54 protein-coding genes, 1 tRNA gene and 1 other RNA gene (2 of these 56 cut by a window edge) are annotated in these 56,266 nt (G+C 67.1%); 32 read left to right on the plus strand and 24 right to left on the minus strand.

Annotated features, from left to right (window positions below; genetic code table 11):
• Positions 1 to 433, plus strand: partial view of a cupin domain-containing protein gene (locus H7F51_RS13675; protein ID WP_185664867.1) — the 3' portion only. 407 nt of this gene lie to the left of the window's left edge; 433 of the gene's 840 nt are visible here — the last part of the coding sequence; its start codon lies beyond the left edge, outside the window; its stop codon occupies positions 431 to 433.
• Positions 434 to 595: 162 nt separating this feature from the next.
• On the opposite strand, the gene H7F51_RS13680 is transcribed toward H7F51_RS13675, so the two are convergent.
• Positions 596 to 1,840, minus strand: a complete 1,245-nt coding sequence (locus H7F51_RS13680) for a polyhydroxyalkanoate depolymerase (RefSeq protein WP_185664868.1) — start codon at positions 1,838 to 1,840, stop codon at positions 596 to 598.
• Between the two features lie 128 nt (positions 1,841 to 1,968).
• Between H7F51_RS13680 and H7F51_RS13685 the strand changes: the two genes are divergently transcribed.
• A complete protein-coding gene (locus tag H7F51_RS13685; protein WP_185664869.1) occupies positions 1,969 to 2,622 on the plus strand; it encodes a glutathione S-transferase C-terminal domain-containing protein in 654 nt (217 codons plus the stop codon).
• Positions 2,623 to 2,631: 9 nt separating this feature from the next.
• Here the strand turns inward: H7F51_RS13685 and uvrC are convergent, their stop codons facing one another.
• Together uvrC and H7F51_RS13695 are read right to left on the minus strand one after the other, a co-directional pair.
• On the minus strand, positions 2,632 to 4,599 hold the full coding sequence (gene uvrC, locus H7F51_RS13690) for an excinuclease ABC subunit UvrC (protein WP_185664870.1): 1,968 nt from the start codon (positions 4,597 to 4,599) through the stop codon (positions 2,632 to 2,634).
• Positions 4,600 to 4,643: 44 nt separating this feature from the next.
• Positions 4,644 to 7,100 (minus strand): TonB-dependent receptor, encoded by a 2,457-nt coding sequence (locus tag H7F51_RS13695; protein WP_185664938.1) that lies wholly within the window; start codon positions 7,098 to 7,100, stop codon positions 4,644 to 4,646.
• Between the two features lie 230 nt (positions 7,101 to 7,330).
• On the opposite strand from H7F51_RS13695, the gene infA reads away from it, so the two are divergent.
• The 13 genes from infA to H7F51_RS13760 all read left to right on the plus strand — a co-directional run bounded on the left by infA (position 7,331) and on the right by H7F51_RS13760 (position 17,426).
• Positions 7,331 to 7,576 (plus strand): translation initiation factor IF-1, encoded by a 246-nt coding sequence (infA, locus tag H7F51_RS13700; RefSeq protein WP_068080272.1) that lies wholly within the window; start codon positions 7,331 to 7,333, stop codon positions 7,574 to 7,576.
• Between the two features lie 30 nt (positions 7,577 to 7,606).
• A complete protein-coding gene (locus tag H7F51_RS13705; protein WP_185664871.1) occupies positions 7,607 to 8,197 on the plus strand; it encodes a Maf family protein in 591 nt (196 codons plus the stop codon).
• The gene (locus H7F51_RS13710; protein ID WP_185664872.1) at positions 8,190 to 9,167 is read left to right on the plus strand and encodes an Rne/Rng family ribonuclease; all 978 of its coding nucleotides are present in this window, start codon (positions 8,190 to 8,192) and stop codon (positions 9,165 to 9,167) included. Before H7F51_RS13705 ends, H7F51_RS13710 begins: the two co-directional genes overlap by 8 nt.
• A complete protein-coding gene (gene yacG, locus H7F51_RS13715; RefSeq protein WP_185664873.1) occupies positions 9,164 to 9,331 on the plus strand; it encodes a DNA gyrase inhibitor YacG in 168 nt (55 codons plus the stop codon). Before H7F51_RS13710 ends, yacG begins: the two co-directional genes overlap by 4 nt.
• Positions 9,332 to 9,431: 100 nt before the next feature.
• A tRNA-Phe gene (locus H7F51_RS13720) sits at positions 9,432 to 9,507 on the plus strand.
• 165 nt (positions 9,508 to 9,672) lie between these two features.
• The gene (locus H7F51_RS13725; RefSeq protein WP_185664874.1) at positions 9,673 to 10,926 is read left to right on the plus strand and encodes a tyrosine-type recombinase/integrase; all 1,254 of its coding nucleotides are present in this window, start codon (positions 9,673 to 9,675) and stop codon (positions 10,924 to 10,926) included.
• A gap of 38 nt (positions 10,927 to 10,964) precedes the next feature.
• Positions 10,965 to 11,687 carry a hypothetical protein gene (locus tag H7F51_RS13730; RefSeq protein WP_185664875.1) on the plus strand — a complete coding sequence of 241 codons (723 nt, stop codon included), beginning with the start codon at positions 10,965 to 10,967 and terminating at the stop codon, positions 11,685 to 11,687.
• Between the two features lie 103 nt (positions 11,688 to 11,790).
• The gene (locus H7F51_RS13735; RefSeq protein WP_185664876.1) at positions 11,791 to 11,958 is read left to right on the plus strand and encodes a helix-turn-helix domain-containing protein; all 168 of its coding nucleotides are present in this window, start codon (positions 11,791 to 11,793) and stop codon (positions 11,956 to 11,958) included.
• Between the two features lie 5 nt (positions 11,959 to 11,963).
• Positions 11,964 to 12,440 (plus strand): MerR family transcriptional regulator, encoded by a 477-nt coding sequence (locus tag H7F51_RS13740; RefSeq protein WP_185664877.1) that lies wholly within the window; start codon positions 11,964 to 11,966, stop codon positions 12,438 to 12,440.
• Positions 12,441 to 12,446: 6 nt separating this feature from the next.
• Entirely contained in the window at positions 12,447 to 13,550 is a 1,104-nt protein-coding gene (locus H7F51_RS13745; RefSeq protein ID WP_185664878.1) for a tyrosine-type recombinase/integrase, read from the plus strand.
• Positions 13,551 to 13,581: 31 nt separating this feature from the next.
• Positions 13,582 to 14,160, plus strand: a complete 579-nt coding sequence (locus H7F51_RS13750; RefSeq protein WP_185664879.1) for a hypothetical protein — start codon at positions 13,582 to 13,584, stop codon at positions 14,158 to 14,160.
• 84 nt (positions 14,161 to 14,244) lie between these two features.
• Positions 14,245 to 15,876, plus strand: a complete 1,632-nt coding sequence (locus H7F51_RS13755; RefSeq protein WP_185664880.1) for a DNA methyltransferase — start codon at positions 14,245 to 14,247, stop codon at positions 15,874 to 15,876.
• Positions 15,804 to 17,426: an Eco57I restriction-modification methylase domain-containing protein gene (locus H7F51_RS13760; protein ID WP_185664881.1), complete on the plus strand. Its 1,623-nt coding sequence runs from the start codon at positions 15,804 to 15,806 to the stop codon at positions 17,424 to 17,426. Before H7F51_RS13755 ends, H7F51_RS13760 begins: the two co-directional genes overlap by 73 nt.
• 283 nt (positions 17,427 to 17,709) lie before the next feature.
• On the opposite strand, the gene H7F51_RS13765 is transcribed toward H7F51_RS13760, so the two are convergent.
• The 3 genes from H7F51_RS13765 to H7F51_RS13775 all read right to left on the minus strand — a co-directional run bounded on the left by H7F51_RS13765 (position 17,710) and on the right by H7F51_RS13775 (position 20,307).
• Positions 17,710 to 18,681, minus strand: a complete 972-nt coding sequence (locus H7F51_RS13765) for a DODA-type extradiol aromatic ring-opening family dioxygenase (RefSeq protein WP_185664882.1) — start codon at positions 18,679 to 18,681, stop codon at positions 17,710 to 17,712.
• A 139-nt stretch (positions 18,682 to 18,820) separates the two neighbouring features.
• Positions 18,821 to 19,720 (minus strand): nitrilase-related carbon-nitrogen hydrolase, encoded by a 900-nt coding sequence (locus H7F51_RS13770; RefSeq protein WP_185664883.1) that lies wholly within the window; start codon positions 19,718 to 19,720, stop codon positions 18,821 to 18,823.
• Positions 19,717 to 20,307, minus strand: coding sequence for a GNAT family N-acetyltransferase (locus H7F51_RS13775; protein ID WP_185664884.1), 591 nt, complete (start codon positions 20,305 to 20,307; stop codon positions 19,717 to 19,719). Before H7F51_RS13775 ends, H7F51_RS13770 begins: the two co-directional genes overlap by 4 nt.
• Before the next feature lie 299 nt (positions 20,308 to 20,606).
• Between H7F51_RS13775 and purC the strand changes: the two genes are divergently transcribed.
• Both purC and H7F51_RS13785 read left to right on the plus strand, forming a co-directional pair.
• On the plus strand, positions 20,607 to 21,389 hold the full coding sequence (gene purC, locus H7F51_RS13780) for a phosphoribosylaminoimidazolesuccinocarboxamide synthase (protein ID WP_185664885.1): 783 nt from the start codon (positions 20,607 to 20,609) through the stop codon (positions 21,387 to 21,389).
• Positions 21,390 to 21,432: 43 nt separating this feature from the next.
• Positions 21,433 to 24,273 (plus strand): M16 family metallopeptidase, encoded by a 2,841-nt coding sequence (locus H7F51_RS13785; RefSeq protein WP_185664931.1) that lies wholly within the window; start codon positions 21,433 to 21,435, stop codon positions 24,271 to 24,273.
• 93 nt (positions 24,274 to 24,366) lie between these two features.
• Here the strand turns inward: H7F51_RS13785 and H7F51_RS13790 are convergent, their stop codons facing one another.
• Positions 24,367 to 26,715, minus strand: a complete 2,349-nt coding sequence (locus tag H7F51_RS13790; RefSeq protein ID WP_185664886.1) for a TonB-dependent receptor — start codon at positions 26,713 to 26,715, stop codon at positions 24,367 to 24,369.
• Positions 26,716 to 26,983: 268 nt separating this feature from the next.
• Between H7F51_RS13790 and H7F51_RS13795 the strand changes: the two genes are divergently transcribed.
• From H7F51_RS13795 to purQ, 4 genes are all read left to right on the plus strand, one after another.
• On the plus strand, positions 26,984 to 27,688 hold the full coding sequence (locus H7F51_RS13795; protein WP_185664887.1) for a response regulator transcription factor: 705 nt from the start codon (positions 26,984 to 26,986) through the stop codon (positions 27,686 to 27,688).
• A 112-nt stretch (positions 27,689 to 27,800) separates the two neighbouring features.
• The gene (locus tag H7F51_RS18835; RefSeq protein ID WP_281384456.1) at positions 27,801 to 27,932 is read left to right on the plus strand and encodes an MYXO-CTERM sorting domain-containing protein; all 132 of its coding nucleotides are present in this window, start codon (positions 27,801 to 27,803) and stop codon (positions 27,930 to 27,932) included.
• A 121-nt stretch (positions 27,933 to 28,053) separates the two neighbouring features.
• The gene (gene purS / locus H7F51_RS13800; RefSeq protein WP_185664888.1) at positions 28,054 to 28,287 is read left to right on the plus strand and encodes a phosphoribosylformylglycinamidine synthase subunit PurS; all 234 of its coding nucleotides are present in this window, start codon (positions 28,054 to 28,056) and stop codon (positions 28,285 to 28,287) included.
• The gene (purQ, locus tag H7F51_RS13805; protein WP_185664889.1) at positions 28,287 to 28,964 is read left to right on the plus strand and encodes a phosphoribosylformylglycinamidine synthase subunit PurQ; all 678 of its coding nucleotides are present in this window, start codon (positions 28,287 to 28,289) and stop codon (positions 28,962 to 28,964) included. The genes purS and purQ overlap by 1 nt, the downstream gene beginning before the upstream one ends.
• A 138-nt stretch (positions 28,965 to 29,102) precedes the next feature.
• Here purQ and H7F51_RS13810 read toward each other — a convergent pair whose 3' ends face one another.
• From H7F51_RS13810 to glmU, 5 genes are all read right to left on the minus strand, one after another.
• Positions 29,103 to 31,466, minus strand: coding sequence for a putative bifunctional diguanylate cyclase/phosphodiesterase (locus tag H7F51_RS13810; RefSeq protein WP_343061292.1), 2,364 nt, complete (start codon positions 31,464 to 31,466; stop codon positions 29,103 to 29,105).
• A gap of 88 nt (positions 31,467 to 31,554) precedes the next feature.
• Positions 31,555 to 33,378 carry a glutamine--fructose-6-phosphate transaminase (isomerizing) gene (gene glmS / locus H7F51_RS13815; protein WP_185664890.1) on the minus strand — a complete coding sequence of 608 codons (1,824 nt, stop codon included), beginning with the start codon at positions 33,376 to 33,378 and terminating at the stop codon, positions 31,555 to 31,557.
• A 21-nt stretch (positions 33,379 to 33,399) separates the two neighbouring features.
• On the minus strand, positions 33,400 to 33,768 hold the full coding sequence (locus H7F51_RS13820) for a PIN domain-containing protein (RefSeq protein WP_185664891.1): 369 nt from the start codon (positions 33,766 to 33,768) through the stop codon (positions 33,400 to 33,402).
• Positions 33,765 to 34,019, minus strand: coding sequence for a ribbon-helix-helix protein, CopG family (locus tag H7F51_RS13825; protein ID WP_185664892.1), 255 nt, complete (start codon positions 34,017 to 34,019; stop codon positions 33,765 to 33,767). Before H7F51_RS13825 ends, H7F51_RS13820 begins: the two co-directional genes overlap by 4 nt.
• Before the next feature lie 96 nt (positions 34,020 to 34,115).
• On the minus strand, positions 34,116 to 35,504 hold the full coding sequence (gene glmU, locus H7F51_RS13830) for a bifunctional UDP-N-acetylglucosamine diphosphorylase/glucosamine-1-phosphate N-acetyltransferase GlmU (RefSeq protein ID WP_185664893.1): 1,389 nt from the start codon (positions 35,502 to 35,504) through the stop codon (positions 34,116 to 34,118).
• Between the two features lie 61 nt (positions 35,505 to 35,565).
• On the opposite strand from glmU, the gene H7F51_RS13835 reads away from it, so the two are divergent.
• Positions 35,566 to 36,258, plus strand: a complete 693-nt coding sequence (locus tag H7F51_RS13835) for an HAD-IA family hydrolase (RefSeq protein ID WP_185664894.1) — start codon at positions 35,566 to 35,568, stop codon at positions 36,256 to 36,258.
• A gap of 151 nt (positions 36,259 to 36,409) precedes the next feature.
• Positions 36,410 to 36,952 carry a hypothetical protein gene (locus H7F51_RS13840; protein ID WP_185664895.1) on the plus strand — a complete coding sequence of 181 codons (543 nt, stop codon included), beginning with the start codon at positions 36,410 to 36,412 and terminating at the stop codon, positions 36,950 to 36,952.
• A gap of 3 nt (positions 36,953 to 36,955) precedes the next feature.
• Here H7F51_RS13840 and H7F51_RS13845 read toward each other — a convergent pair whose 3' ends face one another.
• The 7 genes from H7F51_RS13845 to H7F51_RS13875 form a co-directional block, all read right to left on the minus strand.
• On the minus strand, positions 36,956 to 38,335 hold the full coding sequence (locus H7F51_RS13845; protein WP_185664896.1) for an alginate export family protein: 1,380 nt from the start codon (positions 38,333 to 38,335) through the stop codon (positions 36,956 to 36,958).
• Between the two features lie 80 nt (positions 38,336 to 38,415).
• Positions 38,416 to 39,111, minus strand: coding sequence for an MIP/aquaporin family protein (locus H7F51_RS13850; RefSeq protein WP_425491027.1), 696 nt, complete (start codon positions 39,109 to 39,111; stop codon positions 38,416 to 38,418).
• 5 nt (positions 39,112 to 39,116) lie between these two features.
• On the minus strand, positions 39,117 to 39,536 hold the full coding sequence (gene arsC, locus H7F51_RS13855) for an arsenate reductase (glutaredoxin) (protein WP_185664898.1): 420 nt from the start codon (positions 39,534 to 39,536) through the stop codon (positions 39,117 to 39,119).
• Between the two features lie 169 nt (positions 39,537 to 39,705).
• Positions 39,706 to 40,038 (minus strand): DUF2794 domain-containing protein, encoded by a 333-nt coding sequence (locus H7F51_RS13860; protein WP_185664933.1) that lies wholly within the window; start codon positions 40,036 to 40,038, stop codon positions 39,706 to 39,708.
• Between the two features lie 45 nt (positions 40,039 to 40,083).
• The gene (epsC, locus tag H7F51_RS13865; RefSeq protein ID WP_185664899.1) at positions 40,084 to 40,824 is read right to left on the minus strand and encodes a serine O-acetyltransferase EpsC; all 741 of its coding nucleotides are present in this window, start codon (positions 40,822 to 40,824) and stop codon (positions 40,084 to 40,086) included.
• Between the two features lie 29 nt (positions 40,825 to 40,853).
• Positions 40,854 to 41,465: a P-loop NTPase family protein gene (locus H7F51_RS13870; RefSeq protein ID WP_185664900.1), complete on the minus strand. Its 612-nt coding sequence runs from the start codon at positions 41,463 to 41,465 to the stop codon at positions 40,854 to 40,856.
• Between the two features lie 16 nt (positions 41,466 to 41,481).
• Complete coding sequence (locus tag H7F51_RS13875; protein WP_343061293.1) at positions 41,482 to 42,666, minus strand: heavy-metal-associated domain-containing protein; 1,185 nt, start codon at positions 42,664 to 42,666, stop codon at positions 41,482 to 41,484.
• 150 nt (positions 42,667 to 42,816) lie between these two features.
• On the opposite strand from H7F51_RS13875, the gene purM reads away from it, so the two are divergent.
• From purM to H7F51_RS13895, 4 genes are all read left to right on the plus strand, one after another.
• Positions 42,817 to 43,920, plus strand: coding sequence for a phosphoribosylformylglycinamidine cyclo-ligase (gene purM, locus H7F51_RS13880; protein ID WP_185664902.1), 1,104 nt, complete (start codon positions 42,817 to 42,819; stop codon positions 43,918 to 43,920).
• Complete coding sequence (purN, locus tag H7F51_RS13885; protein ID WP_185664903.1) at positions 43,913 to 44,866, plus strand: phosphoribosylglycinamide formyltransferase; 954 nt, start codon at positions 43,913 to 43,915, stop codon at positions 44,864 to 44,866. The genes purM and purN overlap by 8 nt, the downstream gene beginning before the upstream one ends.
• A gap of 356 nt (positions 44,867 to 45,222) precedes the next feature.
• A complete protein-coding gene (locus H7F51_RS18975; protein ID WP_425491028.1) occupies positions 45,223 to 45,843 on the plus strand; it encodes an acyltransferase family protein in 621 nt (206 codons plus the stop codon).
• Positions 45,738 to 46,199: an acyltransferase family protein gene (locus tag H7F51_RS13895; protein WP_185664905.1), complete on the plus strand. Its 462-nt coding sequence runs from the start codon at positions 45,738 to 45,740 to the stop codon at positions 46,197 to 46,199. Before H7F51_RS18975 ends, H7F51_RS13895 begins: the two co-directional genes overlap by 106 nt.
• A gap of 305 nt (positions 46,200 to 46,504) precedes the next feature.
• On the opposite strand, the gene ndk is transcribed toward H7F51_RS13895, so the two are convergent.
• The 3 genes from ndk to H7F51_RS13910 all read right to left on the minus strand — a co-directional run bounded on the left by ndk (position 46,505) and on the right by H7F51_RS13910 (position 49,064).
• Positions 46,505 to 46,927, minus strand: a complete 423-nt coding sequence (gene ndk / locus H7F51_RS13900; protein WP_185664906.1) for a nucleoside-diphosphate kinase — start codon at positions 46,925 to 46,927, stop codon at positions 46,505 to 46,507.
• A gap of 222 nt (positions 46,928 to 47,149) precedes the next feature.
• Positions 47,150 to 47,596, minus strand: coding sequence for a DNA polymerase III subunit chi (locus H7F51_RS13905; protein ID WP_185664907.1), 447 nt, complete (start codon positions 47,594 to 47,596; stop codon positions 47,150 to 47,152).
• Positions 47,597 to 47,606: 10 nt separating this feature from the next.
• Complete coding sequence (locus tag H7F51_RS13910; protein ID WP_185664908.1) at positions 47,607 to 49,064, minus strand: leucyl aminopeptidase; 1,458 nt, start codon at positions 49,062 to 49,064, stop codon at positions 47,607 to 47,609.
• Between the two features lie 97 nt (positions 49,065 to 49,161).
• Between H7F51_RS13910 and H7F51_RS13915 the strand changes: the two genes are divergently transcribed.
• From H7F51_RS13915 to H7F51_RS13935, 5 genes are all read left to right on the plus strand, one after another.
• Positions 49,162 to 51,468 carry an LPS-assembly protein LptD gene (locus tag H7F51_RS13915; protein WP_185664909.1) on the plus strand — a complete coding sequence of 769 codons (2,307 nt, stop codon included), beginning with the start codon at positions 49,162 to 49,164 and terminating at the stop codon, positions 51,466 to 51,468.
• A 264-nt stretch (positions 51,469 to 51,732) separates the two neighbouring features.
• The gene (locus H7F51_RS13920) at positions 51,733 to 53,043 is read left to right on the plus strand and encodes a peptidylprolyl isomerase (protein WP_425491029.1); all 1,311 of its coding nucleotides are present in this window, start codon (positions 51,733 to 51,735) and stop codon (positions 53,041 to 53,043) included.
• A 19-nt stretch (positions 53,044 to 53,062) separates the two neighbouring features.
• Positions 53,063 to 54,091, plus strand: coding sequence for a 4-hydroxythreonine-4-phosphate dehydrogenase PdxA (gene pdxA / locus H7F51_RS13925; protein ID WP_185664935.1), 1,029 nt, complete (start codon positions 53,063 to 53,065; stop codon positions 54,089 to 54,091).
• Positions 54,092 to 54,136: 45 nt separating this feature from the next.
• Positions 54,137 to 54,976 (plus strand): 16S rRNA (adenine(1518)-N(6)/adenine(1519)-N(6))-dimethyltransferase RsmA, encoded by an 840-nt coding sequence (rsmA, locus tag H7F51_RS13930; protein WP_185664910.1) that lies wholly within the window; start codon positions 54,137 to 54,139, stop codon positions 54,974 to 54,976.
• Between the two features lie 155 nt (positions 54,977 to 55,131).
• The gene (locus H7F51_RS13935) at positions 55,132 to 55,386 is read left to right on the plus strand and encodes a hypothetical protein (protein ID WP_185664911.1); all 255 of its coding nucleotides are present in this window, start codon (positions 55,132 to 55,134) and stop codon (positions 55,384 to 55,386) included.
• 213 nt (positions 55,387 to 55,599) lie between these two features.
• On the opposite strand, the gene ssrA is transcribed toward H7F51_RS13935, so the two are convergent.
• Together ssrA and mscL are read right to left on the minus strand one after the other, a co-directional pair.
• Positions 55,600 to 55,946: a transfer-messenger RNA gene (ssrA, locus tag H7F51_RS13940) on the minus strand.
• Between the two features lie 42 nt (positions 55,947 to 55,988).
• A protein-coding gene (mscL, locus tag H7F51_RS13945; RefSeq protein ID WP_185664936.1) for a large conductance mechanosensitive channel protein MscL crosses the window boundary here: on the minus strand, positions 55,989 to 56,266 show its 3' portion. The gene runs 151 nt beyond the window's last position; only the last 278 of its 429 coding nucleotides appear in the window; its start codon lies beyond the right edge, outside the window; its stop codon occupies positions 55,989 to 55,991.

A 56,266-nucleotide genomic window follows, 5' to 3' on the forward strand; every position in this document is an offset into this window, starting at 1 on the left:
CTATCACTTCGACCCCGAGCACAACATCCTGCTCCAGGTGCGCGGCTCCAAGGTGATGACCCAGTTTCCCGCCGGAGACCCGCGCTTCGCCCCGGACGAGGTGCACGAGACCTACCACACCGGCGGCGGGCGCGAATTGAAGTGGCGCGAGGACCTGCTGGATGGCGGCAGCGAATTCCCGCTCGGCCCCGGCGAGGCACTGTTCGTGCCGGTGATGGCCCCGCATTTCGTGCGCAACGGGCCCGAGCCATCGGTCTCGCTGTCGATCACCTGGCGCTCGGACTGGTCCTTCGCCGAGGCCGACGCGCGGGCCTTCAACGGCCTGCTGCGGCGGATCGGGCTCACGCCGGCCAGGACCGGGCGCTGGCCCGCGCGCAACCGCGCCAAGGCGCTGGCATGGCGGGTCTATGCCAAGGCAAAGGGACTGCGTTAGGCGGCAGGCGTCATTCGGCCCGAGACCCTGTCGTCATTGCGAGCGGAGCGAAACAATCCAGGGCGGTTACGCCCGGAGGCCCTGGATTGCTTCGTCGGCTGCGCCTCCTCGCAATGACGAGGATGGGCGACCGACTAGGGTGGGCAATGATGGGGAAAAGCGTCAGCCCATCGCGATGACGAGGTTGCGCACCTGCGGATAGATGTCGCGTTCCCACTTGGAGCCGGAAAAGACGCCATAATGGCCCACCCCCGGCTGGAGGTGATGACGCTTGAGGTGCGGGCGCAGGCTGGTGCAGAGCAGATGCGCCGCCGCCGTCTGCCCGACCGCGCAGATATCGTCGCGCTCCCCCTCCACGGTCAGCAGGGCGGTGCGCTGGATCGCGCCGCAATCGATCTTGCGGCCGCGGTGGGTCATTTCCCCGGTGGCCAGCTCGGCGCGCTGGAACACCTTGTCGATCGTCTCGAGATAGAACTCCTCGGTCAGGTCGAGCACGGCGAAATATTCCGCGTAGAAATCGCGGATCTTGTCGGCCGCCTGATCCTCGCCATCGGCAATCGCCTGGTAGAGCTTGCGGAACTGCTCGAAATGGCGGCCCATGTTCATCGCCATGAAAGCGGTGAGTTGGAGAAAGCCGGGATAGACCCGCCGCCCGCTGCCGCCCCAGGGCCAGGGCACCTGGGTGATCAGGTTGCCCTTGAACCAGCCAAGCGACTGCTTGTTGGCCAGCTGGTTGACCACGGTCGGGGCCACCCGGGCATCGACCGGGCCGCCCATCAGGGTCATCGTTCGCGGCTGGCACGGGTCCTTGTCCATCGCCATGACCGCCACGGCGGCCAGCGTGGGCACGCAGGGCTGGCAAACAGCCAGCACGTGGCTGCGCGGCCCCAGTTCGCGCAGGAAGGCAATCACGTAGTCGACATAGTCTTCCAGCCCGAACGGGCCGGCGCTGGGGGGAACGTCGCGCGCGTTCTGCCAGTCGGTGATGTAGACGTCATGGTCGCGCAGCAGGGTCGCCACCGTACCCCGCAGGAGCGTGGCATAGTGGCCGGACAGCGGGGCCACGACCAGCATCCTGGGCTGGGGCGCGGTGAGGATTTCCGAGTCGCCATCGTCCGGTTCGTCCTTGGCGAAGCGCAGCAGGTTGCCGAACGGCAGCTCGGCGACCACTTCCTCGCGCACCGGGACCATGCGGTTGCCCGAGAGCACTTCGGTAATCCCGTAGGCCGGGCGATCATGTGTGATCCGGGCGCTGAGGACCGACTGGTTGAGGGCGCGAATGCGGCGGCCCGTCGCGCTTTGGCCCCATTGCGGCCCCAGCGCATCGTTAAGCTCCAGCGCCGCCGAGGCCGCCTGCCGCGCGGGCGCCATCAGGTCGTCCATTGCCTGGTAGGCGCGGTAGAGCATGATCGGTTCATTCCCCTTTCGCCGCGCCGTGAACCCGATTGGGCTTGGCAGGACACCGGTTCCGTGATTTCATGCTGCAACGCATCATGAGCCGTGGCAAGCTCAATCGCGCCATTCAAGGAATTCATGTGGCAACCGCTCAATTGACCATCTCCAGCAAGACCTATTCGGCCTGGTCGCTGCGCGGCTGGCTGATGTGCCGCCTTGCCGGTCTGGAAATCCGGGAATTGCCCGCCCCCAACAATGCCAGCACGCGGGCCGAGCTGCTCCTGCTCTCGCCCTCGGTGCTGGTCCCGCGCCTGACCCACGGCGAGGTGAGCGTGTGGGACACCCTCGCCATCGCCGAATATCTCAACGAGACATTTCCCGAGGCCCATATGCTCCCGACCGACAAGGCCGCCCGCGCCCTGTGCCGCGCGATCTCGGGCGAGATTCATTCGGGCTTTTCCAACCTGCGCTCGGCCCTGCCGATGAACCTCAAGGTCCGGCACAAGACCTTTCCGGTCTTCCCCGGCGCCCGGCCCGATATCGAGCGGATCGAGGCGATCTGGGAAGACTGCCTGGCGCGGTATGGCGGCCCCTTCCTGTTCGGCGCCGAGCCGACCATCGCCGATGCGATGTATGCCCCGGTCACCCGCCGCTTCATCACTTATGCCGTGGGCCTGCGCCCGGCCTGCCAGGCCTATTGCGACACGATCGACCAGTGGCCGCCGATGCAGGAATGGCTGGCGGCGGCGCGGGAAGAGCCCGAGGAACTGGAAGAGCTCGAAGTCGAGTTCTGACGGGGGCGTTCAGCCCCGCGCGTGGTAGAAATCGTAGATCGTGCGCGCCACGGCCTCGCTCACGCCGGGCGCGCGCTGGAGGTCTTCCAATGAGGCCGCCCGCACCTTGCCCGCCGTGCCGAAGTGGAGCAGCAGGGCGCGCTTGCGGGCCGGGCCGATGCCGGGGATCTCGTCGAGCGGGCTGGCGGTGATCGCGCGGCTGCGCTTTCCGCGGTGCGCGCCGATGGCGTAGCGGTGGACCTCGTCGCGCAGGCGCTGAAGGTAGAACAACAGCGGGGAATTGACCGGGAGCATCTTCTCGCGCCCGTCGGGGAAGTGGAACACCTCGCGCCCCTCGCGGCCGTGGTGCGGACCCTTGGCGATGGCGATCAGCGGCAGGTCCTCGATCCCGAGTTCCTCGACCACCTCCTTGACCGCGCTCATCTGGCCCTTGCCGCCGTCGATCAGGACGAGGTCGGGCCAGGTCCCGCCCTCACGGTCGGGGTCGTCGCTCATAGCCCCCTGTTCCTGGACCAATCGGCCGAAGCGGCGGGCCATGACCTCGCGCATCATGCCGTAGTCGTCGCCCGGCAGGGTCTCGGCGCGCTTGATGTTGAACTTGCGGTACTGGTTCTTGAGGAAGCCCTCCGGCCCGGCCACGACCATGGCGCCGAGCGCATTGGTGCCCTGGATATGGCTGTTGTCGTAGACCTCGATCCGCTGCGGCGGCTCGGACAGTTCGAGGAATTCGGCGAGTTCGCGGTGGATTTTCGCCTTGGTCCCGGTTTCGGCCATGCGCCGGTCGAGCGCCTCGACGGCGTTGCGGCTGGCCTGCTCGATCAGGCGGCGGCGATCGCCGCGCTGGGGCACGGACACCTCGACCTTGCCGCCCGCCGCTTCCTTGAGCGCTTCAGCGAGAAGGTCGGCTTCGGGCAGGGCGCGGTCGACCAGGATGCAGCGCGGCGGGGGCACTTCCTCGTAGAACTGGGCGAGGAAGGCGGTCATCACCTCCTCTTCCGAGAGGCCCTCGGTGTGTGTCGGGAAGAAGGCGCGGTGGCCCCAGTTCTGCCCGCCGCGCACGAAGAAGGCCTGGACCGCCATGTGGCCGCCCTTGGTGGCCATGGCGAAGATGTCGGCATTGCCAAGCCCTTCGGCGTTGATCGCCTGGCTGCCCTGGATGAAGGTCGCGGCGCGGAGGCGGTCGCGCAGCATGGCGGCGCGCTCGAAATCGAGCGCCTCGGCCGCCTCGGCCATCTGCGCCTCGATCTCGCGCTGGACCGCGCTGGACTTGCCGCCGAGGAAGTCCTTCGCCTGCCGCACCAGTTCGCCGTAGCCCGCCTCGTCGATCCGGCCGACGCAAGGGGCCGAGCAGCGCTTGATCTGGTAAAGCAGGCAGGGCCGGTCACGCCGGGAGAAGAACCCGTCGGTGCAGGAGCGCAGGAGGAACAGCTTCTGCAGCGAATTGATCGTGGTGTTGACCGAACCGGCGCTGGCGAAGGGGCCGTAATAGTTGCCGCTGGCCCGCCGCGCGCCGCGATGCTTCATGATCCGGGGATAGGCGTGATCGGCGCGCAGCAGGATGAAGGGGAAGCTTTTGTCGTCGCGCAGCAGGACGTTGTAGGGCGGGCGGAACCGCTTGATCAGCTGGGCTTCCAGCAGCAGGGCCTCGGCCTCGCTGTTGGTGGTGACGATGGTCATCTCGCGCGTCTGGCTGACCATGCGCTGCAGGCGCAGAGGCAGGCGATCGACCTGGGTGTAGTTCGCCACCCGGTTGCGCAGGACCCGTGCCTTGCCGACATAGAGCACGTCGCCCCGCGCATCGAGCATGCGGTAAACGCCGGGCTTGGCTGGCAGGGTCTTCACCGTCTCGCGGATCGCGGTGACGCCGGTTTCGAGATCGGGCCGGTCGGACCCGCGCAGGGTCGAGGATGCGCGCTCCTCGAGGAAGCGTTCGGCCCCATCGGGACTGGGCGGGGTTCCGGCGGGAGTGCGGGCCATGCCGGGCGAGATAGGAAATCCGCCCGGGCATGGCCAGTAGGTCGTTAAAACTGTTTACGGAATTCCAGCCCGATCACGCGGCCCAGCGGGTCCATCAGGGCCGGCTGGTAGGAGATCGGGGTCGCCCCGGTCTGGTCGGTCACCCGCTGGCGGGCGTTGAGGATGTTGTCGACCTTGAACGACAGGCGCGCGCCCTTGAAGAAGGGGTGGTCCTTGACCAGCGAGGCCTGCTGGCCAAGATCCGCGAAGAGGCGGAAGTTGATCTTGGTCAGCGCGCCAAAGCGCAGGTCGTTGCTGCCCGGCGTGCCGGACGAGCGCACGTTGGTCGGCGCGGTCCACTTGCCGTTGAAACGCAGGCCGATGCCGCGATAGAAACCGCCGCCCTCGAATTCGAGGCTGTGGCGGGCAACGCCGCCGCTGGTCAGGGCATCGCCGTTCAGCAGGTCGAGCACCGGCCCGCCCGCGGCCACGGTCACCCGGTCGTAGAACTGGACGGTGTGATAGAGCGAGACGTTCCACCGCCCGCGGCCCGGCTGGCCGCCGCCACGACCACCGCCGCCACGCCCGCCGCCGCCGAAGCCGCCGCCACCGCCCGGAGGCGGGCCGCCCATGCCACCACCACCGCCCGGCGGGGGTCCGCCGAAGCCGCCGCCGCCGAAGGGCCCGCCCTGCGCGGCTGCCGCGCTGGCCTTGCCGAACTGGCCGCCGATGTTGAAGCCATAGCGCAGGCGCGAGCTGGTCTCGTTGGCGAAGGTCACCGGGCGCCGGTCGATCGAGACGATCTGGCCCGCACCGTTGCGCACCACGCGGCCGGGGAACGCCGCCTCGATTGCCGGGGTCAGGACCGGGAAGGCCGAGGTGATATTATCGGAATCGTTGTGGAAGTATTCGACCAGCACGTTGGAATTGCTCAGGAACGGCAATTGCCAGTTGGCGCCGATCTTGAGGTCCTTCTGGGTCTGGCGGGCAAGGCTCGGGTTGCCGCCGGTCAGCACGGTCGCCAGCACGGTCTGGCCCGTGGTGAAATCATAGACCGAGACGTTGAAGGACTGGACCAGCGGATTGCCGAGATCGGTCAGCGCCGGAGCCGCCTGATTGTAGATGTAGCTCGCCTGCAGGTTGAGCTTCTGGGTCACGCCCCAGGTCAGGCCCCCGCTCCAGTCGAACAGGGTGCCGAAGTCCGACAGGCGGTCCACCCCGGCGCTGAAGTTGAGATTGAGGTCGCCGATCGCGGGCAACACGTGGTTGCGGCGGCTGGCGATCGGAATGCCGAGGTTGATCCCGGCCGAAGCGTCGCCGCGCTTCAGGCGAAACTCGCCCAGCGTGTTGCGGGTGTCGCTGCTGGCGATGCCGGTATAGGCAAAGCCCGCCTTGAGCGTGGTCGCCACTTCCCCGGCCGGGAGCGAGAGCGGGCGGCCGACCACGGTGACGAGGCTGGTCAGCGAATCGCTGACGCTGCGCGCCCGGTCGACCCCGCTCGTGCCGTTCTGGTCGATCAGGGTAGTCGCCGCCGCGTGCGAGCCGTCGAGCGTCGTGGTCAGCTGCCACGCGCCGAGCGGGCGGGCATAGGTGATCCCGGCCTCGGCCGTATCGGTGCGCTGGGCGCGGGCGAGCGGATCGAAAGTGACTGCATCGAGCCCCGAATAGCTCGTCGTGTCGGCCCGGGTGAAGGCGCCGTTGAGCGCGAGCGAACCCGCCAGCCCCTTCTGCCCCAGCCCCGTCGTCCAGGTGGCGTTGACGCCGAGATCGCGGCTGTCGGCTACAAGGGTGCGCGCGGCGGCGGCCCCGGCCACGCTGCCGGTGGCCTGGGCAACATTGCGCTCGCTCTCGAACAGCGGGGTGGTGTCGTCGGCGGTGACCGCGATGTTGAGCCGGCTCAGCCCATCGGTGCGGAACAGCGAGCCCTCGCCCTTCAGGGTCGAGGTGCCGCCCTGGTCAGGCTGCGAATATTCGACCTCGACCGTCTTGGCCGCGAAATTGTCCTTGAGGATGAAGTTGATAACCCGCTGGTCGGCCGGATAGCCGAAGCGCAGGGCCACTTCCTCGGGCAGGATTTCCAGCCGGCGGATCGCCTCGGGCGGGATGTTGCGCATCTCGCGGAAGTTGGAAATGCGCTGGCCGTTGAGCAGGATCACCGGGCGCCCCGAACCGCGCCCGCGGCCCGATCCCGTTTCCGGGCTGAGCTGGTCGATCAGGTCGGTGAGCGAGGCGGCGCCGTAAGCGGCAATGTCTTCCTCGTCCATCACCACGATCGGCGCCTGCGGCGCTTCGACCTGGCCCTTGATCCGGGTGGCGACGACCACGATCTCCCCGGCGCGGGGCCTGACCGGGGCGTCCTCCTCCTCGGCTTCCTCGCCCGGCGTGGTCGGGCTGGCGCTGCCGGCGCCGGCCGCCGTCGCCGCATCGGGCTGGGCCGTGACGGCGGCAGCCGCTGCCTCGACGGCATGGGCCGTGCCGGTGCCGGTTCCGGCCAGCAGCAGTGCGATCAGGGGCAGGCGCAAGTTCGATTTCCTCATCCTGGGGAGAACGGACAGCTTCCGTATTGTTCCCGAACGCCTCCCAACTGCCTTGCGAGGCCGCGCCGAACAAGCGGCCGCAGGGTAACAAATTGTCTCGTGGCTGATACCATTCCGGCAGACTTGCGCGATTTTCGGCAAAGGCTTTCCTTTTTCGCCCCCCGCGAGTATGGCGCGCCGCAAGGACAGCCCGGCAACAGGATCAAGACACCCGGATGGCGAAGGAAGAACTGCTCGAAATGCGCGGCCAGGTGGTCGAACTGCTGCCCAACGCGATGTTCCGCGTACGGCTGGAGAACGATCACGAGATTCTCGGTCACACCGCCGGCAAGATGCGCAAGAACCGCATTCGCGTCCTCGTGGGCGACGAGGTGCTGGTCGAGCTGACTCCCTACGACCTGACCAAGGGTCGGATCACCTATCGCTTCATGCCCGGTCGCGGCGGCCCCGGCGGCTACTGATCCGGCGCGGCGGCCAGATTCGCCCCGGACATGACCGCTTCCCGCCCAGATTCCTTGGCCCTCGTTCTCGCCTCCGCCTCGCCCCGCCGCCGCGAACTGATCGCCCGGCTCGGGATCGAGCCCACCCGGATCGGCGGCGCCGACATCGACGAATCCCCCCGCAAGGCCGAAGATCCGCGCGCCTATGCCCGGCGCATGGCCCGCGAAAAGGCGCTGGCTGCCGCTGATCCCGCGGCTCACGTGCTGGCCGGCGACACCGTGGTCGCGCTCGGCCGCCGCATCCTGCCCAAGGCCGAGGACGAACAGACCGCGCGCCGCTGCCTCGAACTGATGAGCGGGCGGCGCCACACGGTGCTCTCCGCCGTCGCCCTGCTTGCGCCCGACGGCACGCTGCGCGAGCGCCTCTCCGAAACCGTGGTCCGCTTCAAGCCGCTGAGCGAGGCCGAGATCGCGGCCTATCTCGCCGGCGGCGAATGGCACGGCAAGGCCGGCGGCTATGCCATCCAGGGCAGCGCCGAGGGCCTGATCGCTTGGATTTCCGGCAGCCATTCGGGCGTGGTCGGCCTGCCCCTGTTCGAGACCCGCGCCCTGCTGCGCGCAGCGGGCTTTCCCATTGGCTGAGTGGCTGGTCGAGGACGGGATCGGCGAGAGCCGCGCGATCCTGCTCGGCGGCGGTGAAGTCCTCGCGGCGCGGCTGGACTGGCCGGGGCGGCTGAGCGCGGGCCTCGTCGCCGATGCCGTGCTGGCCTCGCGCCGCGCCGGATCGAAGCGCGGCACGGCCCGCTTTCCCTCCGGCGAGGAAGCGCTGGTCGACCAGCTCCCCCCCGATGCCAGCGAAGGCGCGCCGCTGCGCCTCGTCGTCACCCGCGCCGCCATGGCCGAACAGGGCCGCCTCAAGCTTGCCCAGGCTCGCCCGAGCAAGGAGGCGCCGCGCGCGGCCCCCACCCTTGCCGAGCGCCTGCGCGGCGAAGGCCATGCCGTCCGCAAGGTCCAGCGCTTTGGCGAAGGGCTGTGGGAAGACATCTTCGCCGAGGCGTGGAGCGGTGAGGCCGCCTTTGCCGGCGGATCGCTCACCCTCAGCCCCACCCCGGCGATGACCGTGATCGACGTTGACGGTACGCTGCCCGGCCCGGCCCTCGCCCGCGCCGCCGCCGCGGCCGTGGGCGCCGCGATCCGCCGGATGGACCTGGCCGGCTCGATCGGGATCGATTTCCCGACCCTGCCTGACAAGGCCGACCGCCGCGCGGTCGACACCGCGCTGGGCGAAGCGCTGGACGCCGTGGCGCACGAGCGTACGGCGATGAACGGCTTCGGGTTCGTCCAGCTGATTGCCCGGCTCGAACGGCCCTCGATCCTGTCGCTGCTGGCCCGAAACCGCGCCGGGGCCGCCGCCCGCCTGCTGCTGCGCCGCGCCGAGGGCGTGAGCCAGCCGGGCCCGGTCCTGCTGCTCGCCTGCCACCCCGAAGTGCGCGCGGCGGTCCTGCCGGAATGGGAGGAGCTGCTGGCCCGCCGCGCCGGCCGCCGGATTGAATGGCGCACCGATTCGGCCCTTGCCTTCGACGGCGGCTTCGCCCAGGCGCTCTGCGCATGACCCTCGCCCCGACCCGCAAGTGCCCGATCTGCGGCAAGCCGCGCAGCGCCGACCACAGCCCGTTCTGCTCGAAGCGCTGCCGCGACCGCGATCTCGTCCGCTGGCTCGAGGACGGCTACGCCCTGCCCGGCCCGCGGCCGGATGACGAGGACGGCGCAAACTGAATTTTCCGCCTTGCCAAGCCCGGCCGCCTTCGCCATAGGCGCGCTTCCAATCGCAGGGCGGGCCGCCTTACCAACCTTCGGCTCACCCCATGCGCGCGATGCCCGGGTAGCTCAGTTGGTAGAGCACATGACTGAAAATCATGGTGTCGGCGGTTCGATTCCGTCCCCGGGCACCACCGCCTTGTCCGCCACCGGCCGCCAAAGCTTGAAAAATCCGCAGAAATCTGCCAAAAATGGCACCGGCTTAACCGCCGGGGTTCGCCATTGTTCGCCCGCAATCGGGTGATTCTGGGGGCCACGCTGGGGGCCACTTCGAATTGCTCGAAAGGCGTGGCCCCCAAATGGCACTTACCAACACCGCAATCCGCAACGCCAAGCCCAAGGCGAAGCCCTACAAGCTGACCGATGAAAAGGGACTGTTCCTGCTGGTCCAGCCATCCGGCGGGATGCTCTGGCGGTTCAAGTTCCGCGTCGATGGCCGCGACGAACAGGGCAACCCCAAGAAGGTGGAAAAGAAGCTGGGCCTTGGCACCTATCCCGACGTGAGCCTGAAGGACGCCCGCGACCTGCGCGACGACGCCCGCGCCTTGCTGGCCAAGGGCATCGATCCAGCCGAAAAGAAGCGCCGCGACATTCACACCGCCAAGGTGAGCGCCGCCAACTCGTTCGCCGCTGTCGCCCGGTCCTACATCGACAAGTGCAGGCGCGAAGGCCGGGCCGAGGCGACGATCACGAAACAGGAATGGCTGCTGAAGCTGGTTGATCGCGCCATCGGCCAGCGCCCGATTGCCGAAATCGAACCGTTCGAAATGCTGGAAGCGGTGCGCAAGTATGAAGCCACGGGCCGAACCGAAGCGGCCCATCGCGCCGTGCAGTTCTCCAGTCAGGTCTTCCGCTTCGCCATTGCCAACCAGCTTGCCGCATCGGACCCGACCCGCGATCTGCGCGGTGCGCTCACCAGCCATAAGGCCAAACACCATGCCGCCATTCTAGAGCCGAAGCAGGCAGGTGAACTACTGCGCGCCATCGACGGATATGACGGCCATCCGGTAACCCGCTACGCCCTGCAACTCGCCGCGCTGGTCTTCGTGCGCCCCGGCGAACTGCGCTATGCCGAATGGTCGGAGATAGATGCCGAAGCCAAGGTCTGGCGCATTCCAGCCGAAAAGATGAAGGCCAGGGCGGAACACGTTGTCCCTCTCTCCCGGCAGGCACTGGACGTGCTGGCCCAAGTCCGGGGCCTGACTGGCGATGGCCGCTATGTCTTCCCGTCAATCCGCACACACCTTCGCCCGATGTCGGAGAACACCATCAACGCGGCCCTGCGGCGGCTGGGATACGCCAGCGATGAGATGACCGGCCACGGCTTCCGCGCAATGGCCAGCACCCTGCTGAACGAGTCCGGCAAATGGTCGCCCGACGCGATCGAACGCGCGCTTGCCCACAAGGACAAGGATGCCGTCAGGGCCGCATACCACCGCGGGGCACACTGGCAGGAGCGCGTCGATATGGCGCAATGGTGGGGGGATTATCTTGACCGCCTGCGTATCGGCGCTGAAGTTGTCCCCATTCGCCCTGATGCCGCCGCCCGGTAGTCTAGACTCGCTGCCTCGTTTGCACGAACGTCCATCCGGTGGACAAGGCGGAACGCGCACAGATTCGGTTGTTGCTAGACCATCATGGGGACGAGTTGCGCAGGCACTATGCCGAACAGCTCAAGGCGATGCACGCCGACCACGCCGCGCGGGGGGTTCTGAAATCCGGCGCAACGATCAAGGAGGCGCTGCGGATAGCTGAGGACCTCACCGTCACCTATATCAAGACGATCGTGGAAGCGGTGGCGGACGTGGCGCAGAACATCCGCGCATTCAATTCGATCTACACCGATGTGACGATCTTGCTGGGCGACCTGAAGCGGGGGGTTGACGACAGCGTCGAACTTGCGGTCGGAAGTGGCGAGCGCGGTCGAAGCGCTAGGTCTGAAGCAAACCGGCTTTACCTTGCATTTCAGCAACGAGCGCTGCGGCTGGTGGAGATTCACCGGCTCTCGTTCACGAAGCCTTCTCCGAACGACATGCAACGAATGGGCATCGGCAGCATAGCCGCGCCTGCCGCTAGCATCACTCAACCTGCCCCGCCTAAGAACAACGGCGGCAAACCGCTGGCCGCCCACTGGGACGCAATGTGGGCCGACATCGCCGTGCAGCTGTACGTTGGCGATCTGAAGCCGAAGTCGCAAAAGGAAATAAAGGACGCCATCTTCGCTTGGTTCAATGCCAAGAGCATCGACGTGGGGGACACCGCAGTTACGGATCGCGCCCGCCAACTATGGCAGAAAATAGAGGCCTCACAGTAGTTAGCGAACCTTTCCGAACCTTACCGCGCGATCAACCGCGCTGAATTGCTGATGCTCCATTGCACCCGCTGGCACCCGCCATGGTTCAACCGGAGCAAGCACAATGGAACGCCTCGCCTACTCGATCAATGAAACCGCCGCCGCGCTCAGCCTTGGGCGCACTTCCGTCTATGCGATGATCGCCGACGGGCGGCTGGAAGCCTTCAAGCTGGGCCGCCGAACTTTGGTGAAGGCGGAGTCGATCCGCCGTCTGGTGGCAGGGCAGGAGTAAGGCCGATGCCTGCCCGCCGGGTAAATCCCTACCGGGTGAAGCTCCACCGCAGCTATAGCGTGCCCGAGCTGGCAGACTGCCTTGGCGTTCACAAGAACACCGTGCGTCACTGGCAGCGCGATGGCCTGACGGCGATCGACGGCATCCGCCCTGCCCTGTTCGCAGGATCGGCCACGCGGACCTTTCTGCTAACCCGCCAGACCAGCCGCAAGCGCCCCTGCCCGCCGGGAACGATCTACTGCTTCAAGTGCCGTGCGCCGCAGCCGCCTGCCTTGGGCATGGTGGAGTTCATCCCCGGCATCGCCACCACCGGCAACCTGATGGCGCTCTGCGACGCCTGCGGCACCCCCATGCACCGCCGGGCCAACGCGGCGAAGATCGGCACGATCATGCCCGGTTTGGCCGTCCAAATCAGGCAGGCACCACCACGCCTATTAGAGCGCGCGTGCCCTTCCCTGAATTGTGACAAACCGAAGGACTGAAATCCCATGGCAAAACACAACGCCGCCAATGCCCGGATCAAGCGGGAATACTTCCACTACCTCAGGGAAGCAGGCCGCCGCAACGAAGCGTCGATCGATGCCGTGGCCAAGGCGCTGGACCGGTTCGAACAGGCGAATGGCCATAAGGACTTCCGCAAGTTCCACCGGGCGCAGGCGGTAGCCTTCAAGCGCAAGCTCGATACCGAACGGGCGGTCCGCACCGGCAAGCCCTTGAGCCGCGCCACCGTCAATTCGACGCTTACGGCCCTTCGCGCATTCTTCGTCTGGCTGGCGGGCCAGCCGGGCTACAAGTCGCACCTTCGTTATGGCGATGCCGACTATTTCAACCTGGCCGAAACCGAGGTGCGCATTGCCAAGGCCGTTCGGCACAAGGCATTCCCCTCGTTGGAACAGGTGCACCACGTTCTGTCCTCGATGCCATCGGGCACCGACATCGAAAAGCGCAACCGGGCGCTGGTGGCCTTTGCGCTGGTGACGGGCGCACGCGATGGGGCGATGGCGTCGTTCCGCCTCAAGCACGTCGATCTGGAACAAGGCCGCGTCGATCAAGATGCCCGGGACGTGCGAACGAAGGCGAGCAAGACCTTTTCGACGTGGTTTTTCCCGGTGGGCGGCGATGCGCTGGCGATCGTGCAGGACTGGTGCAACCACCTGCGCACGGTGCCGCTATGGGGTGACGACGATCCGCTGTTCCCGGCAACGTTGGTGGGCCTCGGCGAAACCGGCGGCTTCGCGCCGGTGGGGCTCAAGCGGGAATGCTGGGCAAGCGCCGGACCGGTGCGCAGGATTTTCGCCGATGCCTTCCGGGCGGCTGGCCTGCCCTATTTCAACCCGCATTCCTTCCGCGACACGCTGGTGCAACTGGGCGAACGCGTCTGCCCGAATATCGAAGCATTCAAGGCATGGTCGCAGAATCTTGGCCACGAACGCGCGATGACCACGCTGACGAGCTACGGCAATGTCGCCCCGCACCGGCAGGCGGAACTGATCCGGGGCATGAATCGACAAAGTGATGCCGCCGATATAATCAACGATCCAGATATTATCGCCCTCGTTACAGCAATTCGAAGGAAACCGGACTATCCGTGAGGGCTCAACTTTCGAACCATGCAGGGGATTCATGCCAAACGAGACAATCGACAGCATCGCCGCTGGCGGAATCGGCAATCTGGCGTTCTATCGTATGTGCGCGGAATGCGGCACCCATGATAACATCCAACATGTTCGGGATAAGCTGGTCTTTATTTCTCGGGTGTATTCGGTTTCACGCGGACTGGGTGGCCAGTGGGATGCCCTTGCATGCGCAATGGTTGATAGATTTGCCAAGTTGGGCGAACTGATTGAGACAGCGCAACGGACATTTTTTCCCACCAGCCTAAAGGCCGCTTGCGAGGCGCATGCATTTCTTGACCACCTCACTTGCACTCAACTGATAAATTCTGGGATATCCGCCAGCGGCCGGGCGTCCTTCGCGTCGAAATACCTTCACTTCCATGCGCCGGATGCCTTCCCAATTCTCGATACCGTAGCTTCAAGAGGGCTGCGATCACTCACACCCGGCTTTCGGACCGGCATGCAAAAGCCTGCTCCTTATCCCCGTTTCTGTGAGCGGTTAGCCCACTACATGGCGGTGAACGGGAAACAGGGGACAAGTCTGCGACACATTGATCAAGAGTTGCTCGCAGCTGGTCGCCCATAAGGTGCGACCACACTGATGGCGGCGGCAAGCCTCTTGGCGTCCAGCCGCACCCGCTGCTAAGCCTAGGCGTGCAGGGGGTGAAGCGTGCAACTGTTCAATACCAAGACAATCAAACGCCATATCGCCCGCGCCGCCGCGCCCGATCCTGCCAAGCTCGAAATCTTGCGCCAATGGGGCGAAACCATTCGTGACCGCTCGATTGAAACGCAAAAGGAAACTGCCCTTCACGGCAACTTCAAGCAGCGGATCATTTGCGAAGTGCTGGGCTATCGGGACTTCAACGATAGCGGCGAATGGACCGTCGATGTTGAAGCGGCAATAGGCGCGGGATCGGTTGACCTTGCTTTCGGCCACTTCAGCAAGAGCGAACGGCGGATTATCGCCCCCTTCGAACTGAAGGGCGCGAAGACCAAGAACCTTGACGCCATCATGCCGGGCCGGGCCAAAACCCCGGTGCAGCAGGCTTGGGAATACGCCAGCGATAATGTCGGCACAAAATGGGTGCTGGTCTCCAACTACCTTGAAATCCGCCTCTACAGCTATGCCGACGGGCGGCAGTTTCATGACAGCTTCGATCTGGCGAAGCTGCATGATCCAGCCGAATACCAGCGGTTCATGTTGCTGCTGTCTGCCGACAATCTTCTGTCCGGCCAGACCTTGGCAATTCTGGAGGAAAGCCGGAAGGAAGACCGCGACATTACCGCGCGGCTCTACGCCGACTATCGCACCCTGCGCAGCGATCTGATCGGCGCAGTGCGAACGGCCCTGCCGGAAGGCGACCCGCTCGAATCCATCCGGCTGGGCCAGACCATTCTGGACCGGGTGCTGTTCATTGCCTTTGCCGAAGATAACGGCCTGTTGCCCGATGACAGCCTGTTAAACGCCTTCCTGCACCGCGACCCCTACAATCCCAAGCCGGTCTGGCAGACCTTCCTGGGCCTGTTCAATGCGATTGACCGGGGCAACGACCAACTCAAAATCCCGCGCTACAATGGCGGCCTGTTCCAGCCGAACGCCACGATTGATGTGCTGGCCGTGCCCGATCACATTTGCGAGGGCTTCAAGCGGCTGGCCGAATATGACTTTGCCAGCGAAATTTCCGTCACCGTGCTGGGCCACATATTCGAGCAGTCGATTGCCGACGTGGAGCAGCTTCAGGCCGAAGCGCTTGGCGAAGCGCCGGTGGAGAAAAAGGCCAGCGGCACCAGCGGGCGGCGCAAGCGTGACGGCGTGGTCTATACGCCCGACTATGTGGCGCGCTTTATTGTCGATCAGACGCTGGGCACGCACTGCAAGGAGATTTTTGCCGAAATCCTTGGTCGCCATGCCGCCAAGGGCGCGAAGGCCGATGACGAGGCGATTGCATGGAAATCGGCCAAGGCGGAACGGCAGGCATGGGCCGAATACCGCGACCGCCTGACCGCCCTGCGCATTGTCGATCCGGCCTGTGGATCGGGCGTGTTCCTGATTATGGCCTTCGATTACCTCAAGGCCGAACTTGGGCAGGTGAACACCAAGCTGGCCGAACTTGAAGGCAAGGGCATGGCAGGCAACCTGCTGGACCCTGACAGCGAAATCCTGACGCACAACCTGTTCGGCGTGGACGTGAACAGCGAAAGCGTTGAAATCGCCAAGCTGAGCCTGTGGATCAAGACCGCGCGACGCGGCAAGGTGCTGGACAGTCTGGACGCCAACCTGCGCGTTGGGATAGCCTGATCGAAGACAGCAGCTTTGCCTATCGCAGCCATGGCTTCGAATGGAAAACTGCCTTCCCCGACATATTAGCGGCTGGCGGTTTCGACGTGGTGCTGGGCAATCCGCCCTATGTGCGCATGGAACTGATCAAGCCCATGAAGCCGTGGCTGGAAAAGCGCTATGAAGTCGTTTCCGACCGGGCGGACCTTTACGCCTATTTCTTCGAACGCGGGATAAAGCTGCTGAAGCCCGGCGGGCGGCTGGGCTTCATCAGCAGCTCGACATTCTTCAAGACCGGATCGGGCGCACCGCTGCGCGATTTCCTGCGCACCAAGGCCACGCTGGAAACCGTGGTGGATTTTGGCGACCACCAGATTTTTGAGGGGGTCACCACCTATCCCGCCATCCTGACCATGCGGGCAGGTGGCCCGCCGCCGGGCCATGATCTGCAATTCTGGAAGATTGGCGAAATGCCAGCCGACAGCTTTGCCGATGCCTTTGCTGATGCAGCCAAGCCTTTCCCGCAAGAGGCGCTGGGGCGCGGTTCATGGGAACTGGAGGGCGATGCCCTGCGCGCATTGCGGGCGAAAATCACGGCGGGCAAGCCGACGCTGAAGGAAGTTTATGGTTCGCCGCTTTACGGGATCAAGACTGGCCTGAATGACGCCTTTGTCATCGATACACCGACCAAGGAAAAGCTTTGCCGTGACGATCCGCGTTCGGCGGAACTGCTGAAGCCTTTTCTGGAAGGCAAGGATTTGAAACGTTGGCGCGCGGAGTCGCGCGGTCTGTGGATCATCTATATTCCAAAGAATCGGGTCCGGATCGACGAATATCCCGCCATTCGGGATTGGCTCTTGCCGTTCAAGGACAAGCTGGAAAAACGCGCCACCAAGCAGGAGTGGTTTGAGTTGCAGCAGGCGCAGGAAGCTTATTCGGCTCGCATATCGCAGCCCAAGATTTCGTACCCGCATTTTTCGAGTGCCCAGCTATTCGCCTTTGAAAGATCGGGCGCATTCTCGAACGACAAATCCTATTTCTGTCCGTCGGCAGATGCATTCTTGCTGACCCTTCTCAACAGCAATTGCCTTTGGTTTATCCTGTCAAACATTGCTCCCGCCGTCCGTGGTGGCTTTCACGAACTACGTGTTCAATATGTTGAAACGCTCCCAATCCCAAATGCGACCGATACCGCGCAGGCGGAGATTGGCGCTCTGGCCACTGCGGCTCAATCGGCAGCAGAAAAGCGCCATGAACTGCAACAGGCTATCACCCGCCGCATTCCCGACCTTGCCGCCGATCCGGCCAATGCCAAGCTGACCGGCAAGCTGAAGGAATGGTGGAACCTGCCCGACTTCGCCGCCTTCCAGAAGGAAGTGGAAAAGGCACTGAAGGCCAAAATCCCGCTTCAGGAACGCAACGAGTGGGAAAGCTGGATCACCACCAGCCGCGCCGAAATTCACGCCCTGACAGCCGAAATCGCCCGGCTGGAAGCCGAGATCAACACCAAGGTCTATGCCCTGTTCGATCTGACACCCGATGAAATCGCCCTGCTGGAGGCTAACGTATAAGCGCAGAGTTCCTGCACAAGATCAGGTGCGATTGAACGGCTGGCCGTAGCCGTTCAAAGACGGGCAAAGGCGAACGGAATTGGTGGAAAAAATCGGGTAGGCTGAAGCCGCTGGGGGCCACATCGGGGGCCACGCCAGAATGAGAGCAATATTTTATCACTTAATATCAATTGAGTAAGAGATTTTCGCGGTTCCGTCCCCGCACCACATTCCAAGCCTTGAACCCACGAAAAAGGGCCGGCGCCGCAGCGCCAGCCCCCGGTTCGGTTGCCCGCAAAATAACTCAGTCCTTCACCCAGGCCATGAAGCCCATGCCCTCGCCGGTCCCCGCCTCGGTGCGGTAGCACGGCACGTAGTCGACCAGGGTCATCGGCGTACCCTCCATGGCCACGCAGATCGGGGCGTAGAGCTTGATCTCCGAATTGCCCGACTGGTAAGCGCGGTCGTCGATCTCGGCCAGCCCGGGCAGGTCGCCCTTGCCCAGCAGGTCGATGATGTTGAGGTCGAAGGCCTCGTCACAGACGAAGTGCGACAGGCCGCCCGACGCGATCACCGCCACCCGCTTGTTCGGCTCCCACGCGCGGATCGCGTCGGTCAGCGCTTCGCCGAAGGCGATGGCGCGGTGCATCGAGGGCTGGGTCGGCGCATAGAAGGTGTTCATGAACACCGGCACGCTCGGCGGCGGGGCATCGCCCATGATCTGGTGATAGACGAAGCTGAAGGCGTGCGGCACGATTTTCGCCCCGCCCATCCACGCATTGCCCGGCCAGCGGATTACCTCGGTCATGTCGAAGCCCTGCCGGCTGAGCGAGGACAGCAGGTAGCGCGCCAGCTCGGGATGGCCGGGGAAGGTCACGTCGTGATCGGGTGCGAAGACCGGCTTCTGCGGCGGGCCGTTGTAGATCTCGGCCCCGGAATAGATCGCCAGCGAGGGCGATATTTCCTGGAACATTTCCTTCTGGTCCTTGCCGATCAGGACCACGGCATCGGCGTCGGCGGCCTCGTAGATCGCCTTCATCCCGGCGATCGCCGCATCGCAGCGGGCCTTGCGCGCGTTCAGTTCATCCACCGTCAGCAGATCGGTAAAGCCCTCGTCCTTGCGCGCCTCGGCCAGGCTGGGGAAATCCCAGGTTTCGTTGCGGTAGCACAGGGCCGCGTTGCGCCGGTCACGCAGCCCGTCCTCGATCCAGGTCTCGCCCGGCTTGCCCAGCATCGCGCTGTGCGGGATTGCCATGCCCAATACGATTTCCGCCATCGTTCACCTCCACCATTCACTGCCTGTTGCGAATGGCGGCGGCTTAGGGGGGCCGCGCGCGGGGCATTTTGATCGGGCACAAATCGGCGGGCAGAACTGTTCGCCCGGCACGGAATTTGGATCACCTTTGCAGGCGGGCTCAGCGCAGGTCGATCACCTCGGCCCTCGGCAGCGGCGCAGCGCCGGGCTGCTCGGCCCAGTGGCGATGATTGAGCACGGCCCCATCGGCGCGGACCGCCGCGACCAGCGCGAGGTCGACCTTGGCCATGACCCAGCCCGCCCGGTCCATCTCGCCCAGCGCGACCACCCCGTCCTCGGGAAAGCCGCGATCGGGCGGGCCGAAGATCCCGGCCGCGCCGCGGTTTACGTCGATTGCCGGAGACCATGCCGCCTCGCCCACGGTCGGCGCCTGCACCGCCACCATCTGCCCTTCCAGCGCGCGGGCCTGCGCGCCGAGGCGCACCCGCCAGTAACCGGCAAGCGTATCGGTGCAGCTCGGCACCAGCAGGATCTCGCAGCCCGCCTCGGCCAGCGCTCGGGCGAGCAGGGGGAACTCGCTGTCGTAGCAGATCGTCACCCCGATCCGGCCCAGCGCGGTCTCGAACAGGCGCAGCGGCGCGCCGGGCGAGACGTGCCACTCCTCGCGCTCGAAGCGGGTCATGACCAGCTTGTCCTGCACCCCGACCTTGCCGGACGGCGCGAACAGGCGGGCCCGGTTGACGTAGTTACCATCACTTTGAAGGCACGGCGCGGAGGCGGCGAGGATGTGCACGCCGTGCCGCCGGGCGAGGTCAGCGTGAAGGCCATCGACCCAGTCCAGCAAGGCCGAAACGCTCTCAAGCGATCCGGCAAGGCTACCCATCGTCGCCGGATCTAGCGAGGCCAGTTCCATCGCGCCATATTCGGGAAAGACCAGCAGGTCGGCCCCGGCCCCGGCGGCCTCACCCACCCATGCGGCCAGCTTGTCGGCATAGGCCTCGCGCCCGGCCAGCGCCTCGACCGGGTATTGCGCGGCAGCGATGGCGACCGGGCGGCTCACAGTTCCTTGAGCCAGTATTGCATCGGCTTGGCGCTCTCCTGCTCACCGCCGATGTCCTTCCAGCTGAACTCGGTGACGAAGCCGGGGATCGGTTCATAGCCGCGCTTCGCCCAGAAGAGGTCGAGCGGGACATAGTCCGCCGGGCGGGACGGATGGTCGGCCGGGCGGATCACCGCGCAGAAGGTGGCCGAAGCCGCGCCGCAGCGGCGGGCCTGGGCCTCGCGCTGATCGAAGAAGGCATGGCCGAGGCCGCGCCCGCGATATTCGGGCAGGAGCACCGATTCGCCGAAATAGAACAGGCTGGCCGTATCCAGCCCGCACCCCTCGAACGGGGCGCGAAAGGCCTCTTTCTGCGCCGCCATGGCCGAGGCCGTGGCCGCGCCGACCACCCGCGCGCCGTCATAAGCGGCGACCAGCACGGCCCCCGGCGCCGCCGCGAATTCGCGCAGGTAAGCCGATTCGTAGCCACCATCGCCCTGGTAGAGGTAAGGCCACTCGGCAAAGACCGCGATCCTCAGCGCGGCGAGATCCTCAAGGGCCGCAAGGATCTCCTCGCCATGCAGCGAGCGGACGGCAATCTCGTTCATTCAGGCCCAACCTCGTGAAAACGCGAACAGTCGATCATCCGGGTCCCGCCGGGATCGGCCGTGACGATATGGCCGCCACTGTTATGGCCCGCCGCCCTTTCCCGCAATGGCTGCCCCGCGATGGCACGGCCGCGCCGGGACCGGGATCGTCCCCGCCCCGGAATCATTGCAATTGCGCGGACACGGCGATATGGGCGGCCTTTCCCCGGCCCATCGCTGCTGCCCGCATGGCGGCACCGCTTCCGCCGGGGATTGCTGTTTCGGGGCGTTTTTCGCCCGCTAGCTTTGAGGAACTGCCCGTGTCCCGTCGCCGCCAGATCTACGAAGGCAAGGCCAAGATCCTGTACGAGGGCCCCGAGCCGGGCACCCTGATCCAGTACTTCAAGGACGATGCCACCGCCTTCAACGCCCAGAAGAAGGGCACGATCAACGGCAAGGGCGTGATCAACAACCGCATCAGCGAGTATGTGTTCACGCGTCTGTCGCACATCGGCATCCCGACTCACTTCATCCGCCGCCTCAACATGCGCGAGCAGCTGGTGCGGCAGGTCGAGATCATCCCGATCGAGGTCGTGGTGCGCAACGTGGCCGCCGGGTCCATCTCCCAGCGCCTCGGCATTCCCGAGGGCGAGCCGCTGCCGCACACCCTGATCGAATACTACTACAAGGACGATGCGCTGGGCGATCCGATGGTCGCCGAAGAGCACATCGCCTGCTTCGGCTGGGCCAACAACGAGGAGATGCAGGACATCTCGTCGATGGCGATCCGGGTGAACGACTTCATGGTCGGTATGTTCGCCGCGATCAACATCCGCCTCGTCGATTTCAAGCTCGAGTTCGGCCGCATCTGGGACGGTGATTACAGCCGCGTGATCCTGGCCGACGAGATCAGCCCCGACGGCTGCCGCCTGTGGGACATGGTGACCGGCGAGAAGCTCGACAAGGACCGCTTCCGTCGCGATCTCGGCGGCGAGGAAGAGGCCTACCAGGAAGTCGCCCGCCGCCTCGGCCTGCTCGAAAACGACGGCGGCCCGAGCGAGGTTTTCGACCTCACCAAGCACCGCAAGCTGCGCGGCAAATAAGCAGGCCTTGCTACCGGGGCCAAGGCATTCCACCTTGCCCCGGATGCTGCGCCGCCTGATTCCGCTGCTGGCGCTGGGCCTTTCGGCCTGCGCCCAGCTAGCCCCCCACCCGCAATCCGTCTCCGCTCCGCGCCCGGTCTGGGCGATGGAGGAAAGCGACGTGCCGCTCGATCCGGCCTATCGCGCCGGCCGTCTGGCCAACGGGATGCGTTTCATCATCCGCCGCAATGCCCTGCCCAAGGGCACGGTTCAGGTGCGGATGGAGATCGAGGCCGGTTCGCTCGACGAGGCCGAGAGCGAACGCGGCTTTGCCCACTTCGTCGAGCACATGGCCTTCAACGGCTCCACCCGCGTGCCCGAGGGCGAAATGGTCCGCCTGCTCGAGCGCGACGGCCTCGCCTTCGGGGCCGACACCAATGCCCAGACCAATTTCAACTACACGCTCTACATGCTCGACCTGCCGAAGAACGCGCCCGAGCTGCTCGGCACGGCACTGATGCTGATGCGCGAAACGGCGAGCGAGCTGACCTTCTCGCCCGAGGCCGTGGCGCGCGAGCGCGGCGTGGTCCTCTCCGAAATGCGCGACCGCAACACCTGGGCCCTGCGCGCGGCGGTGGACGAGATGGCCTTCACCAATCCCGGCTCGCTCTATTCCCGGCGCCTGCCGATCGGCACGACCGCCACGCTCGAAGGGGCCACGGCGGCCAGCCTCAAGGCCTTCTGGGCCCGCGAATACGTGCCGGCCAAGACCACCCTCATCGTGGTCGGCGACGTCGATCCTGACCAGGCCGAGGCCGCGATCCGCGAGCGTTTCGAGACCTGGCGCCCGACCGCTGCGCCCGCGCAGCCCGATGCGGGCCCGGTCCTGCCCCATGACCAGAACCGCACCGGAATCTACACCGATCCCGCCCTGTCCGAGCGGGTCACCGCCGCCCGCAACGGCAAGTGGCTGGACGAGCGCGACACGGTGGCCAACCGGCGCGAGGGGATGCTGCGCCAGATCGGCTACGACGTCATCAACCGCCGCCTCCAGCGCCTCTCGCGCGAGCCGGACGCCCCGTTCCGCGCGGCCAATCTCGCCACCGGCGACGTGTTCCGCTCGGGCCGCACCACGACCCTGTCGGTCGACACGATCGACGGCGGCTGGCAGCGCGGCCTGCTTGCGGCGGGGCGCGAATACCGCCGCGCGCTGGACTATGGCTTCACCGCGCAGGAAGTGGCCGAGCAGGTCGCCATCGTCCGCGCCGCCCACCGCAATGCCGCCGGCGGCGCCGCCACCCGCTCCAACGCCGCGCTGATGGCCGGGGCCATCGCCCTGGTCCGCGACGACCGCGTGCCCGCGACGCCCGCATCCTCGCTGCAACGGCTCGAGGCATTCATCCCGCAGATCACCCCGGTCACCGTGCTCGCCGCGCTCAAACGCGAACTGGTGTCGCTCGACGATCCGCTGCTGCGCTTTGCCGGGCGTACCGCGCCCCCCGGCGGCGCCAAGGCGATCCGCGCCGCCTGGGCCGAGGCGATGAAAGGCCGCCTCGTCCGCACCGACAGCGCGGCGACCAGCGATTTCGCCTATGCCCACTTCGGCGATCCCGGCCGCATCGTGGCCGACAGCCGCGAGGCCGCGCTCGGCATCCGCGAGGTCCGCTTCGCCAACGGCGTGCGGCTCAACCTCAAGCGCACCGATCTCGAACAGGACCGCGTCCTCGTCCAGCTCTCGCTCGACGGGGGCGACATGCTGGCGACGAAGGCCAACCCGCTGGCCACCGACATGGTCTCCGCGCTCGGGGCCGGGGGCCTCGGCCAGCACAGCCAGGACCAGCTCCAGTCGATCCTTGCCGGGCGCACGGTCGGCTTCAACCTCTCCTCCTCGCCCGAGACGTTCAACGCCGTCTCGCTGACCACCCCGGCCGACCTCGCGCTCCAGCTCCAGCTGATGGCCGCCTATCTTACCGATCCCGGCTACCGGCCCGAGGGCGAGGTGATCTACCGCCAGAACGTCAACGCCTTCTTCCTGCGCAAGGACGCCACGCCGGCCTCGGCGCTGGGCTCGGCGATCGGCGGGATCCTGGCCGACCGCGACCCGCGCTTCACCTTCCAGTCGGCGGAAGACTACCGCGCCCTCACCTTCCAGAAGCTGCGCCGCGACATTTCCGACCGGCTGGCCCACGGCGCGATCGAGATCGGCATGGTCGGCGACATCGACGAGGGCAAGGCAATCGAGCTGGTCGCCAGCACCTTCGGCGCCCTGCCCGCGCGGGAGCCGGCCTTCCGCCCCTATCCCGAGCAGCGCCAGCGCCCCTTCACGGCCGACCGCGCCCGCCGCGTGGTGCGCCACACCGGGGCGGCGGACCAGGCCATCGTGCGGATCACCTGGCCGACCCGCGACGGCGAGGACCCGGCCGAGGCGCTGAAACTGGAACTGCTCGAAAAGGTCATGCGGATCGAGCTGATCGACACCATCCGCGAAAAGCTCGGCAAGTCCTACGGCCCCTCGGCCGAGAGCGAAACCAGCCGCACCTGGCGCGGCTATGGCACCTTCACCGCCTCGGCCTCGGTCAATGTCGCCGATGTCGCCGCCACCCGCGCCGCCATTGCCGAAACCGTGGCCGAACTGCGCGGCCGCCCGGTCAGTGACGATACGATCCAGCGCGCCCGCCAGCCGATGCTCGAGGGGCTGGCCAATGCGCTCAAGACCAATCGCGGCTGGCTCACCCTGGTCGACCGCGCGCAGACCGAGCCCGACCGGATCGAGCGCCTGCTCACCGCCGCCGACCGCCTGAAGGCCCTCTCCGCCGCCGACGTCCGGGCCATGGCGCTGAAATACCTGACCCCGGCCGGCGGGCTGGAGATCGACGTCCTGCCCACCGGCGCGGCGGCGCCCTGAAGGGCGCGCCCCCTCCCGGCCACAAAGAAAGGGCGGGAGGTCCGAAGACCTCCCGCCCCATAGGCTCAGGGTGTAACTGGTGATCCGCGCAGATCAGAAGGCGACGGTCGCCTCGATCCCGTAAGTGCGCGGGGCATTGAAGTTGGCATAGTCGCCCAGCGCCGTGTTGGCGGCGCTGCGACGGTAGATGTGGGCCTCGTTGAACAGGTTGCGGGCCCAGGCCGAGACGGTCAGCTTCTGGCCGGCATTGCTCATCGGGATATCCGCCAGGCTGAGGCGGGCGTTGACGATGAAGCTCTTGTCGCTCTGCACCGCTTCGTTGTCGAAGGTGTACATCGGGTCCGAGTAGTTGCCGTCGACGTGGAAGCGCAGGGCCGTGCCCGCGCCGCCCACCGGCAGTTCGTAGTCGATGTTGCCCGAGAGCGCATTCTTCGGGGTGAAGACGATGTAGACGGTCTGGAACACCGGGTTCAGGCCGGGATTGCCCTGCGAGATGTTGGTCGCTTCCTGGATGGTGTTCTCGGCCGGCGGCACGCGGGAGTAGGTATAGGCATAGGACAGGCCGAGCGAGAGCCCGGTCACCGGGGTCACCGTGAGGTCGGCCTCGACGCCGCGGATCTTGGTGATGCCCAGCGCGTTCACCGTGTCCAGCGTGTTGCGGACCTGCCCGTAGGTCGGGCTGCCCACCACGTTGTCGAGCGCGAAGGCGTTGAAGTCGACCTGGCTGTCCTTGCGGTCCATGATGTAGCCGGCGATGTTGAAGCGCACCTTGCGGTCAAGGAAGGTCGTCTTCAGGCCCACTTCATAGGACTTCACCGATTCCGGCCCGAACGAGCGGTAGGTCAGCGAGCGCGAGCTGGCGCCGCCGGCGCGGTAGCCGGTGGCATACTTCGCATAGAGGTTCACGTCCGACGAAACGTCGAAGGCCACCACGGCCAGCGGGTCGAACCGCTGGTTGTCGAGCGCGAAGCTGTAAGGCGTCGCCGCGCCGTTGACCACGAAGAGGCGGCCGTTCTTCTTGTCGTGGGTATAGCGGCCGCCGGCGGTCAGGTGCAGGATCGGCAGCGGGCTCCAGGTCGCCTGGCCATAGGCGGCATAGCTCTTGGAATAGGCGATGGAGGCGCGGGCCACGGCGGCGTTCAGGTAGGTCGAGGGATCGACGATCGTGTAGTTCGTCAGCGTCGCGTTCCAGACGTTGCTGTTCGGCGTCTGGGCCCGGTCGTTGGCGCGCTCGTTGAAGTAGTAGAGGCCGGCCACGTAGTCGACGTCGCCCAGGCTGCCCACGGCCTGGAATTCCTGGCTGAACTGACGCTGGTCGAGGAAGGCGAGGCTGTAGCGGCTGAAGGCGGTGTTGGCGGCCCAGATCGGGGTGCGGTGCGCGCCGCCCGAATTATCCCACTGCGCGTCGCTCACCGTGCGCCACGAGGTGATCGAGCGCAGCTCGATGTCGGGCGTAAGCTTGTACTTGACGTTGGCCGAGAAGCCCTGGGTCTTGTCGATGGAGGGCTGCTGCGGCACGCCGATGTCGGCCGTGTCCATGCGCTGCCCGGTCACCACCACCTGGGCCGGCTTGTTGGCCAGCGCCGCAGGCGTGATCGTCACCAGCTGGCTGTAAAACGGGGTGTTCTCGTCGCGGCTCTTGTCGAAGGCGAGATCGACGGTCAGGCCGTCGACCGGCTTCCAGCGCGCGGCGATGCGGCCGCCATAGCGGTGATACTGGTTCCACCCGGCCTGCCCGGCGAGCGGGTTCTTCACGGTCGGGTCCTGGTGCTGGATCACGCCATCGAGCTTGATCGCGATATTGGCAAACTCGGGCAGGTCCAAGTGCAGCTGCCCGGTGTACGAGCCGTAGTTGCCCACGCCCGCGCTCATCCGGCCGCCGAATTCGCCGGTCGGGGCCTTGACCACCATCGACAGCGCGCCGCCTTCGGTGTTGCGGCCGAACAGGGTGCCCTGCGGCCCCTTCAGGACTTCGATGCGCTCGAGGTCGAACAGGCTGGCGTTGAGGCCGTGCTGGCGGCCGAGGTAGACGCCGTCGAGATAGACGCCGACGCCCTGTTCGCGCGCCGGCTGGTTGGCGTCGAGCGGCACGATGCCACGGATGCCGATGGTGAGAGCGGACTGGCGGGCCTCGAAGGTGGCGACGCGCAGCGAGGGAACGCCGCCGTCGGCCAGGTCGATCAGGCTCTGGACGTGGCGCTTCTTGATGTCTTCGCTGCCCATCACCGAGATCGAGATCGGGGTCTTCTGGAGGTTGGTCTCGCGCTTGGTGGCGGTGACGACGATGTCGGTCAGGCCCGAAGTCTCCGCGGCGGCGGCGGCATCGGCCCCCGCAGCAGCATCGGCTTCGGCAGCCTCCGCTTCGGCGGCGTGAGCCGGCATCGCCACGGCGGCGAGCGCAAGGGCGGCAAGCGAAGCGGAAAGCGTGAACTTGGCAGTCATGTCAAAATCCCCCTGGGGGTTCGTGTCTCAACAACCGGGGGAGAAAACCCTCATGGCCTCCGACTCATCGGCGCGCCCCCTCGGCGTCGCCCAACTAGGGGTCCAACATTTCACTTCGGAGACGGGGCGATGACAGTTGGATGACTCTTTTCTGACACTGATTTTCTTCACATTTCTGTCACACAAGCGTCATCAAGCCGTCATCTGCCGGCGCCACCATCGCATGACTTTCCTGCCGCCTCGGGCGGTGATCTCCATGCTTGTGAAGATGGCTGAACCTGTGACGATCCTGTTGACCAGCACCGACCCGGCGCTCGTCGCGAGCCTCAACAAGCTGCGGCCCGACCTCGCTGTCGTCGTGGCCGCGGATGCATCCTCGGCCAGCGCCCTGCCCGCCAATGGCTCGACCTTCGCCTTCATCGACTGGCTGCTGCCCGATCTCTCCGGGCTCGAGCTATGCCGGATGCTCCGCAACAACGCGGCCACCCGCGCCGCGCACCTGACGATGGTGCTGGAAAGCCACGATGCCGAGGTCCGGCGCCGCGCGCTCACCGCCGGGGCGGACGATTATATCGTCGGCCCGCTCTCGGCCGAGGTGCTGATCGGCCGGATCGATGCCGCCGGCCACGCCTCGGCCTTGCCCGATGCGCCGCGCGGTGCGGGCGGCAGCCGCCTGCGCCACGGCGAGCTGGTGATCGACCTTGCCGCCTTCCAGGTCCGCTTTCAGGGCCGCCTGATTGCGCTGCGGCCGAGCGAGCTGCGCCTGCTCGCCCATTTCGTCGAATTTCCCGACCAGGTGTTCACCCGCGAAAACCTGATCCGCCGCCTCTCGCGCGAGGGAGAGACGATCGACGAACGCACGGTCGATGTCTGGATCGGCCGCCTGCGCCGTGCCCTGCGCGCACAGGGCGTGCCCGATCCGCTGCGCACGGTGCGCTCGCTCGGCTACGTGCTCGACAGTCCGATCGCCTGAAACGCGCGGCGGCGAAAAGAATCGCCTGCAGTTCATGCATTTGGCTTTGCCAGGTGGTTGCCAAAAGGGCTTCGCTGCGCCATCGCCGCCGCAGGAACCGTAGGAGACTGTCTTGTCCTCGCGAAAGCTGATCGCCTATACCCTGATCGCGCTCATGCTGGGCGGCCTCGCCGCCTGGGCCTGGCTCAGCGCGCGCCGCAAGCGGCTGGAGCTGGAGCGCAATCACGGCCCCCGACAGGATTGAGCCGGGAGCGGGCGCGCGCTCGTTTCCGACCGCCCCTTGGCACTTGCCCCTTGGCTGACATGAGGGCATAGGCCGCGGCGAGTCCCGCCCTGCTCGCGGGCCCAAGGTGAAAGGCGTTTCGATGAAGGTCCGCGTCCATGTCAGCCTCAAGAACGGGGTGCTCGATCCGCAAGGCCGCGCAATCCATCACGCCATCGAAGGCCTCGGCTTCTCGGGCGTGGCCGACGTGCGCGCCGGCCGCCTGTTCGAACTGGAAGTCGAGCCTGGCGTGACCGACGCCCAGCTTGAAGACATCGCCTCCAAGCTCCTCGCCAACATGGTGATCGAGAACTACCGGATCGAAAGGGTCGCCTGATGGCTTTCCGCTCCGCCGTCATCACCTTCCCCGGCTCCAACTGCGACCGGGACATGGCCGATGCGCTGGAGAAGATCTCCGGCAGCAAGCCCGCCAGCGTCTGGCACCGCGATGCCGACCTGCCCGAAGGGCTCGATTTCATCGCCCTGCCCGGCGGCTTCTCCTATGGCGACTATCTGCGCTCCGGCGCCATGGCCGCCCGCTCGCCGATCATGCAGGCGGTGGTTGCCGCCGCCGGCCGGGGCGTTCCGGTGCTCGGCGTGTGCAATGGCTTCCAGGTCCTGACCGAGGCCGGCCTGCTCCCCGGCGCGCTGATGCGCAATGCCGGCATCCGCTTCGTCTGCCGCGAGGTCATGCTCACGGTCGAGAACAGCCAGAGCCTGTTCACCGCCGGCTACGAGACCGGCCAGCAGATCCGCGTTCCCGTCGCGCACCATGACGGCAACTACTTCGCCGACGCCGCGACGCTCGACCGGCTCGAGGGCGAAGGCCGCGTCGCCTTCCGCTACGCCGAAGAGGTCAACGGCTCGGCCCGCGACATTGCCGGCGTCCTGAACGAAGGCGGCAACGTGCTCGGCATGATGCCCCACCCCGAACGCGCGATCGAAAAGGCCCACGGCGGCACCGACGGCCGCGCCCTGTTCGAATCGGCGATCAAGGCCCTCGTCGGAGCCTGACACTCCTCGTCATTGCGAGCGCAGCGAAGCAATCCAGGGCGGCGCGTGAGGCCCTGGATTGCTTCGCTGCGCTCGCAATGACGAAAGCCCGCACCGGCCCGCAAGCCCTTCGCGGAGGCGAAGGGCGCACCCAACAAATTACGCCGCCTGCCCCGCGCGCTCGGCGCGGCTTACCGCGAACAGCTGCAGTGCGTCGGCCGGGCTCATCGGGCGGCCGAAGTAGAACCCCTGGATCTTGTTGCAGCCGAGCGACTTGACCACGCCCAGCTCCTTTTCGGTCTCCACGCCCTCGGCCGTGGTGGTCACGCCGAGGCTGTCGGCCATGGCCACGACCGCGCGGATGATCGCCAGGCTCTCCGGGTTGTTCTGGGCCGCGCCCTGCACGAACGAGCGGTCGACCTTGATCGTCGAGAAGCGCAGCTTGCGCAGGTAGCCCAGCGAGGAATAGCCGGTCCCGAAGTCGTCGAGCGCGATCGAGCAGCCGAGGCCCATGATCTGCTCCAGCGTGTTCCGCGCCGTGGTCGCATCGCGCAGGAAGATCGATTCGGTCACCTCGATCTCCAGCCGGTGCGCCGGCAGGGCGGTAACCGCCAGGGCCGAGACCACGGTCGAGGCGAATTGCGGATCGAGCAACTGCTCGCCCGAGACATTGACCGCCACCTTGATGTGGCTCGGCCAGTTCATCGCCTCGCGGCAGGCCTCGCGCAGCACCCATTCGCCGATCGGCACGATCAGGCGGGTGTCCTCGGCCAGCGGGATGAACTTCGCCGGACTGACGGAACCGTGCTCGGCGCTGTTCCAGCGCAGCAGGGCCTCGAAGCTGACCACGTTCTCGCTGTCGGCGCTGACCACCGGCTGGTAGTGCAGCAGCATCTCGTTGCGTTCCAGCGCGCGGCGCAGCGAGAATTCGAGCTGGCGACGCTCCTCGGCATGGGCGTGCAGCGCCGGCTCATAGGTGAAGTGCTTGCCCCCGCCGGCGTCCTTGGAGCGGTAGAGCGCAAGGTCGGCGTTGCGCATCAGGGTCTCGACGGTCGAGCCGTCGCGCGGCCCCACGGCCGAGCCGACGCTGGCGCCGACGTAGAGCGTGTGGTGATCCACCTCGTAAGGCTGCGAAAGCCGGTCGATCACCGCCGAGGCGACCTTTTCGACCCGGCCGAGATCGGATGCATCGCGGATGACGATGGCGAACTCGTCGCCGCCAAGCCGCCCGCACAGCTCGTTCTCGGTCATCAGCTCCTTGAGCCGGGCCGAAACCCGCGCCAGCAGCGCGTCGCCGACGAGGTGGCCGAGCGTATCGTTGACCGCCTTGAACCGGTCGAGGTCGATCATCAGGAAGGCGCAGCGCGTGCGCCACTGCTCGGCATAGCGCATGGCATCGCCCATCGCCTCGGTCAGCATCAGGCGGTTAGGCAGGCCGGTCAGGGTGTCGTAGCGGGCGAGCTGCGCGATCTTGTCGGCGCTCTCGCGCTGCTCGGTCACATCGGAGCCGACCCCGCGGAAACCTTCATAGACGCCGTTCTCGTCGAGCTTGGGCGTGCCCGACAGTTCCCACCAGCGCTGGCGCCCCTTGATCGTGACGCGCACCAGCAGGTTGGAAAAGCTCTCGCGCCGCTTCAGCCGCTCGGCGAGGTCATGCAGGCTGCTCGGGAAATGGCCGCTTTCCCAAGCTTCGCCCGCGATCAGCTGGATGAACGGCTTGCCCTCGATATCCTCGGGGTCGAGCCCCAGCGCGAAAGCGAATCGCGGGCTGACCGAACGGACCCGGCGCGAGGTGTCGATCTGCCACAGCCAGTCGGCCTCGCCCTCCTCGAACTCGCGCAGCAGCAGCGAGACGACCTCGGCCTTTTCCAGCATCCCGGCCTCGGCCACCCGCGTGGCGAGGAAGGTGCGGGCCGATTCGATCGTGCCGACGATGACGATCGACATGAAGACCGTGGCGATGCCCGCAGACTGCCACTGCCCGAACCAGCCGAATTCGGCGACCGAGAGCCCGCCGACGATGGCGGTGAAGATGATCGTGCCAAGCGGCACGGCCGGAACGACCACGGCCGATGCGGTCATCAGCATGGCGAGGATGGTCCACAGCTCAAGCCGCGAAACGGTCGTCCCGAAGGGCGTGAAGAACAGGATCGGCACGGTCCAGACCACGGCAACGATGGCCGAGGAAATGGTCTGGGCGTTGATTTCCTCACGGCTCATCCGCCGCCGATCGGCATCGCCGAGCGAGCGGTCGAAGCGCGCCCCATAGTAAAGCGCACCGCCCAGCGCGAGGAACCAGCCGACCAGCGCCAGCACCATGACATGGCCGACGAAGATCTGCACCGTCGCCACGGCGGCGATGCCATGCGCGATCAGGCGGGCAACGGTAACCCGGGCAAGGCTGGAATATTGCAGCCCGCGCAGCCGCGACCAATCCCCGTCAGGCGGGTCGGCAAGGCCCAGCACGGCAAGAACCGGAAGGTTCCGCGGCAGCGTGGATATGTCCTTGGTTCGCGCGTTCACGCGGAAGAGCTAACCGGAAAATCCTTAGCACCGCGTAAATTCCCGGACAAAGGCCCGATCGGCCCGTCGCATTACTGGGTGGCGATCGCTACTCGACCGTCACCGACTTGGCGAGATTGCGCGGCTGATCGACATCGGTGCCCTTCACGCAGGCCACGTGATAGGCCAGCAATTGCACCGGCACGGCATAGACCAGCGGCGCGATCAGCGGGTGGACCTTGGGCATCTCGATCGTCGCAAGGCAGCCCTCGCCCGCCTCGGCCAGCCCTTCGGCGTCGGAGATCAGCACGATCTTGCCGCCACGCGCCCGCACTTCCTGCATGTTGCTGACCGTCTTCTCGAACAGCGGGCCCGAAGGCGCCAGCACGATCACCGGCACGGCCTCGTCAATCAGGGCGATGGGCCCATGCTTCATCTCGCCCGCGGCATAGCCCTCGGCGTGGATGTAGCTGATTTCCTTGAGCTTGAGCGCCCCTTCCAGCGCCAGCGGATAGTCCTGCCCGCGCCCGAGGTAGAGCACGTCGCGTGCCGGGGCGATCAGGTGCGCCATGGCCGCGATCTCGTCGTCGTGGCTGAGCGCGGCATTGAGCGCAGAGGGAGTCTCGACCAGCTGCGACACCACGTCGCATTCCTCGGCCCGGCTCATCCGCCCGCGCTTGACCGCAAGGTTTGCCGCCAGAGCGGCAAGCACGGCAAGCTGGCAGGTGAAGGCCTTGGTCGAGGCGACGCCGATTTCCGGGCCGGCGTGAGTCGGCAGCAGCAGGTCGGCCTCGCGCGCCATTGAACTGGTCGGCACGTTGACCACGACCGCGATGGTCTGTCCCGCTTCCTTGCAGTGGCGCAGCGCGGCCAGGGTATCGGCCGTCTCGCCCGATTGCGAGATGAACAGCGCCAGCCCGCCCGGCTCCAGCACCGGGTCGCGGTAACGGAACTCGCTCGCCACATCGATGTCGACCGGCAGGCGGGCGAACTGCTCGAACCAGTACTTGGCGACAAGGCCGGCATAGTAGGAGGTGCCGCAGGCGACGATGGTGACACGGGTGATCCCGGTCAGGTCGAAATCGAATTGCGGCAGGGCCACCGACTGGTCGACCTGACGAATGTAGCTGCGCAGGGTCTGGGCCACCACGGTCGGCTGCTCGAAGATCTCCTTCTGCATGAAGTGGCGGTAATTGCCCTTCTCGATCGCCGCGGCCGAAGCGCCCGAGGCCACGATTTCGCGGGTCACCGGCCGGTTGTCCTTGTCGAACACCTGCGCGCCCTCGCGGGTGATCACCACCCAGTCGCCTTCATCGAGATAGGAAATGCGCTGGGTCAGCGGCGCCAGCGCCAGCGCGTCCGAGCCGAGATAGGTCTCGCCCTCCCCAAAGCCGACCACCAGCGGCGAACCGAGCCGCGCGCCGATCAGCATGTCCTCATGCGCCTTGAAGGCGATGGCGAGCGCGAAAGCGCCGCGCAGCTGCGGCAGGACCGCCTTGACCGCGTCGGCCGGCGAAAGCCCAGCCTCGACCTGCTCGGAAACGAGATGGGCGACGACCTCGGTATCGGTGTCGCTTTCGAACCTGCGGCCGCGCGCAGTCAGCGCCTCGCGCAAGGGGCGGAAATTCTCGATGATCCCGTTGTGAACGAGGGCAAGGTGATCGGTCGCGTGCGGGTGGGCATTGGCCGCGGTCGGCGCCCCGTGCGTGGCCCAGCGGGTATGGGCGATGCCGGTCGTGCCCGGCGCGGGATTGCGCGCCAGTTCGATCACGAGGTTCGACAGCTTGCCCGGCGCGCGGCGGCGGATCAGTTCCCCGCCCGAGACCGTGCAGACCCCGGCGCTGTCATAGCCGCGGTATTCCATCCGCCTGAGGCCGTCGACCAGCCGCTCCGCCACCTCTTCCTTGCCGACGATGCCGATAATGCCACACATGGAGGACCGGAGCCTTTCAGTTCAATGCGAATAGGGAATGCGGATGCCCGGGATATGGGGCGGAAACTCGGCGCTGTTGCGGGTGACGAGGATCGAGCCATGCTCCTGCGCCGAGGCGAAGACCAACGCGGCGGCCAGGCTCAGCTGGGGCCGCTCGGCCTTGAGCGTCGCGGCGCGCCGGGCAATCTCGGGCGTCACCTCGCGGATCGCGAAGTTGGCGAGGAACTTCTCGGTCTCGTCCCGCGCGGCGGCGGGCACTTCGGCCATGACTTCCAGCCAGGTGATCCGGCTGATCCACGCCCGCTTGACCCGGCGCAGCTCCGCCATCGCGCCGTGATGGCCCGAGAGCGTATCGACGATGATCCCGGTATCGAAACAGGTGTCAGTCATGCCGCGTCGTCATTGGGCGCTTCGCCCTTGCGCAACCATTGCGCGCGGATTGACTGTTCGTAATCCGCGCCGTCGGCCCCCTGGCCGTAGCGGGTCCACAGGCCGAAGCCCTGCTCCAGCCAGTCCCGCTCCTTCTCGCGGTAAGCGCTCACCGCCGCGCGCAGCAGGGCGGCGCGCGATTTGCCCAGCTCGGCCGCGCGGGCATCGAGCCACTTGATGTCGTCGTCGGGCAGGTCGGCGAGGATGCGCATTTGATATACCTGTATGATATCAATATATCAGCGTCAAGCTGCCAGACTGACGCTAGCCCGGCCATGGTCAACCGGACGTGATGGCGGCCCTCGGTATTAGTCCTTGGCCGCCTTCTTCTCGGCCTTCTTCTTCTTCATCGCGTCGTGGAAACGGTCGGCCCAGCCCGGCTTGACCATCTGCTCTGCCCGCACCAGCCGCAGTTCGCCATCGGCCACGTCGCGGCTGACCGCGCTGCCCGCCGCCACGATCGCGTCGGCCCCGATCCTGACCGGGGCGATCAGCGCCGAGTTCGAGCCGATGAAGGCCCGCTCGCCGATCACGGTCCGGTACTTGAAATAGCCGTCGTAATTGCAGGTGATCGTGCCCGCACCGAGATTGGCCCCGGCGCCCACATCGGCATCGCCCACATAGCTCAAGTGATTGGCCTTGGCGCCTGCGCCCAGCCGCGCGTTCTTGATCTCGACGAAGTTGCCGACCTTTGACTTCGCCTCCAGCAAGGCCCCCGGCCGCAACCGTGCATAGGGCCCGACTTCCACGTTCGGCCCGACGCTCGCCCCTTCCAGGTGGCAGAATGCCCGGATCGTCGCCCCGTCGGCCACGGTCACGCCGGGCCCGAACACCACGTTGGGCTCGATCGTCACGTCGCGGCCCAGCGCCGTGTCCCAGGCGAACCACACCGTCTCGGGCGCCACCAGGCTCGCCCCGTCGACCATGGCCTGGGCCCGGCGGCGCTGCTGCCAGCGCGCTTCCGCCTCGGCCAGTTCGCCCCGGCTGTTGATCCCCGCCACCTCGTCCGCATCCCCGGTGACGACCACCGCGCAGTGCCCGCCCTCGGCATTGGCCACATTGACGATGTCGACGAGGTAATATTCCCCCTGCGCATTGTCGTTGCCGACCTTGCCGAGCAGGTCGAACAGCGCCTCGGCCTTCACCGCCATCAGCCCCGAATTGCACAGGCGGCAGGCCCGCTCGGCCTCGGTCGCGTCCTTGTGCTCGACCATCTTGGCGATCCGCCCGTCGGCGTGGGCCAGCACCCGGCCATATTGCAGCGTGTCCGCCGGCTCGAAGCCCAGCACGACCACCGCGGGCGCGTCGGCCGCATGGAGCCGGTCCAGCATGGCCCGCATCGTTCCGGTCGTCACAAAGGGCACGTCGCCATAGAGAATCAGCACGTCCCCCGAAAACCCGGCCAGCGCGTCCTCGGCCTGCTGCACGGCATGGCCGGTGCCAAGCTGCGGCTCCTGCACCGCGATCGTCGCCCGCCCGGCCATCTGCGCCTCAAGCTGCTCGCGCCCCGAGCCGACCACGACCACCTGCCGCTGCGGCGCCAGTTCGGCCACGCTGGCCAGGAGATGCTCGACCATCGGCCGCCCGGCGACCGGGTGCAGCACCTTGTGCAGGTCGCTCTTCATCCGGGTGCCCTTGCCCGCGGCAAGGACGACGACTGCGAGCGGGGCGGCGGCGGAAGGCGATTCAGTAGTCATGGCGCACCCTCTGCCAGCAATTGGTTGCAGATTCCACCGCCACAAGGCAGGGCCATGCGCGATGACGGACTTCCCCTTCGCGATCGTCGGCTTCGACCTCGATGGCACGCTGGTCGATACCCACGCCGACCTCGGCGTCGCGCTCAACCATGCCCTGCGCCTCGCCGGGCGCGCGGAGGTGCCCGCCGGGCAAGTGCGCGACCTGATCGGCGGCGGCGCCCGCCAGATGCTCGACCGCGCGCTGGCCATCACCGGCGGTCCCCTGCCGGAAGCGGAAGTGCAGAGCCTCCACGCCGATCTCGTCGCGTTCTACCGCGCCAATATCGCGGTCCACTCGCGCCTGTTCCCCGGCGGCGAAGAGATGCTCGCCGCACTCGAAGCGCGCGGAGTGCGGCTCGCCGTGGTCACCAACAAGCTCGAAAGCCTCGCCGTGCGCCTGCTCGAGGAACTCGGCCTCGCCCCGCGCCTCGCCGCGATCATCGGCGGCGACACGCTCGGCCCCGGCCGGGCCAAGCCCGCGCCCGACCTGCTGCACGAGATGGTCGCCCGGCTCGGCGGCGGCAAGGCAGCCTATGTCGGCGATACCAGCTTCGACACCCGCGCCGCGCAGGCCGCCGGCCTGCCCTGCGTCGCCGTGCGCTTCGGCTTTGCCGACGCCCCGCTCGAAAGCCTCGGCGCCGACGCGGTGATCGACCATTTCGAAGAACTGCTCCCCGCCCTCGAACACCTCGCCGCACGCCGCGCACTGGCTTGAGCGACGACGGGCACAATTGTCATATCATTGTCATATTCAGAGATAACGCACTGATATAACTACGTCTTCAAATGACACGCGCGCAGCCTGATCAATTCGCTATGCTCTGATCCCGGCGAACCGGCCGGACAATATCCTGTCGGAGAGAGGAATGTTCCCAGCGCGCCTCGCACAAGCATCCCTGATTGCCCTGCTTGCCCTCGGCGCGGCCAGCAGCGCCCATGCCGAGAAACTCGAACTCGACCGCCGCCTCCATCTCGCGCTCAACGCCGCGCTCGACCGGGGCGGAGATGACGCGGTCTATTTCGATGCCTCCAACCCGAACCGGATATTCGACCGCATCCTGATCGAGGGCCGCTCGGCCGAGCGGGACTGGACCGAGGCGCTCGAACTCGTCACCTATGTCCGCGACCGCGCCCTGCCCGATGCCGCCGCATGGCAGCGCGCCTTCCCCGCCGCCGGGGAAAGTGCCTGCCCGGCCAGCACGACCGTCCTCGCGCAGGACGACAAGTCGGTTACTTTCGCGGTCGAGGCCCCGCCCTGCGCCGTCGGCCCCGCCTTCACCGGGCTTTACCGGGTGATCTACGGCAAGCGCACGGTCTATCTCGCCGCCGGCAAGCGCAAGGCGGTGATGAGCCCGGCCCAGCGCGCCGAATGGCTCGCCCTGCTCGCCTCGGCCCATCTGGAAAAGTAGCGCTCAGAACGAAGCCGTCACCCCGACCGAGACATAGTGCGCATCCCCCGTGCGCGGCGCATTGGGGGCGCTGGTCAGGAAGCGCCCCTTGGCAAGGAAGTCGTAATTGACCTCGGCCCTGAGCCGCGCCGGAACCAGCCAGTAGCGCAGGCGGCTGTCGATCTGGTGCCCGGCAAAACGGCCAGAAGCCCCGCTCGCATCGGCCACGCCCGAGGTCGAAAAGGCATCGTGGCGATTGGCCAGCCACAGCGGGCGATAGAGCGCCATGGCCTCCACCCGCTTGCCCGGCGCCGCCTCCAGCCGCAGCCACGGCGCGAGGATGTTGGCCCGCCCGACCGGGGCATAGATCCCCGAGGGCGAGAACTCGAAGCGCCGCGCCCCGAACAGGGTGTCGAACCGGGTATAGGTCCCGCCCGCGCGGTCCCCGCTCACCCAGTCCCCGCCCAGCGCCAGCCGCAGCCGCGCCGCCCCGGCGAAGCTGTAGCCCAGCGCAGCATGGACCATCCCCGCATCGACCGGCAGCCGCGCCGAGGTGGCCGCGCTGTCCGCGCTGACATGGCCCGATTGCCAGGCCCCTTCGACATCGAAATCGATCCGCCCCGCCTGCGGCTCGCGCACCAGCCGGGCGCTGAAGGTGTGCAGGTCGCGGTCACGCGTCGCCCGCCCCGGCCGGTCGTGCTCGAGCAGGCGGTAATAGCCCAGCTCCACGGCCCCGCCCGCCAGGGTATGCGGGCGCGACACCAGCCCGCCCAGCAGGCGCAGCGCCCCGCTCTCGCGGTCAAGCTCGGAGCGGTTGGCCAGGACCGAGGCCTGATCGGCCGGCAGGCGCACCTGCGGCAGAACGTAGAACAGCGTCGCGGCCATGCCGCCCGCGCCCTTCAGGTCCGTGCGCAGGCCGGTCACGGCATTGGTGGTGTTGCGGTAATCGTTCGATGCCACGAACCGGCGCGAGCCGAGGCCGAGGGTCATCCGCCCGGCCGCGAGAGACACCTTGCTGCCCTTGCCCAGCAGCCCCGGCAGGTCGAGCGCGACGAAGGCCCGGATCGGCTCAAGCGTGTTGACGTCGTTGGCGCCGACCGCGCTGCCCGGCCGCCCCAGCCAGGCCCGGCTGTCCTCCACCTCGCCCACCACTTGCACGGGCCCGGCGCGGTATTCGGCGGTCAGCACCGTGCGCAGGGCCAGCAATTCGTCGGTCGGATTGAGCCCCACGCGCGGCTGGCCGGTCACGCGTTCATAACGCAGCCGCATCGAGCCCGAGAGGCGCAGGTCGGAATCGGCCCCGACGAGCGCTTGCAGCGGCGCGGTCTCGGCGCGGGCCACGCCCGTCAAACCCAGTAGCGCGCACGCCGCGATGCCTGCCGAGATAAGTGTCCGAAACGCCATGCCCCGCCCGATCCCTGTGTAGGGTCTCTGCGGCGGGCCTCTAGCGCTCTTGCGAAATTAGGCAAGCGGCCCCGTGCGGATCAGTCCGGCAGCGCACTCAACGAAGGCTGCTCGTCCGGCAGCGGGGTCCAGCCGAACAGGCCGTGCGCCGCCCCCAGCGCCGCCAGCGCGCCCGCGAACTGGGCAAGGATGAAGGCCGGCACGTCGCCCGGCGCAATCCCGGCAAAGGTGTTGGACAGCGCCCGGGCGATCGTCACCGCCGGATTGGCGAAGGAGGTGCTGGCGGTGAACCAGTATCCCGCCACGATCACCAGCGCGACCGCCACCGGCACGTTCTCGGAGCGGTGATGCAGCGCGCCAAGGATGGTGAAGACCAGCGCGAAAGTCGCCACCCCTTCCGACAGCCACTGCGCCCCGCCGCTGCGGGCGTGCAGCGACAGCTGGAACAGCGCCTCGCCGAACATCGCATGGGCGAGCAGGGTGCCGGCAATCCCGCCCACGACCTGCGCGGCGGCATAGCCCCCGACCCGGCCCCAGCCGATCTCGCGGCGCAGGGCAAAGACCACCGAGACCGCCGGATTGAAATGGGCTCCCGAAACCGGCCCGAGCACGGTGATCAGCACATAGAGGATCGCGCCCGTGGCGATCGTGTTGCCCAGCAGGGCCACGGCAACATTACCGGCGGCCAGCGTCTCGGCCATGATCCCCGAGCCGACCACGGTCGCCACCAGCAGCGCCGTGCCGATCAGCTCGGCCGCCAGCCTGCGCATGCCCACGCCGATCATGCCACGCGGTTTCCGGCAGCGTCGATCACCACTTCGCCGTCTTCCTTGGCAAAGGCGCCCAACTGCGGCGGCAGCAGGTCCAGCACTTCCTCGGAAGGACGGCACAGCCTCACCCCCTTGGGCGTGACCACGATCGGCCGGTTAAGCAGGATCGGATGGGCCTCGATCGCACCCAGCAGCGCATCGTCGCCAAGCGCCGGATCGCCCAGCCCCAGCTCGGCAAAGGGCGTGCCCTTCTCGCGCAGCAGGGCGCGCAGCCCCACCCCGGCGCGCTCGGCCAGCGAAGCGATCATCGCCCGGCTCGGCGGCGTCTTGAGATATTCGACCACGTGCGGCTCGACGCCCGCATTGCGGATCAGGGCCAGGGTGTTGCGCGAGGTGCCGCAAGCGGGGTTATGATAGATGATCACGTCCATGGCGCGCGGCTATAACGGCGATGTTACGGTTTTGCGACGTCCTGACGAGTAGCCTGCCGTCCCGCTCCCCCAGCCCAACCACGCACGGCATGATCTGGGTGGTTGGGCCAGGGAAGCGGGACGGCACAGCAAGCCCTTGGCCGATGCCAAGGGCGCACCCGACAAATGCCTAACCTTCCACGATCTTGAGCAGCCGCCGCTCGATCGGGCTCAGCACTCCCGCCAGGTCGTGCCCGCGCTTGAGCACTTGCCCCGCCTCGCCGAACAGGGTCCACATCCCCTGCCGCGCGCGCAGGGCCGGGCGCTTTTCCAGCCGCGCCTGCGGTCGCTCGGACGCGCGGCGAAAGGCGCTGAAACTGGCGCAGTCCCGCCCGAAGTCCATCGCATAGTCGCGCCACTGCCCGGCGGCGACCATGCGCCCGTAAAGGTCGAGGATGCGCATCAGTTCCAGCCGGTCGAACCCGATCTGGGGGGCCACCTGCGCGGCGGGAAAGGGAACGATGTCTGCGCCAGCGCGCCGCGAGGGATCCTCCGGCCGCACCCGGCGTCAGGCTCCCGTCCGCTTGGAGCGCCCGGCCGGCGCCTCGCTCGATGCCGGGGCCGCCGCCGTATCGCGCTCGGCCCTGAGCAGGGCCAGTTCATGGCGCAGCGCGGCCACCTCGGCCTCGAGCGCCTCGAACCGGCTCATGCCGTTCGCCAGTTCGGCGCTGTCCGCGCAGCGTTCGGTGCACGGCGTGCCGTAAGGGATGAAATCCTTCTGCCAGGTCTCGGCGGCGACCAGGGTCAAGCGCGCCTTGACGCCCACCATGGTCGCGCCCTCGGGCACGTCCTCGGTCACCACCGCATTGGCCCCAACCCGCGCGCGCGGGCCGACGATGATCGGCCCCAGGATCTGCGCGCCCGAACCGACGATCACGTTATCGGAAAGGGTCGGGTGGCGCTTGCCGCCCACGCCGTTGGCCGGATTGGTCCCGCCCAGCGTCACGCACTGGTAGATCGTCACGTTGTCGCCGATCTCGGCGGTCTCACCGATCACGGTAAAGCCATGGTCGATGAACAGGTGGCGGCCGATCCTGGCGCCAGGATGGATGTCGATCCCGGTCACGAAGCGGGCCGTGTGATTGACGAGGCGGGCAAGGAAGAACAGCCGCCCCTCGAACAGCCAGTGCGCCACGCGGTGGAAGCCCACGGCCCACAGCCCGGGATAGAGCAGCACTTCCCAGCGCGAGCGCGGCGCCGGGTCGCGCGCCTCGATCGAGTCGAGATATTCGGTCAGACGCCTGAACATTTCCGCCCTCTTTTCCTCCCAAACCGGCCTCAAAGCAAGGGCGGCTGGCTACCTCCGTTGACCTCTTCAAGCGCCTCGCGCCAGATCGCCACCGTCGGCGGCTGCCTGCGCTCGAGGCTGAGCCGGTCGATCGCCTCGACCAGCCGTTCGACGCCCAGATGGCTACGCTCGGCCCGCGCGACAAGATAGGAGGTCGCATCGGGCCCCAGCGTAAAGCCGCGCAGCTCGGCATGGACGGCCATCAACTCGGCCATCATCGCCTCGTCCGGCGCCCCGATCTGGAGGTGGAGCGAGCCGCCGAGGCGCGAGGCGAGATCGGGCAGGGTCACGGCCCAGCCCCCTTCCCCGGCCCCCGTCACGATCAGCAGCGCCGTGCCGCTTTCCTGCGCGCGGTTCCAGCAGTGGAACAGCTCGGTCTCGTCCAGCGTCTCGGCATCGTCGATTGCCTCGCCCTGCCCGCTGGAGACGAACCAGCGCGCCAGCAGCGACTTGCCCGAGCGCGGCGGCCCGGCCAGCACGGCGGTGCGAAAGGGCCAGGTGTCCGTACGCGCAAAGGCGTCGACGACCGCGGCATTGGCCGGGCCGACCACAATCCGGCTGGGGCTGGCCCCGGCCGAGAGCGGAAGCGGAAGCTGCTTCACCGGGCGCCTCGGCGCGCTACTTGCGAATCGACAGCGCGCCGCCTCCGACCACGACGGTATAGCCGCGCGAACGCAGCGCCGCGGCCAGATCGTCGAGGCTGCCGGCAAAGGTAACCCGCATCACCGAGGTGCCGCCCATGGCCAGGCTGGTCGTCGCCGCGCCCTTGACCCCGGGGGCCGAGCGCACCGCGCCCATCGCGGCGTCGACCGCCTTGGCATCGGGCGAGGCGAACTGCACCGTATAGGTCACCGGCGCCTCGGTCGCCGGCGCGGCAACGCCCGGCTGCACCGCCTCGGGCGCGGCCACGGCTGCTTCCTGCACGGCGCTGACCCGCTCGGCCGCGGCCACGATCCCGGCAACGGCCGGGCTCAGCGAAGTCTGGTCGGAATTGAGCGTCTGGTTGATCCTGAGCGTGCCCGCCACCAGCGCGTCGGTATAGATCCTGTCGATCCGCTGCACCGCCTGGCTGAGCATCCCCGGCAAGGCCTCGCTGTCCTTGGCGGTCAGCTCGAAGCTGCCCAGCACCCGGTTGTCGGGGCCATAGCGCGCGGTGAACGTGCCCTTGACCGGCCCCCCCGGCCACTGCCGCTCCAGCCGCGCCACCGGCATGATCACGTCGCTCGCCCCGAACTGGTCGAGCACGTTGCGCCACCACGAGCGTGAACGCCGCGTCAGCTGGCCGGATGTCAGCAGCAGCGAATCGCCCCCGCCGCCGGTTGGCCGCACATAGTCGATCGCGCTCGCCCCGGCGTGGAACTCGGCCCAGGCCTTCTGCCAGGCCCCGCGGACTTCATAGACCTGCGCCGTCCCGCCCGAATAGAGCACCGGGATGGTCAGCAGCGGCTGCGAACGCTCTGCCACCGCGTTTTCGCCGCCGATATACTGGCTGGTGCGCGTCCGGTCGAAGATCACGCCGAGCCGGGCGATATAGCGGCGCGGCCCGATCTGCTCGCGCTCCACCACCACGGCCGAGACGAGTCCCTCGATCTGGTCGTCGGACAGTTGCGGCCCGCCCGCCTTGGCCCAGGCCTGCTTTCGCGCCTCGCGCCAGCCCGCCTGCCGGGCTTCCTCGCCGGTCTTGCCGGTGGTGTTCACCTCGATCCCGTCGATCTCGATGTCGGCCGTGCTGGCGACCGGCGAGATTCCGCGGTCCCCCTCGATCTGCGCGACCACGGCGACGGCCAGAGCGGCGGCCAACACGGCCCCTCCCCCCCACAACAAGGCCGGACGGAGACGCGAAGGGCGCGGCGAAAGGGGAAGGTGTGTAATGGCCATCAGGTAAAACCGGGGGCCTTTTGCCCAAACGGTCATGGAAATCCAAGCGGGAAAGCGTTAGGGGCCTCACCCAATATGGCAAACGAACCCGAACAGCAGTCCTACTCCTACGAACAGGCCGGCGTCTCGATCGCCGCCGGCAATGCGCTGGTCAAGGCCATCGCCCCGCTCGCCCGGGCCACGGCGCGCCCCGGCGCGGACGCGGAACTCGGCGGATTCGGGGGCTTTTTTGACCTCAAGGCAGCCGGCTACAAAGACCCGCTGCTGGTCGCCGGCAACGATGGCGTGGGCACCAAGGTCAAGCTGGCGATCGACCATGACCGCCACGATGCGATCGGAATCGATCTCGTCGCCATGTGCGTCAACGACCTGATCGTCCAGGGCGCCGAGCCGCTCCTGTTCCTCGACTATTTCGCCACGGGCAAGCTGGACAATGGCGTGGCCGAGCGCGTGGTCGCCGGCATCGCCGATGGCTGCAAGCTCGCCGGCTGCGCCCTGATCGGCGGCGAAACCGCCGAAATGCCAGGCATGTACGCCGCCGGAGACTATGATCTGGCCGGTTTCTGCGTCGGCGCGGTCGAACGCGGCGAACAGCTGACCGGAGACAAGGTCGCCGCCGGCGACGTCCTGATCGGCCTCGCCTCCTCGGGCGTCCACTCCAACGGCTATTCGCTGGTCCGCCGCCTCGCGGCCGACAAGGGCTGGAAGCTCGATCGCCCGGCCCTGTTCGACAATGAGCGCCTGCTGATCGATCACCTGATCGAGCCGACCCGGATCTACGTGAAGAGCCTGCTCCCGCTGATCCGCCAGAATCGAATCCACGCCCTCGCTCACATCACCGGCGGCGGCCTGCTCGAAAACGTCCCCCGCGTGCTTCCCAAGCACCTCCACGCCCGGATCGACGCGGGCGCGTGGGAACAGCCGCGCCTGATGGCCTTCCTCCAGGCCCAGGGTCATATCGAGCCTGCTGAAATGGCCCGCACCTTCAACTGCGGCATCGGCATGGTCCTCGCCGTTTCGGCCGACGAAGTCCCCGCCCTGCTGGCCGACCTGTCGGCCGCCGGAGAGACCGCTTTCGTCATCGGCGCGATCGAGGAAGGCGCGCGCGGCTGCACCGTGCAGGGCAAGGCCGAGGTCTGGTCCGCCCGCGAAGACTGGGAAGCCGTCCATCTTGCGTGATCGGGCCAAGGTAGCCGTCCTCGTCTCGGGCGGCGGCACCAACATGGCCGCGCTGCTCTACGCCAGCCGCGCGGCCGACTGCCCCTATGAAATCGTGCTGGTCGGCTCCAACAACCCGGATGCCGGCGGCCTGAAGCTCGCGGCAGCCGAAGGCGTCGCCACCTTCGCCCTCCCGCACAAGGGCATGACCCGCACCGATCACGACGCCGCGATGGACGCCGCGATCCGCGCTGCGGGCGCGCAGTGGGTCGCGCTGGCCGGCTACATGCGCATCCTCACCCCTGAATTCGTGGGAAGCTGGGAAGGCCAGATGGTCAACATCCACCCCTCGCTCCTCCCGAAATACAAGGGCCTCCACACGCACGACCGCGCGATCGAGGCGGGCGACACGCACGGCGGCTGCTCGGTCCACCTCGTCACCGCCGAACTGGACGACGGCCCCCTGCTCGGCCAGACGCCCGTCGCGATCCTCCCCGGCGATACCGCAGACAGCCTCGCGGCCCGCGTCCTCATCGCCGAACACCAGCTCTATTCCCGCTGCCTCGCCGCCCTCGTCACCCGCGAATCGAGCCCCGAATGGCTGCTCGAACAGGTCCGCGCCCGCGCCATGGCCCAGGGCGAGGCCGAGGAAACGCTCAGCCACGGCATGGCCTGCTTCGGCATCCGCAAGGGCAAGAAGTTCGCCTGGTTCTCCAGCGACCACCACGGCGATGGCCGCACGGCCCTCCTCGTCAAGATCAGCGGCCTCGACGAACAGGCCATGCTGATCGAGCAGGACGCGGCGCGCTACTACCGCCCCGCCTATTTCGGCGACGACTGGATCGCCATCCGCCTCGACCACGCCAAGGTCGACTGGGACGAGGTCGACACCTGGCTCACCCGCTCGTGGCGCTCCGTCGCCCCCAAGAAGCTCACCGCCCTGCTGGACGCCGCCGAGGGGTTCTAGACGGCGCGAACGCCCCCTTCGCCGTCATGCCAGCGAAGGCTGGCATCGCCGCGATCCTGGTCGGGCAACTGCGCACTACGCGGGACTGACCCCCAAGCCTGCTTTCGTGCGGCGATCCGGGTCGCGCATCGGCCGGAATTTCGGGGCAATGGACGCCCATCAGATCAGGAACTGGATCACCTTCGAAGATGGGTGGATCTGGCAGCACGAAGAACAGGTTATCGACGGCGAGGCGCATACCCCGTCGGGCATTGATTGCGTTAGGTAATCCGTGCCCACCATCATATTCCCTTCGCATGGCATCCGAATCGATCGCTGGGTCAGAATCCCACAACCGTTATGTCACGCTCGACGGCATGAGGGGGGTGGCCGCGGTCGTCGTTGCCGTCTTCCATTTTCATGGCGAGCTGGCTCCCAGCGGATACCTCGCCGTAGATTTCTTTTTTGCTCTTTCTGGGTTTGTGCTTTGGAAGAATTACGCGCCGCGATTTGAACGGAGCGGGCTAACGACCGGGGCGTTTCTCCTTTGCCGGTTTATCCGATTGTATCCGCTGTTCCTCCTCGGCGCGGCATTCGGTTTCATTTTTGCGCTCCAAGGCTACCTGCGTCACTCAGATGGCGCCGCAAGCGCGCCAGACCTGGTCGCTTCCGCCATTTTCAACATTTTCATGTTGCCCGCGCCCTTTGGCAGGGTTCTCTATCCCCTAAATCCCCCGGCGTGGTCCCTGTTTTACGAACTCCTGGCCAATGCGGCGCTCTGCGCCGTGCTCGTCAGAGTCCGGTATGCAACGTCGATCTTAATCTTGTGCATCGCAGCCATAGGCCTCATCCTCCTTGACCTCTACAATGGCAGCCTAGGCGGCGGCGATGAATGGTCGACCACGATCACGGCGATATTCCGGACCGTATTCTCGTTCACGGCAGGCGTAGTCTTGGCGCGATCGACCGCCTCCCTGTCGTCCTGTTTCTTGTCCTGATATGGAACCCAAGCACGCTACGTTGGGCGTACGACCTCGGCGTTGTGCTGCTGGCCGCGCCTGCATTGCTTTTCTTCGGCAGCCGTTTCGAGCCCGGACGGATCGGAAGCAGAATTGCTGCCCTGCTGGGAGACGCCTCCTTTGCGCTCTACGCGATCCATTCCCCCGTTGCGCATGCATTCCAATGGCTGGAGCGCAAGACCGGGCTCGCTTCGGCCCTCCTTGCGATTCCCTATATCCTCTTGTCCATAACATTGGCCGTTGCATGTGTGCGCTGGTTTGACCAGCCGGTCCGGCTGGCGCTTCGAAGAGCTACGCGCAAGACTTCCGCCACGATGGGCGGGGCCGGAATCTAAGATTGGTGCCCTCGGGCAATGGGTAAGGTTCGGGAACGTCCACAATCTGCCGTGTCCGCCCTTGCCGGCTGCACCCCCGAAACGATTTTCCTACATCTCCCTCACCTGTCATCATCCCCGCGTTCTTTGACAAAGTGGATCGGCCGCAAGCCCTGTAGGACAAGTGTCACCCATGCACAGACCGCCAAACCCCTGAAAACATAAGGCCCAGCTCCGGACACAGGGTGACACTCGTGTCACCCTCGGACACGAAAAAGGCCGCCGGATCGCTCCGGCGGCCCTTTCAATTCAGCGAGGCGCTTACCTCAGCCGACGATTTCTTCCGGCTTGAAGAAGTAGGCGATCTCGATCGCCGCGTTCTCGTCCGAGTCGGACCCGTGGACCGTGTTCGCCTCGATCGATTCGGCCAGTTCCTTGCGGATCGTGCCGGCTTCCGCATTGGCGGGGTTGGTGGCGCCCATGATGTCGCGGTTGCGCTGCATGGCGTCCTCGCCCTCCAGCACCTGGACCACGACCGGGCCCGAGATCATGAACTCGACGAGGTCGTTGAAGAAGGGGCGTTCCTTGTGGACCGCGTAGAAGCCCTCGGCCTGCTCGCGGCTCATCTGGATGCGCTTGGAAGCGACGACGCGCAGACCCGCTTCTTCCAGCATCTTGGTGACGGCGCCGGTCAGGTTACGACGGGTAGCGTCGGGCTTGATGATCGAAAAGGTGCGGGTAACCGCCATGTCGATTTCCTTGCGAACAGTTATGGTTTGGAGAGAAGTGGCGCGCCCCTAGCCGGGAACGCGCCAAGCTGCAAGGCAAAGGACCGATCGAGATTCAGCTCAGGGCGAGCCGAAAATCGTGGTTTTTCGTGACCCGGAGCGCAGCGTACTCAAAGTACGTGAGCACCGGAAGCACGGGAAATCGCGATTTGCAGGCCGCCATGGGCTGAATGTCGGTCGGTGCTAGGCGGCTTTCACCCAGCGCCCGTCCTCCTGCTTCCAGTAATTGCGCGTCAGCCCCGCGCGCTCGCCCAGCATCCGCCAGCAGGCACGGGCATCGTCGATGGTCGCCTCGCCGAAGACGAGGAAAACCCGCTCGGCCCCCTCGGCCTCGCGCCAGACCCCGTCCGCCAGCGCCACGAACCGGGCGCCATTGGCCGGCTCGACCGCGTCCGACAGCAGGATCGGCTGGCGCCCGTCATGCGCCCCGCCCGCCTCGCCATTGGCAAGGAACCGCTCCGCCCCCTTGGCCGCCGGGGCCGACCACAGGGCCTGCCCCAGCCGTTCGCGCGCCGCCGGATCGGCGTGGACTACCAGCAGGCGCTGCCCGGCGGCCAGCGTATTGGCCGCGAGGAGCACCACCACCTGTTCGGCGGTGGACTGCGTCAACTGGTAGAAATCGACTTGCATCGGCTTGGCATCAACCTTCCAGCACGTCCCGCACATAGCGGTCGAGCAGCCGCACGCCGAAGCCCGAGGCACCCTTGTCCCAGGTCGGTCCCGGCTTGTCGGTCCAGACCGTCCCGGCAATGTCGAGATGAGCCCAGGGCGTGCCCTTGTCGATGAAGCGCTGGAGGAACTGCGCGGCGGTGATCGACCCGCCATAGCGCGGCCCGACGTTCTTGATGTCGGCGATCGGGCTGTCGATCAGCTTGTCGTAGCTGGGGCCCAGCGGCATCCGCCACAGCTTGTCGCCCGAAACCTTGCCCGCCGCGTCAAGCTTGGCGGCCAGATCGTCGTCGCCCGCGAACATGCCCGCATATTCATGCCCGAGCGAGATGATGATCGCGCCCGTCAGCGTGGCAAGGTCGACGATCGCCGCCGGCTGGTATTCCTGCTGCACGAAAGTCAGCGCGTCGCACAGCACCAGCCGCCCCTCGGCGTCGGTGTTGATCACTTCCACGGTCTGCCCGTTCATCGTGGTCACGACGTCTCCCGGGCGCTGGGCATTCCCGTCAGGCATGTTCTCAACGAGGCCGCAGATGCCGACCACGTTGGCCTTGGCCCCGCGCAGCGCGAGCGCCAGCATGGTTCCGGCCACGGCCCCGGCCCCGCCCATGTCCCACTTCATGTCTTCCATGCCCGCGGCCGGCTTGATCGAGATCCCGCCCGTGTCGAAAGTCACGCCCTTGCCGACGAAGGCGGTCGGCTTCACCCCGGCCGCGCCGCCGTTCCAGACCACCGCCAGCAGGCGCGGCGGCCGGACCGAACCCTGCGCCACGCCCAGCAGCGCGCCCATGCCGAGCGCCGTCATCTCGCTCTCGTCCAGCACCCGAACTTCAAGGCCGGTGCCTTCATACCGGGCCCGGCAGCGCGCCACGAAGCTTTCGGGATAGATCACGTTGGCCGGCTCGGTCACCAGTTCGCGGGTAAATTCCACCCCGGTCGCCACGGCCGCTTCCGCGGCCCAGGCCGCCTCCGCCCCGTCCGGCGCGCCGACCACGACGATCTCAGTCAGGCTTGGCTTCTGCTCGTCCTTCAGCTTGGTGCGATAGGTATCGAGCCGCCAGCCGCGCAGCCGCGCACCGAGCAGAACCGACGCCGCCTCGCCCGCACCCAGCCCCGAACCGGTCAGATCAAGCACCAGCGAAGTCTCGCCGCTCGTGAGATATTTCGCGGTCAGCGCCGCCCCGGCCTTCTCCAGCGCCGCGCCGCGCCCCTCGCCCGGCTCGCCAATCCCGGCCAGGGCCACGCGCACCGCCTTGCCGCCGCGCTCGGCGAAATGGTCGAACACCTGCCCCACCTTGCCGGCAAAGCGCTGGGCCCGCGCCGCCGCGGCCAGCACCGGTTCGAGCGCGGCAGGCAGCGCGTCCTGCGCCACCAGCGCGGCAACCAGACGGGAATCGGCAGGAACGGCGGCGGCGAAGGTGATTTTCATGACGGCTCCGGGAACTGTTGGTCGGGCCGGCGCAAGTCGTTGCAAAATCGCGCCGCACCAGATTGCAGTTAGGGCCGGGCAGTGCGATAGGCAAGTCATGCCCCCGGTGCCCGAGACCTTGCTGCAGACTGCTCCCAAGGCGGCCGGAAAGCCGGTTCGCCGCCGTTTTCTGCCGACCTGCGCCCTTGCCGCCGCCCTGTTCTGGGCGCTCCCGGCCGCCGCGCAGGACCATCCGGACCAGGGAGATTCGCCTCCCGGTGCCAGCAAGGCCGCCCCCGGCAGCCAGCTGATCAGCGGCCCGATCGCCTTCGAGGCCGACGAGGTCGCCTATGCCTACAACGACGAGGTCGTGACCGCGACCGGCAATGTCGTGCTGCGCCGCGACGGCCAGTCGGTCCGCGCGGACAAGGTGACGTGGAACCGCACCACCGGCCAGATCGAGGCGACCGGCAATATCCGCCTGGTCGATGCCGACGGCAACCAGCTGTTCACCGACAAGGTCGAGCTGACCGACGAGCTCAAGGCCGGGGCGATGCAGAACCTGCTGCTGGCCCTGCGCGATGGCGGCCGCCTCGCCGCCTTCACCGGCGAACGCGACGCCTCGGGCAGGCTGATCCTCACCCGCGCGGCCTTCTCCGGCTGCCCGATCGAAGACGAGGACGGCTGCCCCAAGAACCCGACCTGGCAGATCAACGCCACCCGCGTGACCTATGATCCGGACCGGAAATCGATCCATTTCACCGGCGCGCGCCTGCACATCTTCGGCGTCACCCTGATGCCGCTGCCGGGCCTGACCATCGCCAGCGACGGGCGTCCGATCAACGGCCTGCTGATCCCGGACATCGAGTTCAACGCCTCGAACGGCGCCCAGATCAGCGATGCCTGGTACCAGCGGCTGGGCGATAACAAGGATCTCACGGTCACCGGCACGGTCTTTTCCAAGGCCCCCCCGATGATCGCGGCCCAGTATCGCCAACTGGCCGACAAGGGCGCGTTCCAGATCACCGGCTATGCCACCCGCAGCCGCCTGATCTCGGTCTCGGGCGAGGCCAACCCCGGCACCGCCGGCGAGGTTGCCTTCCGCGGCTACCTCTATGCCAACGGCAAGTTCCAGTTCGATCCCAACTGGAGCCTGACCGGTTCGCTCCGCCTCGCCAGCGACCGCACCTTCCTGCGCCGCTACGGGATCAGCATGGACGACCGCCTGCGCTCGTCGTTCGATCTCGAACGGGTGGGCGATACCAGCTACTTCTCGATCTCCGGCTGGGCCACGCAAACAATGCGGGTGGGCGACCGTCAGGGCCTGGTCCCGGTGGCGCTCCCGGTGATCGACTGGCGCAAGCGGCTCGCCGATCCCGTCCTCGGCGGCAAGGTCGAGCTGCAGCTCAACAGCCTCGCGATCACCCGCACCGCCGGGCAGGACACCCAGCGCGCCTTCGCCCAGGCACAGTGGAACCTGACCCGCCTCACTCCGTGGGGCCAGGTCGTCAGCCTCACTGCCCTTGGCCGGGGCGACATCTACCATTCCGACCAGAACGACCTCACCACCACGGCCACCTATCAGGGCCTGCCCGGCTGGCAGGGCCGGGCCATCGCCATTGCCGCCGCCGACGTGATGTGGCCGCTCACCGGCCAGGTCTTCGGCGGCACCCAGGTTCTCACCCCGCGCTTCCAGATCGTGGCCGCCCCGCCGATCCGCAACCTCGCCGTGCCCAACGAGGATGCCCGCGCGATCGACCTCGAGGATTCCAACCTCTTCGCGCTCAACCGCTTCCCCGGATACGACCGGGTCGAGGACGGCCTGCGCTTCACCTACGGGGTGGACTGGCAATGGCAGGGCCGCGGGATCGCGCTCAACGGCACGATCGGGCAGTCGGTCCGCCTGTCCAACCAGGTCACCATCGTGCCCGAGGGCACCGGCCTTGCCAGCCGCACCTCGGACATCGTCGGCCGCACCGAGGTTCGCTTCCGCGACATCGTCAAGTTCACGCACCGCTACCGGCTGGACAAGGACAACCTCGCCGTGCGCCGCAACGAGATCGACGCCACGGTCGGCTCCTCGCGCACCTATGTCGAGCTGGGCTACCTGCGCCTCAACCGCGACATCACCCAGGTAGAGGACTTGCAGGACCGCGAGGAGCTGCGCCTTGCCGGCCGCGTCGCCTTTGCCCGGTTCTGGTCGGTCTTCGCCTCGGGCATCGTCAACCTGACCAGCCAGCAGGAAGACCCGTCCAGCAACAGCGACGGGTTCCAGCCGCTGCGCACCCGGCTCGGCATCGCCTACCAGGACGATTGCATCGAGGTCGCCTTCACCTGGCGGCGCGACTACCAGACCACGGGCGACGCCGCGAAGGGCAACTCGTTCCAGGTCCACCTCGCCCTGCGCAATCTTGGTGTTCGCTGAGCACAGGCTTGGTTAACCGCCGATCGCACGCCCTTGCGCAAAAGCGGCGAGTTCCTGTTTGATCCTTGCGGCAAACAGGCTATCGCCTGCCGTCGCACAGGTCGCGAGGGGGGCACTCAGGTCCGGTTAAGCCGGATCGCTCCACTGGGCACTGAAGGTCGGAAGCAGGACGTCTTCGCAAGGGGCGGGTCTGGCTGATACGGGAACGATGACAAGGTGAAGAGCTTCAAGCTGAAGGGTATCGGGTCACGGGCCGGACTGGCGATGGGCATGGCCGCGGTCGTTCTGGCCGTCGCCGCGCAGGCGCAGGGCGCGCCCGAGCAGACCCCGCAGGGCGCCATCGTCGTGCCCAACGACGTGCAGATCTTCGGCAAGAACGATCCCAACAACCGCCGCGCCACGGCCATCGTCAACGGCGACATCATCACCGGCACCGACGTCGACCAGCGCCTCGCGCTGATCCTCGCCGCTAACGAAGGCAAGATCGGCGATGAGGAGAAGGAACGCCTGCGCCTTCAGGTGCTGCGCAACCTGATCGACGAGACCCTGCAGATCCAGGAAGCCAAGGCCCAGGACCTCAAGGTCGACGAGGACGAGATCGAGCAGACCTATGCCCGCGTCGCCTCGCAGAACTTCCGGCAGGACATCAAGGCGATGGACGCCTATCTCGTCAAGATCGGCTCCTCCCCCGCATCGCTCAAGCGGCAGATCCGCGGCGAACTGTCGTGGCAGCGCGTGCTGCGCCGCAACGTCCAGCCCTTCATCAACGTGTCCGAGACCGAAGTGCGCGAGATGATGGACCGGATGAAGGCGGCCAAGGGCACCGAGGAATACCGCATCGGTGAGATCTTCCTCGGCGCCACCTCCGAGAACAGCGCCACGGTCGAGGCGAACGCCAAGAAGATCATCGAACAGCTCCAGCAGGGCGGCAGCTTCGTCGCCTATGCCCGCCAGTATTCGCAGGCCTCGACCGCGGCGGTCGGCGGCGATCTCGGCTGGATCCGCCTCGCCCAGTTGCCGGGCGAACTGCAGCAGGCCGCCGCCAGCCTCTCGACCGGCCAGCTGGTCGGCCCGATCCCGACCTCGGGCGGCTTCTCGATCCTCTACCTGATCGACAAGCGCCAGGTCCTCACCGCCGACCCGCGCGATGCCCTGCTCAGCCTCAAGCAGGTCTCGATCGACTTCGCCCCCGGCACGACCGAGGCCGATGCCACCAAGCGCGCCGGCGAATTTGCCACGGCGATGAAGGCCGCGCGCGGCTGCGGCGCGGTCGATGCGGTCGCCGCCTCGGTCGGCGCGCAGGTCGTCGCCAACGATCAGGTCCGCGCCCGCGACCTGCCAGGGCCGCTGCAGGATTCGATCCTCGCCCTTTCGCTCGGCGAAACCTCGCCGCCGTTCGGCTCGATCAAGGAAGGCGTGCGCGTGCTGATGCTCTGCGGGCGTGACGATCCGAAGGTCGACAGCGGGCCGAGCTTCGACCAGATGATGAGCCAGATCGAGGACGACCGCGTCAACAAGCGCGCGCAGGCCTACCTGCGCGACCTGAGGCGCGACGCCGTTATCGACTACAACTGACGGAGCCCGGGCGATGCTGATGCGCCCTTCGCTGCCCCTCGCGCTCTCGCTGGGCGATCCCGCCGGGATCGGCCCGGAACTGATCGCCACGGCCTGGGCCGCGCGGCAGGTCCACGCCCTGCCGCCGTTCTTCGCGGTTGGCGGGGCGCGCCTGCTCGCCCATGCCGCCGCGCGCCGCGGCCTCGCCGTCCCGGTCCGCGCCATCTCCGATCCTGCCGAGGCCGCCGCGGTGTTCGACGAGGCCCTGCCTGTGCTCGACCTGTCGGAGGGGCATGACCTGCCCTATACCCCCGGCGAGCCCAGCCGCGCCGGTGCCGCCCTCGCCCTCGCCTCGCTCACCCTCGCCGCGGCCCTCGCGGTAGAAGGCAAGGCCGGCGCGGTAATGACCGGGCCGATCGCCAAGAGCCGCCTCGCCGAAGTCGGCTTTACGCATCCCGGGCAGACCGAATTCGTCGCCGCCGCCTGTGGCGTCGCGCCCGAGGACGCGGTGATGATGCTCGCCGGCCCCTCGCTGCGCACGGTCCCGCTCACGGTCCACGTTGCCCTGGCTGACGTTCCCCGCCTCGTCACGCGCGATCTGATCGAGCGGCGCGGCCGGATCGTTGCCCGCGCCCTGACGCGGGACTACGGGATCGCTAGGCCCCGCCTCGCCGTCGCCGCGCTCAATCCCCACGCCGGGGAAGAGGGCAAGTTCGGCCACGAGGACCTGACCGTTGTCGCCCCCGCCGTGGCCGCCCTGCGCGCCGAAGGGATCGACGCCGAGGGCCCGCACTCGGCCGATGCCCTGTTCGCCCCGCACAACCGCGAGACCTTCGACGTCGCCCTGTGCATGTACCATGACCAGGCCCTGATCCCGATCAAGGCGCTCGATTTCGATTCCGGGGTCAACGTCACCCTCGGCCTGCCCATCGTGCGCACCTCGCCCGATCACGGCACGGCCTTTCCCATCGCCGGCCAGGCCCTTGCCCACCCCGGCGCGACCATCGCCGCGATCCGCATGGCCGGCGAATGCGCCGCCCGCCGCCAGTCGAGCGCCATTCCCGCCTGATCGAGCAGGCTGGACAACCGCGGCGCCCTTGCCCATGGCAAGGCCATGAGCGAGCCCCTGCCCAATCCCGACCTGCCGCCGCTGCGGGACGTCATCGCGCGCCATGGCCTGTCGGCCAGCAAGGCGCTCGGGCAGAACTTCCTGTTCGACGAACAGCTCCTCGCCCGCATCGCCGCGATCCCCGGCAAATTGCGCGATCGCCCGGTGCTCGAGGTCGGCCCCGGTCCCGGTGGCCTCACCCGCGCCCTGCTCCGCGCCGGCGCGCGCGTCACCGCGATCGAGATGGACCGCCGCTGCCTGCCCGCTCTCGCCGAACTGTCGGAAGCCTTCCCCGGCCAGCTGACGGTGATCGAGGGCGACGCGCTCAAGGTCGATATCCGCGCCCTGTTCGACGAGCCCTTCGCCATCGTCGCCAACCTGCCCTACAACGTCGGCACGGCCCTATTCACCGGCTGGCTCTCGGGCGAGACCTGGCCGCCGGCCTGGTCCTCGCTCACCCTGATGTTCCAGCAGGAAGTGGCCCAGCGCATCGTCGCCGAGGCGGGGAGCGACGCCTATGGCCGCCTTGCTGTGCTCGCCCAGTGGCGCTCTCAGGCCAAGCTGGCGATGAAGGTCCACCGCAGCGCCTTCACCCCGCCGCCCAAGGTGATGAGCGCGATCATCCACGTCGTGCCGGGCGAGGCGCCCGAAGGCGTCTCGATGCGGATGCTCGAACGGGTGACCGAGGCCGCCTTCGGCCAGCGCCGCAAGATGCTGCGCCAGAGCCTCAAGGGCCTGCCCGGCGCGCTCGATGCCCTCGCCGCGCTTGGCATCGACGAACAGCGCCGCGCCGAGACGCTGAGCGTGGACGAATTCGTCGCGATCGCCGGTGTCCTCACCCGATAAGGCCCATCACGCCGGGAACCGGTCGCCCCTGCAGCCCGTTTCGCTCCCATAGTCGGCAAGGCTTACACCTGCCGCGCCGTTAACCACCGTCTTGCGCACAAATCAGCATCTGGCATGATGATTGCTGAGAAGAGCGTAAACGCACTGGGGCTGAAATGCTGGGCAAGATTGGCAGACTTTTCCTGATCAAGACACGCTTCGAAGCGTTCCTGATCATCTATGCCCTGGCCCTGGGCGCCACCGCGCGCGGCGAACACTACCTCGCCCAATACCCCGGCTTCGGCGGCAAGCTCCTGTTCCTCGCCACCACCGGCGCGGTCTTCATGGCCGGCGCCAAGATCCTCGACTGCCTGAAACACGAAAAGGCCGCGCGCGACCGCATGGCCGCCGAGGACGCACAAGCGGGCTGACCGCCGCTTCGAACAGGATTGCAGGGGACCCGGTTTGGCCGGGATTTTCGTCAGGCCGGAGCGAGAACCGGTGGCTTCGAGAACCGGCGCGCAGCGTACTTCCAGTACGTGAGCACCGGAAGCGCAGAAGACGCCGGTTCGCAGCCCGGCATGGCGGAAATCACGGCCAAAACGAAGTGGGGGGCTTCTGTTGCCCGGTGCCCCCCGTACCGCTGAATTCCCTTCTGTTGCCCGGTGGGTTCAACCGCGTTCTGGCTTTGTAACTTCAGGCCGTTAGGCCCTAGAATTACGCGGCAAGAGCAAGTGCGTCGTTGTCGTTGGCACTTGTTTGGTTTTGAGCCTTTTACGGGTTACTCAGCCCGGGCAAAAACAGCGTCTTTGAACACACGTCGATCCTAGTTCGGCCCCGTCAAAACCCTCGCCCGAAAGCGGGAGTGATGGTGGAGCCGCCGGGTACCGCCCCCGGGTCCGCTGCGCCTATTCCACGCCGCAGTTTATCACCATAGCCGGCCTGAACCGGCGAGGGCCTATATAGGGATGGCGCCGCAAATGAAAAGGGGCCCCGCTGCGCGAGGCCCCTTCCTTCCGACAAATCGCTGATTTCACGCCTTCTTCAGCGCGTCCCGGATCTCGGCCAGCAGTTCGACCTCGGTCGGACCGGCCGGCGCGGCGGGCTCCTCCGGCTTGGTCATGACCTTGTTGGCCTGCCGCACGATCAGGAAGATCACGAAGGCCATGATCACGAAGTTGATCACCGCGGTGATGAACGAGCCATAGCCGATCATCGCCACGCCGGCCTTCTTGAGCGCCGCATAGTCGGTCAGCGACCCCGCATAACCGGCCGGAATGGTCCCGATCACGGCAAAGCGGTTGGAAAAGT

It is taken from the genome of Novosphingobium flavum (assembly GCF_014230315.1).
GTDB classification, from domain to species: Bacteria; Pseudomonadota; Alphaproteobacteria; order Sphingomonadales; family Sphingomonadaceae; genus Novosphingobium; species Novosphingobium flavum.

Coding starts and splice junctions, on each gene's coding strand:
- H7F51_RS13735 (WP_185664876.1), top strand. CDS start 11,791: ATGGAACGCCTCGCCTACTCGATCAATGAAACCGCCGCCGCGCTCAGC.
- rsmA (WP_185664910.1), top strand. CDS start 54,137: ATGAGCGAGCCCCTGCCCAATCCCGACCTGCCGCCGCTGCGGGACGTC.
- arsC (WP_185664898.1), bottom strand. CDS start 39,536: ATGGACGTGATCATCTATCATAACCCCGCTTGCGGCACCTCGCGCAAC.
- H7F51_RS13915 (WP_185664909.1), top strand. CDS start 49,162: ATGCCCCCGGTGCCCGAGACCTTGCTGCAGACTGCTCCCAAGGCGGCC.
- H7F51_RS13745 (WP_185664878.1), top strand. CDS start 12,447: ATGGCAAAACACAACGCCGCCAATGCCCGGATCAAGCGGGAATACTTC.
- epsC (WP_185664899.1), bottom strand. CDS start 40,824: ATGTTCAGGCGTCTGACCGAATATCTCGACTCGATCGAGGCGCGCGAC.
- H7F51_RS13845 (WP_185664896.1), bottom strand. CDS start 38,335: ATGGCGTTTCGGACACTTATCTCGGCAGGCATCGCGGCGTGCGCGCTA.
- H7F51_RS13910 (WP_185664908.1), bottom strand. CDS start 49,064: ATGAAAATCACCTTCGCCGCCGCCGTTCCTGCCGATTCCCGTCTGGTT.
- H7F51_RS13840 (WP_185664895.1), top strand. CDS start 36,410: ATGTTCCCAGCGCGCCTCGCACAAGCATCCCTGATTGCCCTGCTTGCC.
- glmS (WP_185664890.1), bottom strand. CDS start 33,378: ATGTGTGGCATTATCGGCATCGTCGGCAAGGAAGAGGTGGCGGAGCGG.
- H7F51_RS13765 (WP_185664882.1), bottom strand. CDS start 18,681: ATGGCGGAAATCGTATTGGGCATGGCAATCCCGCACAGCGCGATGCTG.
- H7F51_RS13820 (WP_185664891.1), bottom strand. CDS start 33,768: ATGACTGACACCTGTTTCGATACCGGGATCATCGTCGATACGCTCTCG.
- H7F51_RS13795 (WP_185664887.1), top strand. CDS start 26,984: ATGGCTGAACCTGTGACGATCCTGTTGACCAGCACCGACCCGGCGCTC.
- H7F51_RS13750 (WP_185664879.1), top strand. CDS start 13,582: ATGCCAAACGAGACAATCGACAGCATCGCCGCTGGCGGAATCGGCAAT.
- H7F51_RS13775 (WP_185664884.1), bottom strand. CDS start 20,307: ATGAACGAGATTGCCGTCCGCTCGCTGCATGGCGAGGAGATCCTTGCG.
- H7F51_RS13825 (WP_185664892.1), bottom strand. CDS start 34,019: ATGCGCATCCTCGCCGACCTGCCCGACGACGACATCAAGTGGCTCGAT.
- H7F51_RS13905 (WP_185664907.1), bottom strand. CDS start 47,596: ATGCAAGTCGATTTCTACCAGTTGACGCAGTCCACCGCCGAACAGGTG.
- infA (WP_068080272.1), top strand. CDS start 7,331: ATGGCGAAGGAAGAACTGCTCGAAATGCGCGGCCAGGTGGTCGAACTG.
- uvrC (WP_185664870.1), bottom strand. CDS start 4,599: ATGGCCCGCACTCCCGCCGGAACCCCGCCCAGTCCCGATGGGGCCGAA.
- H7F51_RS13935 (WP_185664911.1), top strand. CDS start 55,132: ATGCTGGGCAAGATTGGCAGACTTTTCCTGATCAAGACACGCTTCGAA.
- purM (WP_185664902.1), top strand. CDS start 42,817: ATGGCAAACGAACCCGAACAGCAGTCCTACTCCTACGAACAGGCCGGC.
- H7F51_RS13895 (WP_185664905.1), top strand. CDS start 45,738: ATGGTCGACCACGATCACGGCGATATTCCGGACCGTATTCTCGTTCAC.
- H7F51_RS13785 (WP_185664931.1), top strand. CDS start 21,433: ATGCTGCGCCGCCTGATTCCGCTGCTGGCGCTGGGCCTTTCGGCCTGC.
- yacG (WP_185664873.1), top strand. CDS start 9,164: ATGACCCTCGCCCCGACCCGCAAGTGCCCGATCTGCGGCAAGCCGCGC.
- H7F51_RS13705 (WP_185664871.1), top strand. CDS start 7,607: ATGACCGCTTCCCGCCCAGATTCCTTGGCCCTCGTTCTCGCCTCCGCC.
- pdxA (WP_185664935.1), top strand. CDS start 53,063: ATGCGCCCTTCGCTGCCCCTCGCGCTCTCGCTGGGCGATCCCGCCGGG.
- H7F51_RS13725 (WP_185664874.1), top strand. CDS start 9,673: ATGGCACTTACCAACACCGCAATCCGCAACGCCAAGCCCAAGGCGAAG.
- H7F51_RS13740 (WP_185664877.1), top strand. CDS start 11,964: ATGCCTGCCCGCCGGGTAAATCCCTACCGGGTGAAGCTCCACCGCAGC.
- H7F51_RS13920 (WP_425491029.1), top strand. CDS start 51,733: ATGGGCATGGCCGCGGTCGTTCTGGCCGTCGCCGCGCAGGCGCAGGGC.
- glmU (WP_185664893.1), bottom strand. CDS start 35,504: ATGACTACTGAATCGCCTTCCGCCGCCGCCCCGCTCGCAGTCGTCGTC.
- H7F51_RS13680 (WP_185664868.1), bottom strand. CDS start 1,840: ATGCTCTACCGCGCCTACCAGGCAATGGACGACCTGATGGCGCCCGCG.
- ndk (WP_185664906.1), bottom strand. CDS start 46,927: ATGGCGGTTACCCGCACCTTTTCGATCATCAAGCCCGACGCTACCCGT.
- purQ (WP_185664889.1), top strand. CDS start 28,287: ATGGCTTTCCGCTCCGCCGTCATCACCTTCCCCGGCTCCAACTGCGAC.
- purS (WP_185664888.1), top strand. CDS start 28,054: ATGAAGGTCCGCGTCCATGTCAGCCTCAAGAACGGGGTGCTCGATCCG.
- H7F51_RS18975 (WP_425491028.1), top strand. CDS start 45,223: ATGAGGGGGGTGGCCGCGGTCGTCGTTGCCGTCTTCCATTTTCATGGC.
- H7F51_RS13790 (WP_185664886.1), bottom strand. CDS start 26,715: ATGACTGCCAAGTTCACGCTTTCCGCTTCGCTTGCCGCCCTTGCGCTC.
- H7F51_RS13835 (WP_185664894.1), top strand. CDS start 35,566: ATGACGGACTTCCCCTTCGCGATCGTCGGCTTCGACCTCGATGGCACG.